Below are 57,671 nucleotides of genomic sequence, written 5' to 3' on the forward strand. Positions count from 1 at the left end.
CGGCCGGCGGCAGGTAGACCGGGTTGCCGCCATTGGTCAGCAATTGCTGCACGCTGCGCCCGACGAAGAGCGTGCCGAGCGTCGCGAGGAACGGCGAGATGCCGATGCCGGCGATCAGCACGGCGTTGAACAGGCCGACCAGCGCCCCGCCGGCAAGTCCGCCAAGCGCCGCGAGCACGACCGGCTGCCCGGCAAGCACGAGGGAGACGAAGGCGAAGCTTGCAAAATCCACCGCCGTGCCGACCGAAAGATCAATGCCGCCGACCGAGACGGCGAAGGTCATGGCAATGGCGACGATGGCGAGCAGGGCGAAATTGTTGACCAGCACGCTGAGGAGGTTCGCGCTGGAGAGGAAACCAGGCGCGAGCGTTGCGAACAGGGCGAAGACCGCGGCGAGCGCAGCGATGAGCGCATAACGCGCCAGCCCTTGGGCGAAGGCGGGGAGGACGGCGGTCGCCATGTCAGGCGGTCTCCTTGCGGCCGAGCAGCGTGGTGGCGGAGACGAAGAGCAGGATCAGAAGACCCTGCACGCCGCTGACCAGCGTGCTGGAAATGTTGAGAAGCTGGAAGCCGTTGACGAGGAAACCGACGAAGAGCGCCGAGAGCAGCGTGCCCGTGATCGTCGGTACCAGCCGGCGGGAGAAGACCGTGCCGAGCAGGGCGGTGACGACGATCGGCAGCAGCATGTCGCCGGCCCCCGTGGTGCTGCCCGAGAGATAGGAGACCGAGAGGATGCCGGCAATGCCGCCGGTGAGGCCGCTCGCCAGGAACGAGCCGGCAACGAAGGTTTTGATCGGCAGGCCCGCCGCGCGCGCCGCATCCGGAAAGGCGCCGACCGCGTAGAGACGAAGGCCGAGCGGCGTATACTGCACCACGGCGGCGACGATGAGCGTGAAGCCGAGCAGGACATAGGCGAGCACTGGAATACCGAACGGTCCGCCGGCGGAGAGCGCCGAGAGGAAATCCGTCGAGGCGGGGACGACGGTGTTCTGTGTCAGCACCAGTTCAAGGCCGGCAACGACGTTCATGACGGCAAGCGTTGCGAGCAGCGGCACGATGCCGGCGAGCGTGACAGCGGCCGCGTTGACCGCCCCGATGGCAAGCCCCGTACCGAGCGCGCCGAGGATGGCGACACCATCACCCTGCCCGGCCTGCACCAGTGAGGCGTAGACGGCGGCGCTGAGGCCCATATTGGTGGCGAGCGACAGGTCGATGCCGCCGGTCACGACATTCGAGCCGCCCGCGATGATGACATGGTGAGTCCGATTGCCAGCACGCCCGCGATGGCCGACTGACCGAGCACGTTGCCGATGTTGCCCACGGTGAGGAAAAACGGCGCGCTTACGGAGAAGACCGCGAGAACGCCAATGAAGACGGCCAACGCGCCGCCGCGCAGCGCGAGTGTGGCGAGCTGGCGGCCGAAAGCGGAGCGGGATTTGCCTGTCTCGAAAGCCTTCTGCGCCTCGATTTCGATGATGGAGGCCGGAATATAGGGGGCGTCAACCAGCATGGCGAAGCGTCTCGTAGGCGCCCGTGACATCCGCGAGGACCTCACCCGGGCTAGTTTCGGAAGAGATGAATTGCCGCGTGACGCGGCCGCGGAAGAAGACGAGGAGGCGATCGGTCACGCCGAGCAGTTCCTCGATATCGGAAGAGAGCACCAGCACGGCCGCGCCGCGCTCGGCAAGCTCGCCGATCAGCCGGTAGATCTCCACCTTGGCGCCGATGTCGACGCCGACCGTCGGCTCGTCGAGCAGGTAGATTTCCGACTGGCGGCTCAGCCATTTGGCGATCGCCACCTTCTGCTGGTTTCCGCCCGAAAGCGTCTTCACCAGCGCCTCGACGCCGTCGGTCTTGATCTCGAGCCGCTTGACGAGATCTTGCGTCTGGCGGCGTTCCGCGCCGCGGTCGATCAGCCTACGGGAAAACCGGGCGAGGCTGGCAAGTGTCGTGTTTTCGGTGACGGAGAGGTCGAGCGCGACGCCGTCGCGACGACGATCCTCCGGTACCAGTGCCAGGCGCCGATCGGTGGCGGCGGCGGGATCGACGGAGAACACCGTCTCCCCCTTGACGCGGACCGTACCCCCGGTCGGCCGGTCGAGGCCGAAGAGCGTGCGCACCACCTCCTTGGCTCCCGAGCCGACGAGGCCGGTGAGGCCCAGCACCTCGCCCTTGCGCAGCGTGAGGGAGACCGCCTCGAAACGGCCCGCCAGCGCGAGGTTTTCGACCTCGAGGATCACCGCGCCGGGCGCAACAGCCGGCTTCGGATAGAGGTCGCCGATGGCGCGGTTGACCATCAGCGCGCCGATCTCCGCCGCCGAGGTTTCTGCGACCGGCAGGGTGGCGACGTCGCGGCCGTTGCGCAGCACGGTGACCGTGTCGCAGAGATCGACGATCTCGCCGAGATAATGCGAGATGTAGAGCACCGTCACGCCCTCGGCGCTGAGGCGGTGGATGAGCTGGAAGAGCAGGTCCGCCTCGCGCCGGACGAGCGCGGCGGTCGGCTCGTCGAAGACCAGCACCTTGGGATTGGCGATCAGCGCGCGGGTGATCTGCACGATCTGCTTTTCTGCCGCCGAGAGATCGGCGATCAGCGCGGAATGCGGCAGCGCGAGGCCGAAGTAGCGTTCGAGGATTTCGGCGGATTTGCGCCGCATCGCCGCGCGGTCGAGGAAGGGCGTGCCGGGGAAACGCAGCTCGCGGCCGAGGAACAGCGCCTCGCCGACCGTGAAGGTCGGCACCAGCAGGCGGTCCTGGTGGATGAAGTGCACGCCGAGTTCTTCCACGAGATGCGGCGTCAGCCGGTCATAGGCCTTGCCGTCGATCTCCACCGCGCCCTCGTCCGCCCGGTGAAGGCCGGCGATCAGCTTGATCAGCGTCGACTTGCCCGCGCCGTTCTGGCCGACGAGACCATGCACCGCGCCGCGCCGGACGGTGAGCGAGGCGCCCGAAAGCGCCTGCGCCCCGCCGAAACGCTTGACGATGTTTTTGAGGCGGATGATCGCCTCGCCGCTCTTTGCCGTGTCCGCCATGGCCGTTGTCCTCGTTGTAACTCTCTCATCCGCCTGCCGGCACCTTCTCCCCGAGGGGAGAAGGTGGCCCGAAAGGGCCGGATGAGGGGGCTTCTCCTAAAAAATCAACCGATGCCGAGCTTTTTGGAGACGTCACCGACATTCACTTTGTTGGCGAGGAGCGCCGGCACGTAGGTTTCACGCGGCAGCGTGTCGCCGGCGAGATGGCGGGCGACGTTCTGGATCGCCACGCGGCCGAGTTCGGCCGGCTGCTGGGCGACGTCGGCGGCGGCCGGCGAATTCGGATCGGCGACGAGCTGGAGCACTTCCGGGCTGCCATCGACGCCATAGGTCTTGATCTCGGTGCGGCCGGCGGCAGTGAGCGCCTGCGTCGCGCCGAGCTGCGGGATATCCCAAGCCGACCAGATGGCCTTGATCGAGCCCTTTTCCGGATATTTGGCGAGGATCGCCGTGATCTGGGTGAAGGCGTCCTGGACGGTGTTCGGGATCACGTCGCGCAGCTCCGGCTGCACGATCTGCACCTTCGGGAAATATTTGACCACATTGACCAACTGGTCGTAGCGGATGGCGCAGGGTGTCACACCGTAGAAGCCGTTGAACACGACGATATTGCCTTCGCCGCCGATGTCAGAGACGAGCTGGAGGGCGAGGTCCTTGCCGATGCCCCAATTGTCCGAGGTGGAATTGTTGATCGAGTTGACCGAGCCGACATCGATGGTGAAGACCGGGATATCCGCCTCGCGCGCCTTCTTCAGCCAGGGGTCGATGACGCTGAGCGTGCCAAGAAGCTGGACGATGGCGTCCGGCTTCTGGGCGATGAGCGTCTGGAGCTGCGAGACAAGCTTGCCGTCGTTGCGGCCGGCGTCGACTGCGATCGGCTCACCGCCAAGGCGTTTCACCTCCTCGATCTGGGCGTTATAGGCTTGCAGATCGAAGAAATGATCGGTGCCGGCCGTGCTGATGCCGATGCGCTTGCCCTTCAGCGAAAGCCCCTCCTCAGCCGCGGCCGTGCGCGTCGAAAAAAGCCCCGCGCCCGCCACCACGCCGGCGACGGCGGTGAGCTTCAGGAGATTGCGGCGGTTGACGCCGGAAAGAGTGTCGTCGGTCATGATGTCCCCGTTAGATCAATAGTCATTTAATCTATAAATTATATAGACTACAGAGCGAGGACAGGCAGGATTTTCCAAAATGCGGGCGGGTTGGGAAAAGATTTCGGCTTTAGTCGACCGGCTCACGAACGTCGCGCGAACCCTTGCAAAAGCGCGATCCATCTCCGCAGCAAAGTCTTTAGCGCACCATGGAGGCTGATCAGAAACCGCCGCCGTTTGGCGTGAGCGGGATCGGCATCGCTTGTTCGCAACAGAGCGTAGCCTACCAAAAACATGACGCCGGCAAGGGCGACTGGCACAAGAACCGCCACCCCTAGCAAGGCCAATACATAGAAAACAAACGGATTTTCGGAAGCGGTAAGTCCGCCGCCACGGGTAGTGGGAAATCTACCGTCGATGATCCACGCAATCCAGACAGACAGAAAGGCGGGTCCGGAAAGGGACAGGCCCACGACGCCTGCCGCAGTTTTCAGGCGATCGCACCGCGTCGGCGCGGGCTTTTCTCTGGAACCACCCATTACGCCTCCATTCAGGGAGCCGGACTATCGGGTTTTCGTCACCATCCGGTTATGCGATCTGGTTAGCGAGAGGTTACCGCTTCCGACGCCCCTCACTCCGCAGCCACCGCCCTCGCCCGGAACGCACCGCCCGGGTGGCGGTCCGGCAGGCGATCGCCCGTGCCGAAAAGGCGGTTGCGCAGGCTGCCGGCGGCGTAGGCGGTCTTGTAGCGGCCGCGCTCCTGCAAGACCGGGATGACGAGATCGATGAAATCCTCGTAGCTTTCGGGCGCGACGGTGCGGGCGAGGTTGAAACCATCCACCTCGCCCTCGGCGATCCACGCCTCCAGCGCGTCGGCCACCTGATAGGGGTTGCCCACGACCAGCGGATAGCGGCCGCCGAGCGCCATGCCGGCGAGGATGCTGCGCTTCGTCCAGCCGCGCGCGCGGGCAAGATCGACCGAGGTCTGCACGAAATTGCCCTTGCCGTAGGTGATCGGCTCGTCGGGTTCGTATTGCGAGAAATCGATGCCCGTGCCGGCGGAGAAATGCGCAAGGCCCGCTTCGGGGCTAGCGTAGCGCGCATAGTCCTCGAACTTTTCCCTCGCCGCCTTCTCCGTGCGGTCGACGACGACGGTGAGGCCGGCGAAGATGCGCACATCCTCGGCCCGCCGGCCCGCCTCCACCGCACCCTTGCGGATGGCGCGCGCCGCGGTGCGGGCGACGCCCGTATCCGGCGGGGAAATGAAGACGCATTCGGCATGGCGGGCGGCAAATTTTTGGCCACGGCCGGAGGCGCCGGCTTGGTAGAGCACCGGCGTACGCTGGCGCGAGGGCTCACTGAGGTGATAGGCTTCCATGCGGTAGTATTGGCCTTCGTGCCGGATTTTCCGCACGCGGGTGGGGTCGGCATAGACGCGGGCGCGGCGATCGCGCAGGACGGCGTCATCGTCCCAGCTTCCCTCCCAGAGCCGGTAGAGGAGGTCGAGGAACTCGTCGGCCCGGTCATAGCGCTGGTCGTGTTCGCCGAGCGCGCTTTCGCCCATCGCCCGCGCGGCGCTGTCGAGATAGCCGGTGACGATGTTCCAGCCGATGCGGCCCTCCGTCAGGTGGTCGAGCGTCGAGATGCGCCGGGCAAAAATCGCCGGCGCCTCCGCATTGACATTGACCGTGACGCCAAAGCCGAGCCCCTTCGTCACCGCCGCCATGGCCGAGATCAGCATCAGGGGATCGTTGACCGGGAGCTGGATGGATTCGCGCAGGGTCAGGTCGACGGACTGCTGGTAAACGTCGTAGACTCCGACGATATCGGCGAGGAACACGCCGTCGAACAGGCCGCGCTCCAGCGTCGCCGCCAGCTCCGTCCAGTAGCTGAGCTTCGTATAGCGGTGCGACTGGTCGCGCGGGTGGGTCCACAGGCCATGGTTGATATGGCCGGCGCAGTTCATGGTGAAGGCGTTGAGGAGGATTTCTTTTCGCATGTCTTGTTGCGGCGGGCGGCGCGCGCCCTTCCCGTTCAAATCCAGGAATGAAGCGGCGGCTGTACGCCGTTGAGGTAGTATTGGCCGATCGAATGGAACTTCCAGCGCACCGGATCATGCAGCGTGTGGGTGCGCGCGTCGCGCCAGAAGCGGTCGAGATTGTGCGCACCGAGCGTCGAGCGCGTGCCGGCGAGCTCAAAAAGCTTGTTGGCGGCGGTGAGCGCGACCTCCGTCGTCAGCACCTTGGCTTCGGCAACCGCGACCTTCGCCTTGGCGATCGTCTCGTCGGTGACGTCAGCGATGGTCTCGTCGAGCTGGCGGCCGGCGCGCTCCAGCAGCGCCTCGGCGGCATGCAGGCGGATTTTCAGATCGCCAATCGCCGCGATCGTATAGGGATCGTCCGCCGCCCTGTCGGAGCCGCTGTCGATCCACGGACGGGCGTGGTTTCGGACCAGGTCGATGGTCGCCTCGATGGCGCCGCGGGCGATACCGGCGTCGATCGCCGCGTGGATGAGCTGGCTCTGTGGGCCAATGGCGCTCTGGTTCTCGTAGACGATATGGGCGGGCAGCACCCGGTCCGCCGGGATCGCCACCGCGTCGAGGATCACCGTGCCGCTCGCCGTGGTGCGCTGGCCGAAGGCCGACCAGTCGTTGACGACCTCCAGCCCCGCCGCATCCCGGTCCGCGACGGCAACGACGACATGGCCGTCCTCATCGAGCGCGACGATGGGCACCAGATGAGCGAAGAGCGCGCCGGTGGAATAGAATTTTTTGCCGGAGACGGTGAACTGGTCGCCCTCACGGACAAGCTTCGTCTCGAAGGCCTCGGCGTTCTTGCCGCCGAATTCGGAAAAGGCGTTGCCGAGCCGTTTTCCGGCCAGCACCGCGCCGAAAAGCGCGCGCTTCTGCGCCTCGCTGCCGGTCTGGCGGATGACGTCGATGATCTCGAAACTGTTCTGGGCGATCTGGGTCAGCGAGGGATCGCCGGCCGCAAGCGTCGCGAAAACCCTTGCCAGCGTGACCTGCGAGACGCCCGCCCCGCCGTGTTCCTTCGGGATGGTGATGCCCCAGAGGCCGCTTTCGGAGAAGAGATCGACTTCGGCGAAGGGCAGACGCCGCTCGCGGTCGCGCTCCCCGGCCTCGGCGGCGAAAAGCGGCTTCAGCCGTTCCGCAACAGCGATCGCCTCCGCGTCGTCTTGGATGACATGGGCGGGCCTTGCTGGCGGCGCAGGCAGCCAGCCGGCTTCGCCGGGCGCGGGATCGGCAGGGGTTTGTCTGGCGGTGGCTTGGGTCGGGCTCATGGGTTCGGCCGTCACTTCAAAAAGGGGTTGCCGGGTTGCGGCAAGGCGCAGCCCGGCGGCGAAAGGCAAACATCAGAAGGCGGCGACCACCTGTCCCTTGTAGCGCTCCGCGATGAATTTCCGCGTCTCTTCGCTGTTCAGCGCCTTGGCGAGTTTTGCCACGCGCGCATCGTCCTTGGTCTCAGGGCGGGTGACGAGATATTCGCTCCAGACATTGTAGCCGTCCTGGCCGCGGTCGATCAGCAGCGCCTTGGAGATGTCGAGCTTGGCCTCGAAGACGTAGTTGCCGTTGAGTGCCGCGAGATCAACCTCGCCGAGCGCGCGCGGCAGCAGCGCCGATTCCAGCTCGACGATCTTCAGGTTCTTCGGGTTCTCGACAACGTCCTTGACGGTCGGCAGCGGGTCTTCCGGCGAGGTCAGTTCCGGCTTGCCGGAGACCTTGATCAGGCCGAGTTTTTGCAGGAGCAGCAGGCCGCGGCCGCCATTGACCGGATCGTTCGGGATCGCCACGGTCGCGCCGTCGGCGAGTTTTTCCACCGCGTCGATCTTCGTCGAATAGGCAACGAAGGGCTCGATATGCACGGGCACGATCGGCACGAGTTCCGTGCCGCGCTGCTTGTTGTAGTCGTTCAGGAACGGCCGGTACTGATAATAGTTGGCGTCGAGTTCGCCGGAGACGAGCTGGGCGTTCGGCTGGATGTAATCGGTGAAGACGCGGATATCGAGGTCGAGGCCGTCCCTGGCGAGGATCGGCTTGACGAATTCGAGGATTTCCGCGTGCGGAATGGCGGTGGCGCCGACGACGAGCGTTTCTTCCGCCTTGGCGGAGCCGACGGCGGCGAGCGCGAGGCTGGCGGCGATGGTAAGCGATTTCAGGATGCGCATGGGGGTCCTCCTGGCGCGGGTCATTTGCGGGAAAAACGGGTGACGAGGCGGTTGCCGCTCGCCTGGATGAGCTGGACAAAGACGATGAGAATGGCGACGCAGACCAGCATGATTTCGGTCTGGAACCGGTGGTAGCCATAGCGGATGGCAAGGTCGCCGAGCCCGCCGCCGCCGATGGCGCCGGACATCGCCGTGTAGTCGACCAGCACGATCGCGGTGACCGTGACGGCCGCCAAGAGGCTCGGCAGCGCTTCGGGCAGCACGGCGCGCAGGATCGTCTGGCTGGTGGAGGCGCCCATGGCGAGGCTCGCCTCGATGACGCCGCGGTCGACCTCGCGCAGCGCCGTCTCGACCAGCCGCGCGAAGAAGGGCGCGGTGCCGACGACCAGCGGGAAGATGACACCGCGGATGCCGAGCGAGGTGCCCGTGACGAGGACGGTGACCGGCATCAGCACGATGAGCAGGATGATGAAGGGCACCGACCGGATGATGTTCAGCACGAAGGACAGGCCGCCATAGGCGAGCGGCGCCTGGAAGAGCTGCTGCCGGCCGGTGAGGAAGAGCAGGACGCCGAGCGGCAGGCCGACGAGAACGGTAAGCAGCAGCGCGCCGCCGACCATGGCGAGCGTCTGGCCGAGCGCCGCGCCGATATCGCCCCAATAGATGTTGTCAAACGACATGGCGCGGCCTTTCCTCGATCGCGGCGAATGGCGCGCCGCCCTGCAATTCCACGTCCACGCCGCTCGCCTCCAGCCCTGCAATGGCGCCCGCCACGTCCCGCCCGCTGAGCGAGACGATGAACTGCGCATAGGGCGTCTCGCGGATATGGCCGATGCGGCCGGCGAGGATCGCGTAATCGACGAGGTTTTCGCGGGTGATGCGGCCGAGGATGGGCTTGTGCGCCGCCGGCCCCGTGAAGGTGAGGCGCACCGTGCGGCCGCCGGGATCGGCGACGGCATCGAGCGAACCGCTGTCCGGCTCGGCCTCGCGCACCAGGCGCAAGGTCGCGGTGTGGCGCGGATGCAGGAAGACGTCGGTCACCGGCCCCTCCTCCACCACGCGGCCGCGATCGAGCACGGCGACGCGGTCGCAGGTGCGGCGGATGACGTCCATCTCATGGGTGATGAGCACGATGGTGACGCCGAGGTCGCGGTTGATCTGGCGCAGGAGATCGAGCACCGCGCCTGTTGTCTGCGGGTCGAGCGCGCTGGTCGCCTCGTCGCAGAGCAGGACCGAGGGTTCGCAGGCAAGCGCCCGTGCGATGCCGACGCGCTGCTTCTGCCCGCCGGAAAGCTGGCGCGGATATTTTTGCGCATGTTCCGTCAGGCCGACGCGGGCGAGCAGCGCGGCGACGCGCTCGGCGATCTCGATCCTGCCGTAGTCGCCGGTCAGCTCCAGCGGATAGGCGACATTGTCGGCGACGGTGCGGGCGCTCAAGAGATTGAAATGCTGGAAGACCATGCCGATTGACCGGCGCAGCGCGCGAAGGCGCGCGCCGCTTGCGTCCGTCACCCGCTCGCCGGCGACGAAGACATCGCCGCCGCTCGGGCGCTCCAACAGGTTGATGAGCCGCACCAGCGTGGATTTTCCCGCGCCGGAGGAGCCGATGACGCCAAAAATCTCGCCTTTCGCGACAGAGAGGTCGACCCCGTCGAGCGCGGCGACGGCGCCCTCCTTGCCGGGAAAACTTTTGGTGATGCGTTCGAGCCTTATCATCGCCGTCAGCCCGCGCTGGCGCCGATGCGCCATTGGTAGGGCGGCGGCGTGCCGTTGACGGCGAAATCACCAATGATGCGGTGCTTGTAGATGCGCGGATTGTGCGAGGCGAGCGTGCGGGCGTTGCGCCAGTGGCGGTCGAGGCCGGCGGGCTTCTTGGTGGCGGACGCGCCGAGCGCGTCGAAGAGCAGGGTCGAGGCTTCGAGGATGAGGTCGGAGACGACCGTCTGGGCCTGCGCGGCTTCGAGTTCGGCGACGGCATTGGCCTTTTCCTCGGCCTCCGGGTCGTCCAAGAAATGCGCCGCGAAGGCGCGCTCCAGGCTGGCGGCGGCCTGAAGGGTGATCGCGCCCGCCGCATAGGCCGCGGCGCGGATGCGCCCGACGACCTGAAGAACCTGCGGATCCTCGCTGGAGCGCGCGGCGGCGGCGTGGGTATAGGTGCGGCGGCGCTCCGCCACGGCTTTGGCGACGTCGGCGGTAATCGCCCGGCCGATGCCGGCAAGCGTCGCCAGATGCACGAGCTGGTAGAAGGCGGCGGAATATTTGAAGCGCTCGTCGTCGATGACGACATCTTGCGGTTCGACGGCGACGTCGCGGAAGGTGGTGGTGCCGCTCGCCGTCAGCGTCTGGCCAAAGCCGTCCCAATCGTCGATCACCTCGACGCCGGCGGCCTCCCGGCGCACGGCGACCGAAACGCCCTCGCCCTCCGCATTGGATGCGCCGACATCGATCCAGTCGGCGAAGAACGAGCCGGTCGTGTAGTACTTCGCGCCGTTGAGGACGAGCCGGCCGTCCTTTTCGGCGACGTTGGTGGAGAAGCGTTCGAGCGCCGCGCCCGTGCCGATCTCGCTCCAGGCGTTGCCGGTGATCTCGCCGCGGCCGATCCGGCCGAACCAGAGGGCCTGGCGCTCCACATCCCTGGTGTTCAGGATATCCTCGGCAAAGCCGAAATGGCCGCGCAGCGCCTGCGTGATGTTGGAATCGGCGGCGGAAAGTTCGATCAGGAGGTTGAAGAACTGCGGCAGGCTCGCGCCCTTGCCGCCCACCGCCACCGGCAGGCGCACTGCGCCGAAGCCGGCTTCCTTCAGCAGGCGGATTGCCTTGTGCGGCAGGTCGCGCTCCAGGTCGCGCCGCGTCGCCTCCGCGGCGATCTCGGCGAAAATCGGCCGGAACGGCGCGGCGAGCGCCTCATAGGCTTCACCGGGGCCGGCGCCCCAGGCATTCTCGATCTGCGTCATGCATTCTACTCGTCGCTGCCGTGCCGGCCTTGCGGGCGGGTCACGCTTGGAATTGACGAAGAGAGTAGCCATCGCGCCAATGAAATACAGAAATTCTATCTTTTTTATATATTATAAAGCGGAATGCTGTTTCTTTTCGCAGACGGTTCGGGGACGGCCCAAACAAAAGACCCCGGCGCGAGGAGGCAGCGCCGGGGTCATACACCGATCAGGCCGGCCGGCTTCAGGCCAGCGCGATGGCTCTTTCAAGATCGGTGATCAGGTCATCGGGATGTTCGAGGCCGATGGAGAGGCGCACATAGCCGGGCGTGACGCCGGTCGCCTGCTGGTCTTCCAGCGAGAGCTGCGAGTGGGTGGTCGTCGAGGGGTGGATCGCCAGCGAGCGCGCATCGCCGATATTGGCGAGGTGATAGAAAAGCTGAAGGCTATCGATGAAGCGACGGCCGGCCTCCCGCCCGCCCTTCAGCTCGAAACCGACCAGCGCACCGAAGTGGCCTTGCTTGAAATATTTGTCCGCGCGCGCCTTCGCGGTACCCTCCTGGAATTTCGGGAAGATGACGCGATCGACCTTGGCATGGCCCTTCAGGAAGTCCGCGACCTTCACCGCGTTCTCGTTGTGCTGGCGCAGGCGCAGCGGCAGGGTTTCAAGGCCCTGGATGAACTGAAAGGCATTTTGCGGGCTGATGGCGGCACCAAGATCGCGCAGAAGCACGGCGCGGGCGCGCAGGATGTAGGGGTGGAAGCCGATGGCAGCCGCCTTCTCGATCCAGGTCTTGCCCTGGTAGCTCGCATCCGGTTCGGTGAGGTTCGGCTGGCGGGCCGGGTTCTCCGTCCAGGGGAAAGTACCGCTGTCGATGATCGCGCCGCCGATCGAGGTACCGTGACCGCCGATATATTTGGTCGTCGAATAGACGACGATGGCCGCACCATGCTCCAGCGGACGGATGACGAGGGGGGCGGCGGTGTTGTCGACGATCAGCGGAATGCCGTGGCGGCGGCCAATGGCGGCAACCTCCGCTATCGGGAAGACCTCCAGCTTCGGGTTCGGCAAGGATCCGGCATAATAGGTACGCGTGCGCGCATCCGTCGCCGTCTCGAAGGCTTCGGGGTCGGACGCATCGACAAAGCGGGTCTCGATGCCGAAGCTCTTCAGGGTGGCGGCGAAGAGCGCCCAGGTGCCGCCATAGAGACCGGCGGCGCTGACGATATTGTCGCCGGCGCGGGCAACATTGAGGATCGCAAAGGCCGAGGCGGCCTGGCCGGAGGCGAGTGCCAGAGCGGCCGCGCCACCCTCCAGCTCGGCAAGGCGCTGCTCGAAGGCGTCCTGCGTCGGGTTGGAAACACGGGTGTAGAGATGCCCCGGCGCCTCGAGGGCGAAGAGCTTGTCGGCGCCATCCGTACCGGGCAACTGGAAAGACGAGGTCTGGTAGATCGGCACCGCGACCGCACCACTCGTCGGGTCGTAACGGAAGCTGCCACCGTGCAGGGCGATGGTTTCCGGATGGCGGCTCTTGAAGGTGGCGGTTCCGGCCGGGACGGTCACGATATCCTGCTCGGCGGCCTCGGGGGACTGATGGATCGTCATTGCATTTCTCCTTTTGGTAGGGCGCGCTCAGGCGCGGGAGGGGCGGACGGACAGAACCACGCCCGCGACAAGGATGCTTGCTGCGGCCCAGAAGGCTTCCGGCACGTACCACCGGATGCCGTAGACATGGTCGTTGGTGCAGAGCGCCTGGGCGAGCGCGCAGAGATCACTTGCGCCCGCAAGGCACGTTACGGCCTGGCGAACGGTGAGATAGTCGTTCTCGACGACCTTGCTGAAGATCAGCCACCACCAGCCGGTGGCGGTGATGGCGAGGACGGCGCCGACAAGGGCAACGACATGCTGGCCGAGGCGCGCGCTAGACGTCATGGGAAATTCCGAGCGTTTCGAGAAGCGTGCGGCGCAGCGCGATGAGGTTTGCGTCGTCCCTTCGGCGTGGATGCGGCCGGTCGACCCGCACCTCGGCGACGATGGCAGCAGGCCTGTCGGAGAGCACGATCACACGATCGGCCAGAAGCAACGCCTCCTCGACATCGTGCGTGACGAGCAGCGCGGTGAAGCCGGCGCTCTTCCACAGTTCAAGGAGTTCGTTCTGCATTCTGAGCCGCGTCAGGGAGTCGAGCTTGCCGAAAGGCTCATCCAGCAGCAGCAGCTTGGGATCGTTGACCAGCGCCCGGGCGAGCGCGGCGCGCTGGGCCATGCCGCCCGAGAGTTGGTGCGGATAAAAATCAGCAAAGCCTTCCAGCTTGACGAGCTTCAGCACCTCGTCGATGCGGTATTCCCGCTCGCGGATGAGGCCCCGCGCTTCCAGACCCGTTGCGATATTGGCGCGCACCGTGCGCCAGGGAAATAGCGTCTCATCCTGGAAGACCAGGATACGATCCGGGTTCGGCGCGGTGACCGAGCGACCGTCCTCCAGCACCCTGCCGGCCGTCGGCGTCTCCAGCCCGGCGGCAAGGCGCAGCAGCGTGGACTTCCCGCAACCCGAGGGGCCGAGCAGGGCGACGAACTCGCCGGGCACAATCCTCAGGCTCACATCGTCGAGAACCTGCAGCTCCTTACCATCGAGCGCATAGCGGTGGGAAACGCCTTCCACATCGAGCGCAATGCTGGCGGCGGGGGCTTCTGGAAGGGCAAGAGCCATCAGAGGATCCCCTTCTGCCAGCCGAGCAATTCATCACGCACGAGGAAGAGAAGCCGCACCAGCCCCGCGCAGATCAATGCCATGACGATGAGGGCGGCATAGACATTGGCATAGGCCGAGTAGGCCGTGTTGAACTGGAGATACCAGCCGAGCCCGAACTTGGCACCGAGCATCTCGGCCACAACCAGAACGGCGAAGGAATAGTAGAGCCCCATGAAAAGCCCGACGAAGACATTCGGCAGCGAGGCAGGGATCGCAACCTTGAAAATAAGGAAACGGTTGTCCGCGCCGAGCGTGCGGGCGACGTCATAGAAGGATCGGTTCACCTGGCTGACCCCGGCCGCGGTGAGGATGGCAACCGGAATGCCCGATGCCAGCGCCACGAGGAAGATGGAGGCGTGGAAGGTCGACGGGAATAGGAAGAAGGTGCAGGGGATCCAGGCACTCGCCGGTACCGGCCCGATCAGCTTCAAAAGCGGCATGCCCCAATAGGCGAAACGCTTCGACCAGCCGAGCGCGACACCGCCGGCAAAGCCGACAAGAACGCCCGAGAAGAAACCGAGAGCCCAGAGGCGCCCCGTATAGGCGATGCAGATCAGCAGCCTGTCCCAGTCCGTGACATAGACATGCAGGAGGCCCTGCGGCGGCGAGAAGAACGGTTTCGGCAGCCAGCCGAGCTTGGCCGTCAGCACTTCCCAGGCAGCGAGCCAGAGGCCGAGCACGATGAACCACGGCCCGTAATGGATGAGCGTTTGCCCGACGCGGCCAAGCCTGCCGACCGTGACCGACAGCACGAGAAAAATCCCCGCGCCGGCGAGCGTGACGGCAGCAAACAACTCCGTCGCCCCCCAGACAATGACATCGGGCAGGCCGTAGGTGAGCGCTGCAGCAAGAGACCATGTGCCGGCCGCCCAAAGCCCGTTGCGCCAGATGCCCGAAAAAGGAAGGGCAAGCGAACGCCGCCCTGCCCCGCCGAAGGTTTCCTCGATCGCCGTGCTCATGGCGTCACGCGAAAATGTCGATGGTGATGCGGTTTGCGATCTCCTCCGGATCGGTAGAGGCATCGATAACACCGGTCAGCCTGAGGTCCTCATAGCCGATCTGCACTTCCTTCAGGAGTTCCTTGCCGAACCAATGGTCATGATAGGTGAAGGCGGCGAGGACTTCGGTCAGATCCTGCAGCGACAGGCCCGGCCTCAGCGTATCGAAGTACCATTTGGCAACTTCGTCCGGGTGCTTTGCCGTGTACTGGTGGATCTCGAGATTGGCGGCCGCGACCCGCTTGATGGCGTCCTTGTTGGCTTCGTAATAATCGCCGTTGACGCCGAGCACGCAGCAGACACGGTCCTGGAAGGTGCCGGTCTGCGTATCGGCAACGCGGCGAAAACCGTGCTGTTTCTCGTAGGAATAGGCCCAGGGATCCATATGCGCGACGGCATCCGCCTCGCCCTTCAGCACGCCTTCTGCAACGAGATCGAAGGGGAAGACCTTCCAGGTGACGTCGGTTTCCGGATTAAGGCCGGCCTTGGCGAGCGCGACGGAGAAGGCGACGCGCGAGGGCGACATGACGTCGAAGGTGCCGATCGTCTTGCCCTTGAGGTCAGTCAGCGTCCTGATCTCGGAGTCGGGCTTTACGAGGATGCTCTGGCAACCGCCATGCGAGCCGGCAAAAAGCCGAACGTCGAAACCCTGCTCGATCGGCTTCAGCCAGTCATAGAGCAGGCCCGGACCGGCTTCGGCCTTGCGGGTGGCGAGCGCCTGAATGAGCGTCTGCCCGCTTGCACCCTGATAGAACAGCTCCACGTCGAGCCCGTGCTTTGCATAGATGCCCTTGGAAAGACCAAAGCCGACGGGCGAATGGCAGGCTGCGACCTCGGTCCATTCCAGCTTGATCGGAATGAGATTGCCGGCGACAGCATAGCGCGTCGACCGTGCGCCGATCACCCCGGCCGTGGCAGCCAAGGCGGTTACGCCCGCAGCCTTGATTAGGCCGCGGCGCGACAGGCCATTGGAAAGAATGGTTTCAGATTGCTGGCTCATCGGATGTCCCCTCGCGAAATGATGGAGGCCAGCCTATCAAAAATTGATATAGTTTATAGATTTTATAGATTATACCATTGCCTCAAGGAGGAATATTCTTTTGCCATTCGCTGGCGCCACGCTTCCTGCATTCTCCCACCCCGAGAGCGTCGCCCCCAAACAGGATTGCGACAGACCCGAACGGGCCCTTTTTCCGTCTCCCTTTGGGGACTTGCCACAGGGGAACGCTCTCTCAACCTAGGTCCATCGCGGAGCACGCAACGCTGATCGCAAATCGACCAGAGCGTTCCGCATTCTTTTCCACCCGGCAGGTTAAAACCGTCCGCTACCACGCCGACAGGGAAGCAAATTTCTTCTCCTTCCAGGCAAAATTGAACGTTCATTTCTTAAATACACTAATTACATAGATAATATCTATATATCTTCCGAGCGAGCCAAAGCGTCCGCACACCGGAAGTTCGATCCTTTTTTGAAAATGGGGACATTTCAATATGATAGCGCAAAGATCCTTCCGGCGGATCATTCAATCGGCCGCGGCCGCCGCCTTCCTCGCCACCACCATGCTTTCCGGTCTCGCCCATGCCGGCCCGACACTGGACAAGATCAACCAGCGCGGCACGATCAAGGTCGGCGTCGGTACCACGCCAGGCTTCTTCGCACCCGACAGCAACGGCAAGTGGCAGGGCTTCTTCATCGATTTCGGCCGCGCCCTTTCCATCGCCGTCTTCGGCACACCGGACAAGGTGGAGTTCACCTCCTCCTCGCCACAACAGCGTCTTCCCGCCTTGCAGAGCGGCGAGTTCGACATCCTGCTCTCGGGCGTGACCGTCACCACCACCCGCGCCTTCAAGCTTGGCTTCCACTTCGGCCCGACGGTCTTCTACGACGGCCAAGGCATTCTCGTGCGCAAAGACCTCGGCGTCACCAAGGCAGCCGACCTCGACGGCGCAACCGTCGGCGCACAAAGCGGCACGACGGGCGAACTCAACGTCGCCGACTTCTTCCGCAAGACAGGCAAGACCTTCACGCCGGTCACCATCGAGGATACCGGACAGTTCATCGACGCGCTCGAATCTGGTCGGGTCGATGCAATCACGCAGGACTCCTCCGACCTCGTCGGCAAGCGGACCCAGCTGAAGAAACCCGATGACTACGTGCTCCTGCCCGAGCGCCTCTCCAAGGAACCACTCGCACCGGCGATCGCCGGCGGCGATGACCGCTGGCTGGAACTGGTGAACTGGACGGTCAACGCGACGATCCAGGCGGAAGAGTGGGGCATCACCTCGGCCAATGTCGATGAATTCCTGGAGACGGACGATCCGGCCATCCAGCGTTTCCTTGGCGTCGATCCGTCCTTCGCCAACGAGCTCGGGCTCGATCCGAAATGGGCCTACACCATCATCAAGACCGTCGGCAATTACGGCGAGATCTTCGATCGCAACCTGAAGCCCCTCGGCTGGGACCGCGGCTACAACAGCCTGTGGACCAACGGCGGCCTGCTCTACTCGCCGCCATTCCGCTGATGTCGGACAGACGCGTGTTTCGCGCCGTAATGCCGGGCCCATCAAGGCCCGGCATCTTCGGGAAGGTGCGCGCCTGGTGGGGCGGCTGGCCGGTCGGCCAGCTCGCCTTCCTTGCCGTCGTCGCGCTTTTCGTGGCCCTCTTCGTTCACAATACGCTCGAAACCATGGCGCGCATCGGTATCCTGCCCGGCTTCGGCTTCCTGTCCGGCTCCGCCAATTTCGAGATCGGCGAAAGCCCGATCGCCTTTCGCGCGGGCGATACCTATCTGCGCGCGATCCTTGCCGGGCTTGTCAACACGCTGAAGGTCTCCCTCCTCGGCTGCCTGCTTGCGACGGCCCTCGGCGTTGCCGTCGGCATTGCCGGCCTTTCGCGCAATCTCCTGCTTTCCTCGCTCGTGCGCTGGTACATCGAGATCACCCGCAACACGCCGCTGCTGCTGCAGCTCTTCTTCTGGATGGGGCTCGCCAAGGCGTTGCCCGCCCCGCGCCAGTCCACCGCGCTCCTCGGCGCCGTCTTCCTCACCAATCGCGGCATCTACATACCTTCTCTGTCGCTGGAGGGCGGTGCATTCGGTCTGCCGGCGGCGCTGGCCCTTGCAGGTCTTGGCGCCATCGCGCTCCTTCTCGCGCTGCGCGCCGCGCGCCGGCTGACACGTCTGACCGGCCTTGCGGCGGTCGTCCTTGCCACCGCCGCACCGCTTTCCTTTCTCCTCCTCTCCGGCGCCCAACCAGTCGCCGAAACCCCGGCGCTTTCCGGCTTCAACATTCGCGGCGGGCTCAATCTCTCGCCGGAATTCGCCGCGCTGTTGACCGGTCTCGTCGTGCGCTTCTCCGCGCTGATCGCGGAGATCGTGCGGGCCGGCATCCAATCGGTCGGCGCCGGCCAGTGGGAAGCAGCCCGTGCGCTCGGGCTGCATGACGGCCAGATCATCCGCCTTGTCGTGCTGCCCCAGGCGCTGCGCGTCATCACGCCGCTGACGACATCGAGCTATCTCGACCTTACGAAGGATTCGAGCCTTGCCGTCGCCATCGGCTTTCCCGACCTCGTCAGCATCATCAACACGACCGCCAACACGACCGGCCAGTCCATGGAAGCGCTGATCATTCTGATAGGGACCTTCCTTGCCATCAACCTCTCGCTGTCCGCACTCATGAATGCCTATAACAACCGTGTCGCCCTTCGGGGAGGCACACGATGACGGCGGCGACCCGAACCCTCGCGACGCTCCGCACCGGCCTCTTCGGCACGCGCACGAACACGCTGATCACCGTCGCGACGCTGCTTGTCCTGTCGCAGACCCTGCCGCCGCTGCTGCGCTGGGCCGTGCTCGATGCCACTTTCAGCGGCGATGCGAGCGCTTGCACACGGGAGGGTGCCTGCTGGGCCTTCGTTTCGGCGAAGCTGCGCTTCATTCTGTTCGCCTTCTATCCCCCGGACCTGCAATGGCGGCCAGCGCTCGTCATCCTGCTCATCGCGGCGATCCTGACGGCAAGCGCCCTGCCCCGTTTCTGGGGCCGCACCTTGCTTCTCGCCTGGCCGCTGGCGATCCTTGCCTGCTGGCTTCTCCTGGCCGGAACCTTCACCGCGACCCCCATCGCCTCCAACCAGTGGGGCGGCCTGCCGGTAACGCTCTTCGTCTGGGCCGTCTGCTTTGCCGCGGCAACGCCAATCGCCGTGCTGCTGGCGCTGGCCCGCCGCTCCTCGCTCGGCGGGCTGCGCACCTTCTCGGTGCTCTATATCGAACTGATGCGCGGTACGCCGATGGTCGGCATCCTCTATGTCGCCATGCTGATCCTGCCCATGGCCCTGCCGGACAGCCTCTCCTTCGACAAGATGCTGCGCGCCATCCTCATGGTGACACTGTTCTGGGCCGCCTACATCGCCGAGGTCATCCGCGCCGGGCTGCAGGCCATTCCCGGCGGGCAACGGGAGGCGGCAACGGCGCTCAGCCTCGGCTACTGGAGGACACAGCACCTCGTCATCCTGCCGCAGGCCTTTCGCATCGTCATCCCCGGCATGGTCAATCTCGCCATCGGCTTTCTCCTGGCGACATCGCTTCTTGCCGTCATCGGCATTTTCGATCTTCTCAACGCCGCCCGTGCGGCGGCCACCGATCTGCAATGGCTGGGTTTCTACAATGAGGCCTATTTCGTCGTCGCCCTCGTCTACTTCGTCATCTGCTTTGGCGCGTCCCGCTACAGCCGGTGGCTGGAGCGCCGGCTTTCGGGCAGCAGGACGCAAACCGGCGCCCCGAAGGCGCCGCGCAAGGAATAACTCCACCGTTAGCGGTACGAAGAATATAATTCCTTACTCAAACTATAGAATTTATTATTATTTTGTGATCCACTCCAATCCGGAAGACACAGCATGAGCACGACCGACCAGCCCCTTGATTTCCTTTGGTTCATCCCGAGTTCCGGCGACGGTGCCTATCTCGGCTCTGACGATCTGAGCCGCCCGCCGGATCCGGGCTATTTCCGCGAGATTGCGGTAGCGGCGGACCGTCTCGGCTATTCGGGGGTGCTTATTCCCGTCGGCGCCGCCTGCGAGGAATCCTTCGTACTCGCCGCCGATCTCGCTGCCCGCACGGAAAAACTGAAGTTCCTGGTGGCGATCCGCCCCGGCACCGCGACGCCGGCCTACTACGCTCGCCTTGCCTCCACGCTCGACCGCGTGTCGAACGGCCGGCTTCTGCTCAACATCGTGGTGGGCGGCAGCGCCGAGGAACTTGCCGGCGACGGCATCTTCCTGCCGCACGACGAACGCTATGACCACGCGAGCGAGTTCTTCCAGGTCTTCAACGAGCTGATCGAGACCGGCCGCTCCACCCTCGACGGGAAGTACATCAAGGCGATCGACGCCAAGCTCGGCCTGCCGCCCGTGCAGGCGCCGCGCCCACCGATCTATTTCGGCGGCTCGTCCGATGCGGCGATCGACTTCGCCGGCGGCATCGTCGACAAGTACCTCACCTGGGGAGAGCCGCCGGCCCAGGTCGCCGAAAAGATCGCCCATGCCCGCAGGGCCGCCGCTGCCAGAGGCCGCACCGCGACCTTCGGCATCCGCCTGCATTTCATCGTGCGCGAGACGGACGAGGAGGCCTGGGAGGCCGCCGATCGACTGATCTCGAAACTTTCCGACGAGGCCATCGCCTCGGCGCAGGACGTGCTGACGAAGAACTCCGATTCCGTCGGCCAGGCGCGCATGGTGGCACTGCATAACGGCCGGCGCGACAGGCTGGAGGTCTCGCCCAACCTGTGGGCCGGCATCGGCCTCGTGCGGTCCGGCGCCGGCACGGCGCTGGTCGGCTCGCCGAAGACGGTCGCGGCGCGGCTTCGCGAATACCAGGCGCTGGGGATCGATACGGTGATCGCGTCGGGCTATCCACATGTGGAGGAGGCCTACCGCGTCTCCGAGCTGCTTTTTCCGGAACTCGGTCTGCCCGGCCCGCGCAACCAGCTGCGCTCCTCCTTCGGCGGCCATCAGGTCTTCGGCGGCGGCGGCCATGGCGGCAACGTCAAGCTGACCTCCGCATCGTAGACGCGGCTTCCTCTCGCAAATGATCCGGGTGGCAGCCTGCCACCCGGACCAATCACCTCATCACCCCTGGCGTCGTGGGACGCCCGCCCTTCCGAGCGGGCACAGGTGTCATCCCTTGGCCGGTTTTTCCAGCAGATGCAGCAGATCCGGATGATGCGCGGCAGCGACATCAGGATGGGAACGCAGGCGGCTTTTCAGGTGATTGATGCCGACTTCGCGGAAGATCGGGTTCAGCGGATCGACCGTCACACCCCGTTCGGCGCGCTTCAGCTCCTCCGGCAGCGCGATCACGGGGATGGTCGCGTCGTAGCGTGCGCCGAGGAAGAAGGCGACGGAGAAACGCTCGGTGCCGGCAGGCGGCGTGACGACATCATGCACGTCCGCCCGCACGAACCCGTTTGTCGCCAGCTCCAGAAGCTCGCCGCTGTTGATGATGAACGTGCCGGGCACCGGCGGCGCCTCGATCCATACACCCTCTTCCGTACGGATACGCAGACCCGGTGTCGTGTCCTGCAGCAACACCGTGACGAAGCCGCCGTCCTTGTGCGCCCCGACGCCCTGGTCGCTGCCAGCGGCCTCACGGCCGGGATAGCGGATGATCTTCAGAAGCTGCGAAGGCGACGGCTCGTAGATCTCGGCAAAGGCGTCTTCCGGCTGTCCGAGCGAAAGCGCAATGGCCTTCAGCACATCGATTCCGATACGGGTGACCTCCGCCTGATAGCGCAGCAGCAGCTGTTTCAGCTCCGGTTGGGCCGCCGGCCACTGGTTCGGACCGTAGAGGCGATTCCAGGGCGTCGCCGGCGCAGTCTCTATCGCGGTGCCCTCCGTGTTGATGTCAAGCTGCTCGCGCCAGTCCTGTTCTCCGCGGGTACGTTCATAGCCCGCCCGGTTGTAGCCGCGGAAATGCGGCGACTTCACCATTTCGATCGACAGCTTTTCCGCCTCCGGCACCGCGAAGAACCGCTTGGAGGCAGCGAGCACGTCGTCGATCAGGCTCTGCGGCACGCCGTGGCCGGTCAGGTAGAAGAAGCCGTGATCATGCAGGACGCGGGTCAGTTCCCGGATAAAGCCCTCCCGCTCGGCTGGGCCGCCATAGAAGCGGGAAAAATCGATCGTCGGCAAATGGATGGGCTTGGTATGGATGGTCATGAAAGCTCCTCGATAGAAACGATGCGCAGGCCGCGCCACGGCCGAAGGCGCTGGACGGCGTTGACGACTCGCCTTTGGAGATCGACGGCCCGTACATCGGCAAGCGCCTGCCGAGCGTGACCGGGATCGATCGCACCGTCAGGAGCAGACGCGACGGGTAAAGCGCAGCCAGCAATCGTCACGGTGTTCTCCTCCGACAGTTCAATAAATTATATAATCTATAGAATTTAATCTAATCGAGAGCGTGCATTCCAACTTGCCCGGGATAGCGTAGTTTTTTCTCCTACCGTCGAAGCGCGGGGGATGAGGCTTGCCGCGTGCAGGCGTCGCGCCCGGATGGTTGCCGCCTGTTTCCAGCAGGGCACCCAAAGGCACGCGGCAAGCCGCCATCGTACCCTATATCCAGACCGTCCTCCCTTCGCCTTCGCATCCGAATGCTTTCAGCAGGTTAGGGGCGACGTCGAGCAGCCTCTCGGCCCGGTCGGTCAGGAGAAACGCCGCCGTCTGCGGCTCGCGATAGGCAAGGATCTCGGCGCGTGAGGCGCGCGTATAGAGACCACGCAAGGCGCGCAGGCAACCGCTATGGGTGACGGCGATATGCGGGCGGGCCGGATCGAGGGTCTGGAGCCATGCCTGCAACCGCCTGGTCAGCCCCGTCCGGCTCTCCCCGCTCGGCATCGCGTACTCCCAGGGGTCGGATGCGTTTGCGCCATATTGCTCCGGCAGATCCCGTTCGATCTCGTCGTGCAGGCGTCCTTCCCAAACGCCGTAGCTGCGCTCGGCAAGCCGGGGCTCCTCGGCAAAGCGGTCGAAGGGCACCGCCCAGATATCGGCGAGGATGGAGGCGGTCTGCCGGGCACGGCCAAGAGGGCTCACCCAGAAGACTGCATCCTGCAGGCCGGCCACGGTTTCCGAAAGCCGCACAGCTACGGCCTGCGCCTGCCGCACGCCATTGGCGGTGAGCGGCGTATCGCGGCTTCCTTGCAGGCGCCCGGCGACGTTCCATTGGGTCTCCCCGTGGCGAATGACGAGGAGGGTGGGCAGAGTATCGGTCATGTCATGAGGCCTTTGCATGGAGAAACCTTCGCCGCCGGGGCGGCGAAGGCAAGGAGGGTCAATCGGCAAGCCACAGAACGGAGGCCGGCTTGATGCCGAGCACCGTCTGGCTGCCCGGAGCAAGCAGGCCGTCGCCGGAATGGAAGGGGGCATCGACCAGCACCGTCGCCTTGCCCACCTCCACGCCGTAGCGCACCGTGGCACCAAGAAACTCCCGGTGCGCGATGGTGCCGGAAAGCGGGACGGCATCGGTTTCAACCGTGCCGATCGTCGCATATTGCGGCCGGAAAACGAGCTTGGCACCGGCCGGAACCTCGACACCGGCCGGGACCGGGATGCTGCCACCACCGGCAACCTCGAAACTGCGCGTCGCGCCCTCGCCCTTCACACTGCCCTCCAGGATATTGGCCGTACCGAGGAAGTTGGCGACGAAGAGATTGGCCGGCTTCTCGTAGAGATGCATCGGCGTGCCGACCTGCTGGATACGGCCCTCGTTGAAGACGGCAATGCGGTCGCAGACCGTGTTCGCCTCCTCCTGATCGTGGGTGACGAAGATGGTGGTGAGCTTCAGTCGCTGCTGGAGCTCACGCAGCTCCCGCCGCACCTCCACGCGCATCTTCGCGTCCAGGTTCGACAGCGGCTCGTCGAGCAGCAGCACCTTCGGCTCGATGGCGATGGTGCGGGCAAGCGCCACGCGCTGCTGCTGGCCGCCGGAAAGCTGCGAGGGCCGCCGGTCGGCAAGATGCGAGAGCCCGACCAGCGCGAGGGCCGCAGCCACCCGCTTGTCCACCTCGGCGCGCGGCAGGCGCCGTTCCTCGAGGCCGAAGGCGACGTTGCGCGCGACGGTCATGTGCGGCCAGAGCGCGTAGGACTGGAACACCATGCCGATGTCGCGCTTCCATGGCGGCATGTCGAGCACATCCTCGCCGCCGACGACAACCGCACCGTTCTGGGCCTGGTTGAAGCCCGCGATGAGGCGCAGCAGCGTCGTCTTCCCGCAACCGGACGGACCGAGGAAGGCGAAGAACTCGCCGGGCTGGATATCGAGGTTGATGTCCTTCAGCACATGCAGCGAACCGTAGTAGAGGTTCACGTCGCGGATGCTGATCGCCTTGGCGGGGCTGTCCGCAAGGGACGCCTTGTCGATATTGATAGTCATAGTCCGTTCCTCCCGGATCATTTGCCGATGCCGAGCGCCTTCTGGCGGCGCTCGATGACGTAGTGGGACAACAGCGTGCAGAGCGCGACCATGACGACCGCGATGACGCCGAGCGCAGCGCCGGGGCCGCGGCCGGCCGGCGATTGCATGAAGACGTAGAGACCGTAGGCGAGCGGGGCGTCGGAATTGCTCTGGATGAGCATCAGCGTCGCGGAAAGCTCGACGGCAGCAGTCGAGAAACTGGTGACGAAGCCAGCAAGAAGCCCGCCCGTCATCAGCGGCAGCACGATGCGGCGGATGGTCCGCTGCTTGGTCGCCCCGAGGTTTTCCGCCGCCTCTTCCAGCGATTCCGACACCTGTTGCAGGGCGGCATAGCAGGCCCGCAGTGCATAGGGCAGGCGTCGGATGGCGAGCGCCAGCACGACCATGACCCAAAGCGTGGCGAGCGGCGTACCATCCGGCAGCGTCACGCCGTAGAAGGTGCGCAGATAGCCGATGCCGAGCACGACACCGGGAATGGCAAGCGCCGAGGTCGCCGCCCAGTCGAGCCAGCGGCGGCCGACGATCTTGGTGCGCAGCACGAGATAAGCGATGGCACCGCCGACGACCACGTCGATGAGGCCGGCAAGCGTCGCGTAGATCAGTGTGTTCTTGATGTAGATCGAGCTTTCACCGAAGACGCGGCCGTAATGTGCCAGCGTCACCGCATCTGGCAACGGGCTGAAGGACCAGACCGTGGCGAAGGACAGCATGAGCAGGCCGATATGCGGCGAGAGCACGAGCAGGAGGATGAGGCCGACGACACCGTAGGCAAGGATGCTTTCGCCGAGGCCAAGCTTGCGCCGCGACAGGCCACCGCCGCCGCGCTGGGTGGTGGCATAGTCCTTACCGCGCATGGCGACCGCCGACAGCCACATGGCGAAGATCGAGACGACGATGAGGATGACGGAGATGACGTAGCCCATCGGGTCGGTCAGGCCGACCGAGGTCACGCGCAGATAGGCCTGCGGTGCCAGCATGTCCTTGACGTTGAGGAGAAGCGGCGTCGCGAGATCGTCGAAGACCTTGACGAAGACGAGCGATGCGCCGGCGAGGTAACCGGGCATGGCGAGCGGGAAGACGATGCGGCGGAAGAGGCGCATGCCGGACGAACCGAGGTTCTGCGCCGCCTCCTCCATCGACCGGTCGATGTTGCGCAGGCTGGTGGAGAGGTTGATCAGAATGAAGGGGAAATAGTGCAGCGACTGCACGAAGATGACGCCGTTGAGACCTTCCATGAAAGGAATGCGGACGCCGAACCAGTCGTTGAGCAGGAGGTTGACGGTGCCATTGCGGCCGAACAGCAGCTGCATGGCAACCGCGCCGACGAAGGGCGGCATGATGAGCGGCACGAAGCCGAGCGTCTGGATGACCAGCGATCCGCGAAAGTCGAAGCGCGTCGTCAGTACCGCGAGCGGCAACGCGATGGCGCTCGCCCAGACGACGGACATGGCCGAGACATAGACGGAATTGAAGAAGGAGCGACGGAAGAGGTCGGTCCTGAAGAAGTCGACGAAGTTGACGGCGGTGAGCGCGCCGGTGCCCTTCTCCGTGAAGGCGGTGTAGATCACCGTTCCGGCGGGAATGACGAGGAAGATCGCGAGAAACAGCGCAATCAGTGTCACCGCCAGAACCTGGCCGGGCCGCGCCGTAATGCGCCGGGCAGGAAGGGATGAAAGTGCGAAAGCCATGAGGCAGTCTCCGGAATGAGATCGGCCGGCCCGGCGGCCGATGGGCACCGGGGGAACGAAGACAGGACGGGAAAACAGGAGGGAGAGGGTTTCCGCTCTCAAGGAGACGCGGAAACCCTCAAGGCGTCAGTCGATGAGGTCGAGCGCCTGCTCGGCCTTGGTCTTGGCGGCAGCGTATTTCTCGCCGGCGAATGCCGCCCACGCCTGTTCCAGCTCGGCCTGGCGGGCCGTTTTCTCCTCGCCGCCGGTGAAGGCGGCGCGCATTTCGTCGCTCGCAGCTTCCTCCGCCGTGACCGGCATCTTGGAGATCAGGCCGTGCGCTTCGGCGATCAGCGCCCGCGCTTCGGCCTGGTCGTTGCTCGCCAATGCCTTCTCAGCAGCATGGATCGCCTTGGTCGCATCGCGCAGGCTGTCGAGCTGGAAGGTGATCAGCTGGTCATAGAGGGCATCGACGACATCCGTGCGCTTCTTGGAAACATCCGAATCGAAGGTGATCATCGACTGGAAGCGCGGATCCTCGAAGGGATTCGGGAAGCCTTCGGGTGCGTCCTTGTAGAGCACCGGATTGATCGGCAGGCGGCGGATTGCCGGTTCGAGCAGAACGGCCTGCCCCTTTTCCGACAGCAGGTAGTTCACGAAGGCTTCGGCGCCCTTCGGGTTCGGTGCATTGGCAATGATGCCGACATTGGCTGGCACGACGGTGGTGATCGAGGGATAGCTGAAGCTGACGGGGAAACCACTCGCCTTGGCGGAGAAGGCGAAGAAGTCGATGACGATGCCGATACCCGTCTGGCCGGAGTTCACCGCATCCGGCACGCCAAAGGAGCGTTCCGTCACCTGCTGGAGGTTGCCGCCGATGCCCGTCAGCGTCGCCCAGCCCTTCTCCCAGCCCTCACCCTGGAGGATGGTCTCGATGGTGAGATGCGTCGTGCCGGAACGCGAAGGCGCAGCGATCGCGATGTGATCATGATACTCCGGCTTCAGCAGATCGCTCCATTCCGTGGGCTGCGGCAGGTTGTTGGCCTCCAGATAGCGGTCGTTCGACATGATGCCGTAGCCGGACGCGGCAAAGCCGAAATAGTAGCCATCCGGATCGTTGACGGGATAGGAGCCGACCTTCTCCGGCAGGCCCGTGACGGACGGAGCAAACTTGGCGAGCAGGTTGCGGCCCTTCAGGTTCTCGAAAGCATCAGGCGCGGAAGCCCAGAACAGGTCGACCTGGTTGTTGGCCTTCGTCTCGTCGACGAACTTGACGCCGGAACTCGTGCTCTTGTTCTGCACGTCGAGCGTATAGCCGGGATTGGCGGCCTCGAAGCCGGCCTTGAAGGGATCGGTGACGTCCTTGGAGAAGGACGTGATGACGGTGACCTTTCCGCCGTCCTCAGCATAAACAGTCGAAAGAGCGGCAGCCGACATCAGCATCGCCGCGGCAATGGTCTTGAGCATATGGTTTTCCTCCCAATGGCACCGCCGGCTCTCCGGCGGTCATCAGGATGTCAGCAAGGCCCGTGCCAGTTTCGGAAATCCCGGAAAACCGGTGTTTCCGCCCGGAGAATGGGAAAGAAAGGTAACATCGCCCCCAATTCTCGGGGTCAGAACGGTAACCTCACGCCTCCTCCTCGCCCCCGAGGCCGTGCTTGCGCATCTTGAGATAGAGCGTCTTGCGCGAGATGCCGAGTGCATCGGCTGTGGTGCCGATGCGGCCGTCTTGCTCGGCAAGGCTGTCGACGAGGATCGCCCGCTCCACCCGATCCATGCGCGCCTCCAGTGTTTCCCCGGATGACCCGCTCCCGCCGACCGGCAGGTCTTCCAGGCCGAGCACATAGCGTTCGGCGACATTGCGCAGCTCCCGCACATTGCCCGGCCAGCTGCGGCGGTCGAGATCGGCAAGGAAGGTCGCATCCACATGCGGCGCCGCGCGGCCCTGGCGGCGGGCGGCAAGATCGAGGAAGTGACGGAAGAGCAGCGCCACGTCGCCCCGACGCGCCGAAAGCGCGGGAAGCTCCACGCGGGCGATGTCGAGCCGGTAGGCAAGGTCCTCGCGAAACCTGCCCTGCCGGGCGAGCTGATGCAGGTCCGCCTTCGTCGCGGCAACGACCTGGAGATCGACCGCAACCTCGTCGTTCGAACCGAGCCGCTCGATGACGCGCTCCTGAAGCACACGCAACAGGCGGACCTGCGCAGACAGCGGCATGGATTCGATCTCGTCGAGGAAGAGCGTGCCGCCGTCGGCATGTTCGATCTTGCCGATGCGCTTGTCCTTCGCTCCGGTGAAGGCGCCGGCCTCATGGCCGAACAGTTCCGATTCCAGCATGGTCTCCGGGATCGCGCCACAATTGACCGCGACGAAGCGGCCCTTGCGCCCACTGAAATCGTGCAGCGCCCGCGCCGTCACCTCCTTGCCGGTGCCGGTTTCCCCCAGAACGAGGATGTCGGTCGCGGCCCCGGCGATGCGCTGCAGTCGCTCACGCAGCAGCACCATCGGCGCCGAATGGCCGATCAGCCGCGCCTCCCAACCATCCGTGGCAACGGAAAGGCGCAGACGTCGGTTTTCGACGAGCAGCCGGCGATGGGCGAGCGCACGACGTACGGTCTCGATGAGATGGACCGGGTCGGCCGGCTTTTCGAGGAAGTCCCAGGCACCATCCCGCATGGCGCGCAGTGCCATCGGGATATCGCCATGGCCTGTCATCAGCACGATGGGAATCTCCCGGTCGATGGCCCGCACGGCGGCGAGAAGGTCGAAGCCGTCCTGCTGGGGCATGCGCACATCCGACACGATCACCGCCTCGCTGTCCGCCTGCAGGCCGGAAAGCGAGGCGGCGACGGAGCCATGCGCGCTGACGCGAAATCCTTCGATCTCGAGCAGTTCGCGGCAGGCGTCTAGCACATTGGCGTCGTCGTCGACGAGAATGATGTCGGTCGATGCGGTCATGCCGCTCCTTTCAGGGACACGATGAAACGCGTGCCGCCGGGCCCGGTCTCCAGCACGCCGATGTCGGCGCCGAAGTCCTTGATAATGTTGTAGGAAATGGAAAGGCCGAGCCCGAGCCCGGCGCCGACCGGCTTGGTGGTGAAGAAGGGGTCGAAGACTGCGCCGCGATCCTTCGCGGCGATACCCGCGCCGGTATCACCGACGATCAGGCTCGCCCCCGCAACGCTTTTCTCGGCCGTCACCGTCACCATCCGTTCAGGCCGACCGGCGACGGCATCGAGCGCATTGGCGATGAGGTTCACCACGACCTGCTCCAGCCGCACCGGTTCGGCCATCACGCGCGGCATATCGGGCGGTAGGGCGAGCTTCAGTGTCACCCGCTCCTCCTCGAAGCGGTGCTCTAGAAGGCTCAGGGCTTCATGTACGACGGCCGGAAGATCGACGGGGTGCAGCTCCGCATCCGGCCGGCGCGCGAAGCGACGGATATGGCTGATCTGGCCGGCCATGCGGGCTGTCAGAGCGCGGATCTTTTCCAAATTGTTCAGCGCCTGCTCGCTGTTGCCGCGCGCAATCAGCGTCGACCCACTGTGAATATGCGCGCGGATCGCCGCGAGCGGCTGGTTCAGTTCGTGCCCGATGCCCGCCGCCATCTGGCCCAGCGCCGCCAGCTTGGCCGACTGCACCAGCTCGTCACGCGTCTGGCGAAACAGGGTAAGGGCCCGGGCGAGGTCCGCCAACTCGTCGTCACCACCGGCGGGAATCCGCACCGCCGGATTGCCCGCACTGATCGCCATCGCGGCATGGGCGAGCTGATCGATGCGCGCCAGCAGACTACGATGCACGTAGAACACGCCGATGCCGATGGCAAGCACCACCGCCAGCAGGGCGATGGCCGCAAGCAGCTTTCGACCGAGATCGATGGCCGCGGCAGCCCGCTGTGCCGCCGTACCCGCCCGTGCCTCGATCGCCACCACCTCCGCCTCGATGCGCTGGCCGAGTTCCGCGACGAGCCGGCTGTTCTCCTTTGCCAGTTCTCCGAGCCGGCCCGCCTCGCGCATTTCGGAGCGCTTCCGGTTGGGCGTGCCGGTCGCGGGATCGGATTGCTGCAGGATGCGCCGGGCGAGCTGGCGCACCGTCAGGCTGTCCGGCCAGCCCTCCAGCGTCGCAAGGCGCGCGGCAAGCTCGTCCGCGCTGTCACCGAGAAAGGCATTGGCCTCCTGAACCTCCTCCGCCGTCGCGCTGCTGACCAGCCGGGCGATCAACCCTGTGGCAAGATTGGCCTGCGACACCACGGTGAGCAGCGCCTCGCTGCGCCGCTGTTCTCCGAGCGCTGCGGCACTGCGGCCGTTGCGCGTCTCCGCCTCGATGTTGAAGCGGATATCGTCGACCAACGGATCGGCCTCTTCGATAAGATCGGCCTGAACCCAGCGCAGCTCCTCCACATCCGCGCGCATCGCCTCGGCCAGCGTGAAGCGCTTGCCGGCGGCAAGGTCGATCCGGGCGAGATTACCGTTGATCGACGCCGCCAATGGCAGCAGGGATTGTACCGACGGCTCCGGCTCGTGGTTTTCCAAAAGCGCCTGCAGCGCCGCCAACCGTTCGGCATAGACACGCCTCGTCTCGTCATATTCCGCCCGTGTCTCCGCGCCGGTCAGCGCGGCGGTGACCGAACCGATATCGGCACCCGCCTTGGAAAGCCGGGAGGCGAAAGCGAGCTGCGGCATCTGCACTTCAGCGATGCGCGAAAGCTCGCCCGACAATTCCCGGTAGGAGAGCCAGCCGACGAGGCTGGCGCAGACGGCGAGGCCGACGATGGCGACGAAGGCCGCGCCAAGACGCGCACCGATACCGAAACGCCAGCGGCTCTGCCCGTTCCATCGTGATCTCTTGCTCGTCTCCATGGCGGCGGCCTCTATCATCGCCGCCCGGCCGCGGTCGAGATGCCAACAAGCAGGCTTTCCGCCCGGGCAAGATTCCGCTCGACGGCGCCGCGGATGTCGCGTGCAAAGGCCTGCTGTTCGGTCGTGCGGGCAATGCCCCGCGGCCATTCCCCCTTCAGGCCTTCGGCCAATCTCTCGACATCCTCGGAAGAGAGCGGGGGTGTGCCGAGCAGCCGGCGCACGCTCGCCAAAGTGCTGCGCCTGCCGGCATCCCCCGCAGCCTCGCCCTCAAGCGCCCGCAGCCGTGCCCAGAGACGGGCGAGCATCGCCCGGCGACGGACGATGTAGTCGTCGAAGATCAGGTTGACGATGCCGTAGCGCTCAGCCGAAAGGCGCGCGTTGAAACCGTTCGCCGCCAGCAGCCCACCAGTATTTTCTGCGGGCAGCAACCCGGCATTCAGCGCCGCCCGCACCGGAATGCGTCCGATCGCCGGGCGCAGGAGGATGTCCTGCCCTTCCTGCGAGAACAGGAAGTCGACGAACCGCTCGGCAGCCTCCGCGTTTCTTGCTCGCGAGAGGATGGCGATGTTGGCCGGCACGTAGAGGGGATCCGGCGTCAGCACGAAGACGTTTTCCGCGCCCGAGACATCAGGCGCCTTGGCAAGGAAGTCGATCGTCACGCCGATGCCGAAGCGGCGCTGCGCAACGCCCGAGGCAACGCCGAAGCTGCGCGCCGTCACAGTCGAGAGGTTGCCACCGAGCTCCGACAGCAACGCCCAGCCTCGCTCCCAGCCGTAGGTCTGCAACAGCGCCTCGACGATCAGATGCGTGGTGCCGGAACGGGAAGGCGAGGTGATGCCGATATGGCCGGCATAGACGGGCATCAGCAGGTCCTGCCAGTTCTGTGGCACCGGCAGGTCGTATTGCGCGAGGTAGGCGGCGTTGTAGACGAGCCCATAACCGGACAGCGCGAAGCCCAGATAGAAGCCCTCCGGATCGTTGACGGGATAGCCGAGAATGCGCTCCGGCGCTCCGGTCTGCCGCGGCTGGATCGCTCGCAGGGCACCCTTGCGCTTCAGGAGTTCGAACGCGTCCGTCGCCGATGCCCAGAAGATGTCCGCTGCGACCTCGGGCTTTTCGAGGATAAAACGGCTTGCACTGCCGGTGTTGCGCTGCACGACCGTAACGCGGATATCCGGATTGCGCGCCTCGAAGGCACGCTGGAACGGCTCGTAGAAGGAAGGCGGATAGGAGGTGATGATCGACAGGTCTGCCGCCCGCGCTTCATGCGCGGAAAAAAGCAGCATGAAAGCGAGCAACAGACGCCAGCCCGCGCCGCGATGGTGTCCCGGCCGGTTCAAAACGGGCGTGCCTCCGGTGAAGATGCGAATGTGACAATGACGAAGCCGGGATATTGCCGGGACGCCGGAAGGATGTCCACCCGGCACCCACATCTCCCCTCTACTCCATCATGCCGGGCAGCCCAGCCGCCAGGGTATCGATCGCCAGCCGGACGCGCGGCAGCATGACGGGGGAGCGCGGCCAGACAGCGTGGGTTTCGAAGGTGACCGACGGCACAGCCCTCAGGACCTGTCGAAGCCGTCCAGCAGCAACATCGTTCCGAATCATCCAGCAGGGCAACCAGGCAAGCCCCAACCCGCGGCAGGCTGCATCCCGGATCGATTCGAGATCATCCAGCCTTAGGCGGGAACGGGGCAGGACGACGCGCCAGGGGTCATCGGGCGATGGAAACACCCAGGTATCGTGGCTCTCTCTCTTGCCATAGATGATGCCCTCGTGGTTTGGCAAATCCTCCAGTCGCTGTGGTTCGCCATGCATCTCGATATAGGCCGGCGAGGCACAGACCGTCAGGCGCTGGAAGGCGACCCGCCGGACGACGGTGTCGGCATCGTCCTTGAGACGGCCATTGCGCACCGCAAGATCGAACCCGTCAGCCCGCAGGTCCGCGACACGGTCGCTGAAGGACAGATCGAGTTCGAGCCCCGGATGGTGGTCCAACAGGCCGATCAGCAGCGGCGCGACGCATTGGCGGCCGAAGATGACAGGCATCGTGACCCGCAGCTTGCCGCGGACATCGCGCCGGCCCGATTCCAGTTCGGCCTCGCCGGCCCGGATCTCCTCGATCGCCCTCAGGCACCGTTCATAGAAATAGCGGCCTTCTTCCGTCATGCCCTGGCTGCGCGTCGTGCGATGAAAGAGCCTGACTTTCAGCCGCGTCTCCATGCGTGCGATCGTCTTGGCGACGGCCGAGCGTGTCAGGTTGAGCCGCTTCGCCGCTGCCGAGAACCCACCGGCATCAACCGCTTCCACGAAAACCGAGACGTCCTTCAGGTGTTCCATATTGTATCCATTCAGGAACCAGTGTGGCGAATTAATACCGCAACTGCCGATGAATTTTCAACGATAGACTTCCTTCAACACATCGAGAAGGAGATTAGCGATGACAATGGCAAGGCAGTGGAGCATGGCGGCGATCGGTCCGAAGGACTTCGCGATCCGCGCTGCGGCAATCGCGGAGCCCGGGCATGGCGAGGTTCGCGTGCGCACCGAAGCCGTTTCCCTCAACTACCGCGACAAGCTCGTTCTGGAGAGCGGCATGGGCCTGCCGCTGGACTATCCCTTCGTGCCCGCCTCCGACATGGCCGGCGTGGTCGAGGCCGTCGGCCCCGGCGTCAGCCGCTTCAAGGCGGGCGACAAGGTGATCTCCACCTTCATGCCCGGCCGGATCGAGGGCAAGGGCCTGGGCGATGCGCGCAATCCGCCCTACAGGACGCTCGGCGGTGCGCATCCCGGCGTGCTCTCGGAATATGTGACGTTCCCGGCCGACTGGTTCGTTGCCGCACCGAAGACGCTGGATGCCGGGGAAGCGAGCACGCTGCCCTGCGCCGGCCTTACAGCATGGATGGCACTCATCGAGAGCGGAAGCCTGAAGGCCGGTGAGAAGGTGCTGATCCAGGGAACAGGCGGGGTCGCTCTCTTCGCCTTGCAGATTGCACGGGCGCACGGCGCGCAGACCTTCGTCACGTCGTCGAGCGCAGAAAAGCACGAAAGGCTGCGCGCGCTCAAAGCCGACCATCTGCTCCCGCGTGACGGCTGGGTCGAGCGGCTCATCGACCTGACGGACGGCCATGGCGCCGACCACGTGCTCGATATCGCCGGCGGCGCGGGTTTTGGAGAGGCGCTGAAAGCGGTGGCTGTCGGCGGGCGGGTCTCCTTGATCGGCGTGTTCGAAGGGTTCGAAATCTCCGGTCCCGCCTCCGCGCTTCTTCTCAAGTCGCCGGTCGTGCAGGGCATTTCGGTCGGTCATCGCCGGGCACTGGAGGATTTCGTGCGGGCCGTGGACAGCATCGGCCTCAAGCCGGTGATCGACAGGCGCTATCGCTTCGAGGAGGCGGATCAGGCCTTTGCACATCTCGATCGCGGACCATTCGGGAAGGTCGTGATCGAGTTCTGACCGTCGTTGAACCGCCCGGCGCCAAAAAATACGCCGGGCGGCAGAGCCGTGTTGAACGCCTGTACGGGGCAAGGGCTATGCCGACTGGACGGCCCTGATACGCTCAACGCCGCCAACGATGGCGGAGAAATCCTGCCAGACGCCCTGCGCGCCCTTCTGCCATTCGTCAAACGCGTCCGGTTTCAGCAGCTTGCCGCCGTTCTTCAGCGATTGCTCGACGGACTTCGCTTCGTCCTCGACAATGAGCTGGTTGAAATAGGTCGCCCCCTGGCGCGATGCATCCTGGAAGACGGCCTTCTGCTCATCGTTAAGCTGGCCCCAGAAGCCGGCGGCGTAGAAGATGACGCCCGACGCCCAGATATGGCCCGTTTCCGTCATGTAGGGCACGACTTCGTAGAGCTTGAAGCCGGCATAGGCCGATTTGGTAAGGTCCATGGCATCGGCAACGCCGGTCGACAACGCATTGTAAGTCTCGGTGATCGGAATACCGACGGGCGTGGTGTCGAAAGCGCTCCACAACCTCGTGTGCAGCGGGCTCTGGATAACCCGGATCTTCTTGCCCTTCAGCTGGTCCGGGCGCGTGACCGGCTCCTTGGTGAGGAGATGGCGCGCTCCGTAGTTGATGAAGTCGCCGACCACGAAATTCTGCGCGGCAAGCTTTTGCCGGAGGTCGGCGCCGACGTCGCCATCGACCGTCTTGCGCACATGGGCGGCATCCCGGAAGAGGAAGGGCAGGTCGAGTATCTGCAGGTCCGGTACCCAGCCCGAAAGCGAGGAGACTGTCGAAAGGCTGGCGTGAACGGAACCGAGGCGGGCGCCTTCGGCCACTTCCTTCTCGCCGCCCAGTGCGCCGTTCTTGACGATATTGAAGCGGAACTGGCCCGGAAGCTGCGCCTCCACCAGTTCGCTGATCTTCACCCACACCCTGGTTTCCGGCTTGTCGTCACCCAAGAGCGAGGCGACCGTGATCGTCGTGGCGCTGGCGGATGCCGCGCGAATATAGGCCGGCGCCGCAAAGGCGAGCCCGGTGGCGGCAGCGGTCTTCAAAAGAGTACGGCGGTTGAGATTGCTCATGTCTGATGTCCCCATGACAAGATGCGTTAGAAAAGAATCGCCCAGGCGCAAAAGATCGCCAGGGAAACGAGAAGCGCGGCGAGATAGGGCACGACGGCCCGAAAGAGCGCTGTGGCGGGAATGTGGGTCACGCCGCTCACCACGAAGATGAGCATGCCGAGCGGCGGCGTCAGGCCGTGGATCATCAGATTGACCACCAGAATGACCCCGAAATGGATCGGATCGATGCCGGCGGCCACCGCGGCCGGCAGCAGGATCGGGCCGAACAGCAGGATCGCCGCGCCGATATCGAGCACGAGGCCGACGACGAGAAGGATGATGTTCGAAAGGATGAGGACCGCAAGCGCACTTCCGCCCAAAACTGTCACGAATTGGGTGACGAGGCCCGAGACGTCATCCACGGCGAGCAGGAACGCGAAGGGACCGGCGGTGCCGATCAGCAAGCCGATCGCAGCCGCTTCCGTCGCTGCCTGGCGGAAAGAAAGAAAGACGGAACCGAACCCGAGTTTCGACCAGGCCGCAAGGCCGAGCGTGTAGAGCGCAGCCAGGGCGGCAGCTTCCGTCGTCGTGACGACGCCGACGCGGATGCCCACCACGACAATGATACCAAGGCCGAAGGCCGGAATGGCCGCTATGGCGGCCCTTCCACGCTCGGCGCCCGTCGCACGGACCTGCCCTACCTGCTCCCGGACCGTCAGGTGAATGGCCACCGCAAGGCAGACGGCCATCAGCCCGCCGGCAAAGAAACCGCCGACCAGAAGCGAACCCACGGACAGGTTGGTCGCCGCAGCAAGGATCAGGAAGGCGATCGAGGGCGGAATGACGTTGTCCAGTACCGAGGTCGCGGCGATGATCGCACCGGCCTGCGCCGGCGGATAACCGTGGCGGACAAGTTCGGGCTGGAAGGTCGATGCACCGAAGGCAGCATTGGCGAAAGACGAGCCGGAGGCGCCGGAAAACAGCACGCTCGTCAGAAGCGTCGTCTGCGCCAACCCGGCCCGCCGGTGGCCGACCATGGAGGCGGCGAAACGCACGAGCTGGTTGGCGACGCCAGACGCCGTCAAGAGCCCGCCGACCAGGAGAAAGAAGGGAATGGCGAGCAGCAGGAACTTCGACATGCCGGTAACGGTCGTCGAAACGATCGCCGGTTCCGGTAGGCTGCTGCCGAAGGCGATCGCGACATAGGCCGCGGCAAGGAAGGCATGCGCCAGCGGCGCGGCCAGAAGCAGGCCAAGCCCCGCCACGACCGCCAGAAAGAGGCTTGGCGGCAGGTCCGTGCCAAATCCGGTCTCCGGGACACCGAAATAGACCGCCGCACCGAGCACGAGCGATGCGGATACGCCGCCGATCCTGCCCTCTCCGATCCGCCGCAGGACAAGCACGACGAGGACGAGGCCGCCTCCCGCGCCAAGAAAACCGAAGCGGATCCATTCCGGGATGCCAAGCGTCGGCGATACGCCGCCCAGCATGGCCATAATCTCGCTGCCGCCAAAAAGCAGGATCGACGCGGCAAGGACCGTGAACACATCCGCGAGCATCTGAGCCAGGGGCAGCAAACGCGCCGGCAGCAACCGAATGAAAACATCGAGCCGCATGGCCAGCGCGCTGCCGAGGCTGAGCGGCGCGCCAAGCGCGATCAGCGCGACATGCAGCCAGATTGCAAGATCTTCTGAGCCGACAAAGCCGGTCGAGAAGAAATAGCGCAATCCGACGCTCACCAGCACAACCGCGAGCAGCATGGTAAGAATGAAGGCCGCGAAGGCGCCGAGCGCATCTTCGATCCGCTTCAATGCATGTTCGGCAAGATTGCGCGCGGGCGCGGCCGGCGCGTCGAGGATGGAGGACTGGCTGATGGCCACGCGTTTACCTTTCCGCTCTCAGGCGCTCTTGACCGTCGAGAGGTCGCGGTCGAAGAGTGTCGACCAGGTGAATTGCCGCGCCTGCGACACCTCCCGGGAAACATCGAGCCGCGGCAGAACCGTCTCGCCAAAACGATAGGCTTCCTCGAGCAGGGGCATGCCGGAGAGGATGAAGGTTTCGACGCCGGCTTTCCGGTAGGCCTCCAGCGTCCGGATAACGGTATCGGGCGAACCGACGATCGCCGTACCCGGTCCCGGCCGGACAAGCCCGATGCCAGCCCAGAGATCCGGAGCGACTTCCAGGTCCCGCAGGTTGGTGGGCTTCAGGCCGCCGTGCATCGCGGTCATGCGCTGCTGGCCGACGGAGTCGCTCCGGCCGACGAAGCGCTGATTGGCTGCAATTGCAGTGTCGTCCATGCGGTCGTAGAGATCCGCAGCAGCCTCCCAGGCCTTGGCATCCGTGTCGCGCACGATCACGTAGAGCCGGATGCCATATTCAAGCTTGCGGCCATAGCGGTCCGCCCTCGCCTTCACCGCGTCGATCTTTTCCTTGATCTGCTCCGGCGTCTCGCCCCACGACAGATACGTGTCGACATGTCTGGCGGCGACATCGAGTGCCTTGTCGGAGGATCCGCCGAACCAGAGCGGTGGCGGCGCGATGGTCTCGCCGACCGGTAACGCCAGCCGAGCACCGTCCGTCTTGAAATACCTGCCCTGGTGCGTGACGGTTTCGCCGGCAAACAGCCGATGCCAGATCTGCAGATATTCATCCGCCATATCGTAGCGCTCGTCATGCGGCATGGTCATGCCATAGGCGCCGAGCATCTTCGCGTCGCCGGAGACGATGTTGATCAACAGCCGCCCGCGCGAGAACTCCTGCAGCGTCGCCGCCATCTTGGCGAGCAGCGTCGGCGCGACGAGGCCGGGATGGATCGCGACGAGGAGTTTCATCCGTTCCGTGGAAGACAGCAGCGCGCTTGCCAGCACCCAGACGTCGTGCGCACCGGTCGCAAACAGCGCACCGGTAAAACCGAGATGGTCATAGGCCTGGGCGAGCTGCTTGTAATATCCGAGATCGACCTTGCGGGAGCCTTCCGGCTGCCAGGGATAAGCCCCATCCGGAGCGCACATATACCAGAGAACGTTCATCGAAGGCTCCTCAAGCGGACAGGATCGATCGCTTCAATGCGACCCCGGTGGAAAAAAGACCGTGCCGGTGAAGGGTGTCGGCCTCGGCCTGCTGTTCGGCGATAATCTCCGCGCCCGCCGGACCGACGGAGAAATCCCGAGAGCGAAGGACACGCTCCCAGGCATCCGCATCGCCATCGCTGTTCTCTTCCGCGGCCAGCAGCTCCGCCGCCTTGCGGAGATCCGCCGTCACTTCCCGGCCGACACGATCGAGTTCGTCCGTGATGGTCCGGATCGTTTCGGCCGGCAGCGCGTGCCGTTCGAGCGTCCAGAAGAGGGAGCGGTTGGGAATGGTCCCGCCGCAGCGGACGAGCAGTCGCAGGTCCGGCCTGCCCGAGACCCTTTCGAGGCGTGGCGACATGGCGACCCAGGCATCGACCCGGCCCTCCAGAAGTTCCTCCAGGGAATCGTGGTGGGCGCTCTCGACCCTCGTCACATCTGCCAGGCCGAGCCCCTCGCCTTCCAGGCTGCGCGCCAGCAGATACGTGTGAAAGGAGCCATCGACGAGGGAAACCCGCTTGCCGGCAAGGCCGGCCATGGACTGGATATCGCTGTCCACCCGCACGAAAATCGCGCCATTGGCCGGGCGCGGCGCCGAAGCCGCGATGTACTGCACGCCGAGCCCCAGCGCATCGGCCTCGATCGGCGGTGTCGAGCCCGTGCCGCCAAAATGGATCCTGCCGCTTTCAAGCAAGCGGGCGGTATCGCGCCCTTCGCCATAAGGCACGAATTCCGGGTCAAGTTTCGCGAAGCTGCCCGGCCAGAGCCGGGCGAGCCGCAAATGTAGATTGTTCGGATGGACGCCGATCCGCATTTTCACTCCCGCATGTCAATTCTGCGAGACAATTTACTTTTTTATAGATTGAAAGCGAGGAAGGCTGTCCCGGCCTGCGGGCGTGATCGCAATGAGAATTCTATTAAATCGATAGAATAAGGAATATTTCTGCTTCTATCGGCGATAGCGCTGTCCCGGCCGTTGAATTTGAGCGAGAGACATTTTACTTTTTTATAGAGCAATAGGGAGTGTGTCCTTGACCAAGCCGGTCTCCAATCGAATTTGCCGCAGCGTCGGCGAGGCCAGCGAGCTCCTGAAACTGGTTGGCAATGCCAATCGCCTCGCGATCATCTGTTATCTCATGGAGACGGAGGCCTCCGTTTCTGCCCTCGAAGAGGAGCTCGGCATCCGCCAGCCAACGCTGTCGCAGCAGCTCGCCGAACTGCGTGAAGCCGGCATCGTCATGGCGCGCAGGGAGGGCAAGGCGATCGTCTATCGTGTCGGCGATCCAAGGGCCGAGGCGATCGTGCATACCCTGCGCCAGCTCTATGCAGGCCTCGACGACGTGACCGGGCGCTTCGCCATGCGGGCGCTGCCGGTCGAGGACAGGATGTTCGACTGACGATGATCGACCTCTACACCTGGATCACTCCGAACGGTCTGAAGGTCTCGATCGCGCTCGAAGAGTTCGGCCTCGACTATCGCCCCCACACGATCGATATCACCCGGGGCGACCAGTTCTCGCCGGAATACCGAAAAATCAATCCCGGTTCGAAGATCCCGGCGATCATCGACCATGACACGGGCGTCACGCTTTCCGATTCAAGCGCGATCCTTCTCTACCTTGCGGAAAAGACCGGCCGCTTGCTGCCGGCGAGCGGCCCCGCCCGGTTCGAGGCCGTCGAATGGCTCTTCTGGCAGGCAGGAGGCTTCGGCCCGACACTGGGGCACGCGCATACCTTCCTCACCTACAATCCCGGAAAGGCACCCTTCGCCGAGGCCCTGTTCGCGGGCGAAACACGCCGGCTCTACAGCACCCTCGAGGCACGGTTGGCCGGTCGCGAGCATATCGCCGGCGACTATTCGATCGCCGACATCGCGATCTGGCCATGGGTCTCGCGCTTCCAGCGCCACGTGATCGATCTTGGCGACTTTCCCGAGGTACAGCGCTGGTATCTCGCAATGGCAGGCCGCGCACCCGTGAAACGCGGCTACGCGGTCCCGCATGTCACAGGCGAGATACCGTTACCCTGAAAGCGGCAATCAGCTCTGCTGCAAGCCAGTGATCATCGCGATGATCTCGTTCTTGTCGGTCTTCTTCGTCTCGCGGATACCGATCTGCCTGCCGCGGCGCAAAACGCAGATGCGGTCGGAAAGTTTGAAGACCTGGTCGAGGCTGTGGCTGATGATCAGCACGCCGATATTGCGTGTCTTCAGCGAGGCGACGATCTCCTCCACCTTGGCGGTTTCGGCAACGCCGAGCGCGGCGGTCGGTTCGTCGAGCAGGATCAGCTTGCTGGCCCAATGGGTCGCGCGGGCGATAGCGACACCCTGGCGCTGACCGCCGGAGAGGTCACGGATCGTCGCGTGCGCGGAGGGGATGCGTACGTCCAGTTCCTTCACCAGCTTTTCCGTCTCGTCAATCATGCGGCGGCGGTCGAGCAGACCGAAAGCCCTGGTCGGCTCGCGGCCCAGAAACATGTTCATGTAGACCGTCTGCTGGTCGGCGAGCGCGAGATCCTGGTAGACGACTTCGATGCCGTGCGCACGCGCCATCGTCGCGTTCGACATGGCGACGGCCTCACCCTCGATGGCGATCGAACCCGAGGTCGGCGGGTGCACGCCGGAGATGATCTTGATCAGCGTCGACTTGCCGGCACCGTTGTCGCCGACAAGGGCGACGATTTCGCCGGGATGGACATCGAGCGAAAAGTTCTCGATGGCGACGACGCCGCCGAAGGTCTTGCGGATGTCCTTCAGCGCCAGGATGGGCTGGCCGGTCGTGGTGGCAGCGTTCGCTTTCATGCCCTTTGCTCCCAGATCGGCCAGGCGGCGGTTTCGCCAGCCGTATTCTCGACGGTCTCGACCTTCGGCGCACCGGAGGAGATGCCGGAAACGCCAACGACATAGGCACGGGTGACGAAGGCCTGGCCGCGAAAACCGAAGATAGCGGTGTCACCCGGCTTTGGTGCGCCCGGGCCGGTTGCATCGATCATCGCGTAATAGTCGATGGCCGAGGGCGGCGGGATTTCGACGCTGCGCAAGGCATTTGCGGCGACAGTCGGCTCGTCGGAGACGATGGCCTTCACGTCATAGTCCGGGAAGATCGGATCGATGTAGAAGCCGCCGCCGAAGCAATAGGCCTTGCCGCCCGAGAGGTGCGAGACCTCGGTGAGGTAGAGCATGGCGGGCAGCTCCGGCAGGTCTTCCACCACATGCAGGGCCGTCGTGCCGTGCAGACCGTTACCGGGTTCGCATTGCGTGGCGCCGGCTTCCGCCAGCGCGGCAAGCAGCACGCTGGAGGTAGTGCCGGGGGCGTTGACCTCGATGTCGCGGCGTCCGACCTTCGCCAGCGCCTCGGCGGTCTGCGTCAGCGTCGCAAGGTTCGGGGTGGGCAACACCTTGCGGGCCTGATGATCGAAGAGCAGCGCCGGGAAGGTCGTAATGCCGGCGAAGCGGCCACCTTCGAGGCCATCAAACATGTCGGCAACGGCGACCACATCGCTGGCGTCGAAGCCGCCCTCATGGCCGCGATAGAAGGTATCGCCTTCCGCGTGGATACGGGCGAGAAGGTTCTGAGTGCGGCCGGCCGCCTTGGCGCCGGCGGCGACCTCGCGCGCCTTGGCCTCGTTGAAGACCGTCCAGTAATCCGGCTGGAGCACACCGGCGGCGCCGTTCGCCTCATGACGGGCAACCTGCTGGAGATGGCCGAGATGGCCGACCTTCAGGCCCGCCCGGTGGGTCGCCTTGGCGCAGGCCATGTCGACGGCGACGGCGCGATCGATGCCGCCGGCGAGGATTGCCTTGCAAGCCGAGCTCGACCGGCCGAACTGTTTCGTCATGGCGAAGGTTTTCAGGCCGAGCCGCGTTGCCTCGTCCTTGAGGATGCGGGCGTTGCGCTCGATCGCGTCGAGATCGATCACATAGGCATTGGCCGGGATTTTGCCCTCGCGGTGAAGTTTCTGGGCGGCTTCGATGAAACCGGGATTGCGCCGGCGCAGAACGTCGAGAAACATTCAGGTTCTCCTCAGCGGGATTTTTCGCGCAGCGACACGGCGACTGCGGCAAGGATGATGAGACCGCGAACGATCATCTGGTCGGAGACGGAAAGGCCCATCAGGATGAGGCCGTTGTTGAGCATGCCCATCATCAGCGAGCCGACGAGCGCACCGATGATCGAGCCCTTGCCGCCGTTGAGCAGCGTGCCGCCGACGATGACGGCGGCAATGACCGTCATCAGGTCGGTCTCGCCGAGCGTATACTTCGCCGCTTGAAGACGTCCGGCATAGAGAAGGCCGGCAAGCCCGGCGAGCGCGCCCGAAATCATCAGCACGGCAAGGCGCATCTTCGGTACGGAAATGCCGGAGACGCTGGCCGCCCGCGCATTGTCGCCGACCGCCAGCACATGGGCGCCGAAGCGGGTCTCGCGGTAGAGGATATGGCCGAAGGCGACGGCGATGGCCGTCCACCAGATGAGCGAGGGAATGCCCAGGAGCGCGCCGGAGCCGAAGAAGCCGGTGAAGGTCTCGTTCGTGACGGGAATGCTGCGCAGGTCCGTCATCGAGCGCGAGACGCCGGCAAAGAGGCCGAGCGTCGCCAGCGTGACGAGGAAGGACGGCAGCCGCACATAGGCGACCAGCACACCGTTGACGAGACCGATCAGCAGGCCGCAGCCGAGACCGGCGGCGATGCCAGGCACCATGCCGTAACACTGCATGGTGACGGCCGCGGCGAGCGCCGCGACGGCGACCGTCGAGCCGATGGAAAGGTCGATCTCGCCCGCCGACATGACGAAGACGAGACCGATCGCCATGATCGTCGCCGGCGCCGTCTGCAGCACGATGTTCGAGAGGTTGCGGACCGTCAGGAACCCGCTGTCCTTCAGCACGATGGCGAAGAACAGGAAGATCGCGAGGAAGCCGAAATAGACGACATATTGCTGCAGGTTGACGCGGCCGGCCAGCCCCGCCGCACGGACCGCGGCACCCTGGTTGGTACTGGACATGATTTACCTCCGTGAATGAGAGCCGACCGGGCTTCGCTTATTTCAAGGCGTCGGCGATGGACTGCGGAACGTCCTTGTTCAGCGACGTCTTCCAGCCTTCCTTCACCGTGTCCTTGGTGACCGCCAGGGAATCGACGACGAGGAACGGGGCAGCCTCCTTGCCGAGCATCGCGCCCGCCGCGGACCGGGCCGCCGTGACGCCGATATTATAGGCCTCGTCGGCAATCAGCGCCGCGACGCTGCCGCCCTTGACCATGTCGAGCGCGGCCGGCTCGTTGAGGTCGAGCGTGACGATCCTGGTGTGGCTGTTGCCGGCCGAACGCAGTGCCGAAAGCACGCTCAGCGCCGGCTCGGCCCAGGTGACATAGATGCCGTCGAGATCGGGATGCTGCGTCACCATCGCCTGCGCGATCTCCTCGCTGCGGGCGGGATCGGCCATACCCTGCTCAGCGACGATCTTCATGTCAGGATAATCCTGCTCGATGGTCTTCTTGAAGGCCTGGTCGCGCTGGTTGGTCACGTAGAAATCGGCATCGTGGAAGATGTAGCCGACCTTGCCCTTCTTGCCCAAGGCCTCTGCCATGGCGACGCCGGCCTTGTTGCCCATCTGGAAGAGGTCGTCGGAAACAATGGTCACATAGTCCTTGCCGTGTTCGTAGCCGGCCGGCGAGTTGTCGACGAAGGCGAGCTTGACGCCAGCCGCACGGGCCGGGTCATAGACGGTAGCGGCGCTGGCCGGATCGACAGGCAGGGACACGATGATCGACGGCTTCTTCGCCAGCACCGTCTCGACATCCGCTTTCTGGCGCGCGCCGTCGAAGCCGGCATCGGTCTGTGCGACAACCTCGATGCCGAGGCGCTTGAACTCGTCCTGGGCGCCGGCATTGACCGCATTGGTGTATTCGCTCATCTCGTGCCAGACGAGGGCCGCGGTGAATTTTCCGTCCTTGATCTTCTGCTCTTCCTCGGCGGTGAGCGTGACGGTGCTGGCGGCCGTCGGCGTTTCGCCGTGCGGGCCCGTCGTCGCTCCGTCAGCGGCAAAGGCGTGCGCGCCGAAAAGGCCGGTCATCAAAGCGAGCGTGGTTGCGATACGCATGGTTTCCTCCCGTGAAACTGCAACATTGGGGCGATGGGGCTGCGGCGGTTTGGCGCCGCCGCAGTCAGGCGGTCACTTCGCTGCGTCGAGCACCGATTGCGGCGCGTCGCGGTTCAGCGAGTCTTTCCAGGCTTGGGAGACGTTCTCCTTGGTAACGGTGAGCGCCGGGGCGACGACGAAGGCCGGCGTTTCCTGGCCGAGCAGCGATTTCATGCCGGCAGCAGCCATGGCGCGGCCAAGCTCATAGGCCTTGTCGGCGACAAGTGCCGTCACATTGCCGCCCTTGACCATGTCGAGTGCCACCGGCTCGGCGAGATCGAGCGTGACGATCTTCGTCTTCGTGTTGCCCGCGCCACGCAGCGCCGCCAGCACACCGTCCGCGGGCTCGGCCCAAGTGACATAGATGCCGTCGAGATCCGGGTTCTGCAACAGCATGGCATTGGCCAGTTCCTCGGCGCGCGCCGGGTCGGAAATGCCCTGTTCCGCGACGATCTTGATATCCGGATAATCCTTCTCGATGGTCGACTTGAAAGCCTGGTCGCGCTGATTGGTGACGTAGTAGGTCGCGTCGTGGAAGATGTAGCCGACCGTGCCCTTGCCGCCGATCGACTTGGCGAGCGCATCAGCCGCCTGCTTGCCCATCTGGAAGAGGTCGTCGGTCACGATGGACGCATAATCCGCACCGTGTTTGTAGTCCTTCGGTACATTCGACAGGAAGACCAGCTTGGCACCGTCGGCGACGGCCTGGCGGAACGCTTCGGCCGACGTAACCGGATCGAGCGGCAGAGCGAGAATGACGTTCGGCTTGGCGGCAAGCGCCGTCTCGATGTCGCTGCGCTGACGCGCGGCATCGAACTGCGCATCGGTCGTCACGGCGATCTCGATGCCGGCGCGCTTGAACTCATCCGTCGCGCCCTGGCCGACCGCATTGGTGAAATCCGACGAGGTGTGCCAGAGGAGCGCCGCCTTGTAGCCCTTGTCCTTCAGCGCCGCGATATCGGCATCTGACAGCGCCACGTCGGCGCTGGGCGTCGCTGCCTCGCCGGCCGGGCCGACGGTCTGGGCGATGGCGGTTGCGGCGCTCATGATAAGACCGGCGGCCAATGCCCCGGCCAGCCATTTCGTCATCTGCATGGTCCTGTTCCCTCTTTTGCTTGAGTTGTTCATTCCACCGTTCCGCAGAAGCGCGCCATGAAGGCCGCGAAGCCGACGACTCCCGCGAGAAATTCCTCGATCTCGACATGTTCGTTGTAGGTGTGGCAGTTGCGGATATCGCCCGGCGCGCAGTAGACTGCGGGAATGCCCAGCCGGTTCACGAAGAACGGCGATTCCGACCAGAATGGTGCGCCCGCAATGTTGCCGCGGCCCGCAAGCGCCCCGCTGATCGCCTCCGACAGCATCGCAACCTCCGGCCTATCAGCATCGATCTCCGCCGCCGTACCGCCAAGCGCATGGTCGCGGCCGGCCGGATAGGAAAACGCCACCGTGATTTCGGGATCGTCGATAGCACCGCGCACGGTCGCCTCGATCTCGGCCGCCGCCTGATCGAGCGATTCACCCGGCAGGAGCTTGCGGATGAGCGAGAGTTCGCATTTTTCCGGCACCGCGATGTAGCCGCCGCCACTGAGCCCGGTGATCAGCAGAAACGAGCGGCCGACAAGCGCATGCTCGGCCCGGGCGGAAATTTCGTCGGAGTGCTTCCAGAGCGCGCTCATGACACCATGGCTGGCACGCAACGCATCCTTGCCCAGCTCCGGCACGCCGAAATAGGCCGAGCGCCCGGTGATCGTGATATCCGCGATGAAGAAGCCGATTTGTGCGGGATAGACGGCAAGCTGTGTCGGCTCGACATAGACGACGAAGTCGGGCCGCTCGACCTCCCCGGTTTCGATCCGCGTGACATAATCCTTGATGCCGGCCGAAACGCCGGTGCCCGGCTGGCCGCTCTCCTCATCGCCGACGAAGGCGAAGGAAACATCGCCGGCAAGTTTAATGCCCGCCGCATCGAGGAGAGCGAGGGCGGCGAGCGAAGACGTGATGCCGGCCTTGAGGTCTCCCGCGCCGCGTCCCCACACAGCGCCGTCGACGATGGCGGCGCCGAAGGGATCCTCGCGCTCCGTACCGGCCCAGTTTTCGCGCCAGCCATCGACATGCACGACATCCGTATGGCCGATAAAAAGCAGGTGCGGGCCACGCCCCACGCCGACGCGCTTGCCCCAGACATTCGGGCGACCGGGCAGGAAATCCACCGTCTGCAAGGCGGAAAGGTTCAGCGCGCGCATCGCCTCGGCGAGATAGGCGGCGACATTCGCCTCGTTGCCGGTAATGCTGTCATGCCGGATCGCGCCACGGAACAGGTCGATCGCCGCGTCGCGGTCGAAGGCTGCCCGAAGGCGGGCGAAGAGATCGTTCTCTGCCGTCATTCTGCGGCCTCCTGGGGCGAGTCCGTTCCGGCGGGCGGAAGGGAAAGGCTGGCGCTCGGTGTCGCCACACCGAACAACGTGTTGTGCAACTGGCTGAGACCGATAGCCGTAGCCCCGACAAGCGCTGCCCGAGCTCCGAGGTCGCTGGAGACGAGATCGACAGGATAGGGGAAACATTGCGGCAGAAAGTGCCGGGCGCGCTCCAGGATTTCGGGGCGCAGGCCGATGGAGCCGCCGAGGATCACGAGCTGCGGATTGGCGATGGCGCAGATGGCGGCGATGCCGCAGGCCACCTGGCGGCCGGTTTCGTCGATGGCGGCAACGGCCGCGGCCTCACCCGCCGCCGCACGCTCGAAGATAGCGGGGACATCGATCTTCCGACCCGCGGCAGCCTCATACCGTTCGATGATGCCGTGGGTGGCGACCGCGCGCTCATAAGCCCCGACGCGCAGGGACTCCGGATCGAAGGGATCGGTGCCGATCGGCAGGAAGCCCATTTCGCCAGCGGCGCTCGCCGCCCCACGCACGAGATGACCGCCAAGGATGAGACCGCTACCAATACCGGTGCCGAGTGCGACATAGGCAAGATTGTCGATGCCCTGCCCCTGCCCCTGCCAGCTTTCGCCGAGCGCCGCGAGATTGACATCGTTCTCCAGAACGACATCGAAGCCGAGCGCCCGCCGGAAAGCCTCCAGCACGTCCATGCTGTCGAAATCGCGGATATTGGGCGCAAGCAGCACGCGGCCGGTCCGGTTGTCGGGTGCGCCGGGAACGCCGACGACGGCAAGCCGTAGCTTCGCCCGCGGCACCGCCGCCTTCGCCGCGGCAGAAAGGGCCATATCGGCAATCTGGCTCACGAGATGGCCGCCGCCGCGCGGATCGGTCGGCGCCGCATCCTCGACCACGATCTGCCCGGCAAGATCCGTAACGGCGACGCGAACCTTCGTGCCGCCGAGATCGACCGCGACAATGAAGGCGGCATCGACCACCAATTCGTAGGTGACGGCCGTGCGACCGACATGCCCGCTGGTCCGGCCGGTTTCGCGGACCCAACCGCCATCCTCAAGGTCCCGGACGATCTCGGAGATCGTCTGTTTCGACAGACCCGTCAGCTTCGCGATGGACGCTCGCGAGATCGGACCGCCCTGAACGATCGCTTCCATGACGGCGCGTTGGGAGAACTGTCGGGAGATACGAGGCGCGTCGGTCATTGCAACCCTATTTAGTTCGTTCTGTCACCGAACTTATTAGAGGGTGACGTACCTGTCAATCCCCATCTCGAGCGTCCGGTGTGTTTAGAGGACGGCATGGCAAGGCCGATGCAGCAGCTGAAAAGCCCGACAAGCCGCACGGAGAAAGGCCCAGAGCAATACGGATTTTACGGCGAACCCAAAGAAGGCCTTGCTGAAAATCAGCCACGGCGCGCAGATCGTGGCGTGGCACCCCAATGAAATGGACGCACACAGCCCATGGATCCTGCCGATCTCTCTCGCCTCCTCGCACTACTGGCACGGGGCTTTCCGGCGATCGTATTCTTCCGCAGGCTACGGACGAACGACAATGGAGCGGCATGGCGCTCTCTGTTGGGCATGGACGGAATGGCCGGTCGGTCGATCGCCGGTGTCTTTGTCAATGACGGACACAGTCCCCGAAGCGCCGACGAAAGCTGTGACGCTGGCCACAATCCTGTTTCTGCTGGGCTGGATTGCGCCCGCCGTCATCGCCCGTCTGCGCTGGGATGTTCCTCCCATATGGTCGGCGCTGGCTTGGGGACACACCTGCGCGGCGCGCGGCATCACGGCTGCAATCTGCCTTTGCGGGAGGCTCATGTTCGCAATGCCCCAAAGCGGCGGCGGCACCGCTCTCCACCGCATCGCCACCGGCCATCACGATCGTCCGGCCGTCGATCTCCGCCACCACGTTAGAAATTTGGATATTTCCGCACGCGTCAGACCTCGTGCAGCACATGTGCGGCCTTCACCGCCGCCGAGGCGCGGTTTTCGACGCCGAGTTTCACATAGATCTGTTCGAGATGTTTCGTGACCGTGCGGGCGCTGAGGCCGAGGATCTCGCCGATGTCGCGGTTCGACTTGCCCTTGGCGATCCATAGCAGCACCTCGGATTCGCGCTGGGTCACCCCGAAATGCTGGCGCAGCACCTCGTCCTCGGACAGCCGGTTCTCGGCCGTCAGGCGGAAGAGATATTCGTCCGCGCCGATCGCGCCGAGGAAGGCGAGTTGCAGGCTCGCCTGGCCCGTCTGGCGGATGGCGAACGTGTTTTCGCGCGCGGTGCCGCGGGTCTTCATCCAGGCGTTGATATGGCCGGAGACGGCGTCGAGGCCATCGTCGCTGCCGGTCGCGGCGTTGACGAGACGCGTCGCCTGCGGCGTCGACCAGCGGATCTTTCCCTCGCCGCTGACGGCGAGCAGGTGCCGGCCCGCGGCATCCAGCGCCACCCGGGCGCTCTGGGCGGAGCGGGCGTTGGAAAGATGCACGCGGATGCGGGCGCGCAGTTCGTCGATGTTGATCGGCTTCGTCAGATAGTCGACGCCGCCGGCCTCCAGCGCCCGCACCACATGCTCGGTCTCGGTAAGGCCGGTCATGAAGACGACGGGCACGGGGCTGACGGCGGGGTTCGCCTTCAGCTTCAGGCAGGTGTCGAACCCGTCGAGGCCGGGCATGACGGCGTCGAGCAGGATGATGTCGGGCGTGATGCGATCGACGATGTTGAGCGCCGCCATGCCCGAGGTGGCGATCAGCACGGAAAATCCGGATTGTTCCAGCGCCTCCGTCAGGAAGCCGAGCGCTTCGGGGGAATCGTCGACGAGGAGCACGATGTCGCGCGGGGTGGCGGCCTCGGTCACGGGCGGCGTCCTTTCTCCGGGTCCATGGTTTTGAGGAAGGCGTCGTATCCGGCAAGGTCGAAAACCTGCACATAGGCGCGCACCGCCTCGGCAAAGGGCTGGTGTTCGGCCACGCGGGCGATTTCGGCCAGTTTCGCCTCGATGCCCCTGATATAGCCGATCTCGCCGAGCCGGATCAGCTCGTCCACATGGTCCTTTTCGGGCATGACGATGCTGGCCTCCGCCGGTTCCTGCGCCTTCGCCTCGCCGTGATAGGTCCAGGCGAGGCCGAGATGGAGGGCGAGCGTGTCGGTGAGCTGGCGCAGGTCGAAGGGCTTGGCGAGCGTGTCGTTATGGCCCGTCCGGGAGGCCGAGCCGTCGCCGATATTGGCCGAGAGCATGACGATCGGCGCGGTCTGGCCGAGCGCGCGCAACCGCTCCACCAGTTCCCAGCCGTTCATGCCGGGCATGGAGATGTCGATGAGGAAGAGGTCCGGTTTCAGCCCCTCGACCAGATCAAGGCATTCCGCCCCGCCCTTCGCCGTCAGCACGGTGAAATCGAGCGGCCGCAGCACCTCTTCCATCAGGTTGCGGTGGTCGGCATTGTCGTCGACGACGAGGATGGTGCGGCGCGCGCCGGCATAGCCCTTGATGTGGCGCACCTTCGGCGCCGTGGGGCGATCGACGGCCGACAGCATCAGCCGCACGCGGAACGCCGTGCCCTTGCCGCGCTCGCTCGTCACCGAAATCTCGCCGCCGAGCGTCTGCGTCAAAAGCCGCGTGATGGTGAGGCCGAGGCCGAGGCCCGGCATGCGGCCATGTTCGGCATCTCCGCGCTGGAACGGTTCGAAGATGCGGGAAATGTCCTTTTCGAGGATGCCGCGGCCGCTATCGGCGACGGTGAAGGTGGCGACCTGGCTGCGATAGGCGACGTCGAGGCGGATTTCGCCGGCGTCGGTGAATTTCAGCGCGTTGGAGATGAGGTTGACGAGGATCTGGCGCAGGCGCTTCTCGTCGGTCCGCACATAGGCCGGCAGGTTTTTCGCGCGCTCGTGCGTGAAGGCGACGCCCTTGGCCTGAGCCTGCGGGCGGAACATTTCTATGATCTGGTCGAGGAAATCGTGGATGTTGATCTCGTTGGAATAGACCTGAAGTTTTCCCGCCTCGATCTTGGAAATGTCGAGCAGGCCGTCGATGAGGCCGGAGAGGTGGTCGGCGCTGCGCTTGATGACGCGGATCGCCCCCTGGCGCTGCGGCGGAATGCTCTCGTCGCGCTCCAGCACCTGGGCATAGCCGAGCACGGCGTTGAGCGGCGTGCGCAGTTCGTGGCTGAGGCCGACGACGTAGCGGCTCTTGGCACGGTTCGCCGCTTCCGCCGTTTCCTTCGCCTGCTGGAGCGCCGCGTCCGTCTTCTTGTGCGCGGCGATTTCCTTCAGGAGCAGCGTCGTCTGGCGGGAGGATTCCTCCTCGGCGACCACCCGGCTGTCATGCGCCAGCACGTAAAACCAGCAGACGACGCCGGCCACCACGGCGAAGACGAAGAAGACCACGGCGATGGTGCGCTCCACCACCGCCGCCGTCTCGGGCGAATGGGTGCCGACCTGATGGGCGATCATGGCGAGGATGACGCCCATGCCGGTGATCGAAAGCACTGTGGCGATGCCGTAGCGGCCGAGGCGGGTGGCGAGCGCCGATGTCACGGGTTCCGGCAGGATGGTTTTCGCGACACCTGCGACCTGTGCGTTGAAGCGCGCCTTCGGCTTGCAGAGGTCGTGGCAGCGGCTGTCGAGCGAACAGCACAGCGAGCAGATCGGCGCGGCATAGGCCGGGCACCAGGCCATGTCCTCGGGCTCGAAGGGGTGTTCGCAGATCGAGCAGGTGATGGTCTGCCGGAGCGCCCAACTCCTGCGCGGCTTTCGCGCGAGGTAATATTTGCCGCGCGTTGCCCAGGCGATCAGCGGCGAGGCGACGAAGGCGGCGAGCGCCGCGATATAGGGGGCGAGCGAGGCGGGGATTTCGCCGAACGTGCCGAAATGCGCGACAAGCGCGACGACGGCGGAAAAGCTCATCGCGCCGAGGCCGACCGGGTTGATGTCGTAGAGATGGGCGCGCTTGAATTCAATACCGGGTGGCGAAAGGCCGAGCGGCTTGTTGACGAAGAGATCGGCCGAAATGGTGCAGAGCCAGGCCATGGCGACGATGGAGAAGACGCCCAGCGTTTCCTCCAGCAGCCGGTAGATGCCGAGTTCCATCAGGAGCAGCGCGATCGCCACGTTGAAAACCAGCCAGACGACGCGGCCGGGATGGCTGTGCGTCAGGCGCGAGAAGAAGTTCGACCAGGCGAGCGAGCCGGCATAGGCGTTCATCACGTTGATCTTGAGCTGCGAGACCACCACGAAGGCGACCATCAATAGCAGCGCCGCCATGTCCCACGGCAGCATGTAGCCGAAGGCGGTGTAGTACATCTGCGCCGGATCGCCCGCCCGCGTGGAGGGCACGCCCGATGACAGTGCCAGAACGACGAGGAAGGAGCCGGCGACCAGTTTTGGCGCGCCGACGATGACCCAGCCCGAGCCGGCGAGGAACACGGCGATGCGGTGGTGCAGCTTCCTCTGCCCGTCCGGCGGCAGGAAACGCAGGAAGTCGACCTGTTCGCCGATCTGCGCCATCAGCGCGAAGATGACGGCCGAGGCCGCGCCGAATTCCACGAGGTTGAACGGTGCATAGGTGCCGGGCGGGCCGGAGGGGTGATGCAGGCCCGAATAGGCAAGCCATTCGCCGACCTTCTCGAAATCCGCAAAGGCGATGAAGACGAAAGGCAGGATGTTGAGCACGATCCAGAACGGCTGGGTGACGAGCTGGAAACGCGAAATGAGCTGGACGCCGTGCGTGACCAGCGGGATCACCACGACGGACGAGATGATGTAGCCGATCCACAAGGGGATGCCGAGCGCCAACTCCAGCGCGCCGGACATGATCGACGCCTCGATGGCGAAGAGGATGAAGGTGAAGCTCGCATAGATCAGTGAGGTCAGCGTCGAGCCGATATAGCCGAAACTCGCGCCGCGCGTCAGAAGGTCGATATCGACGCCGTGGCGGATGGCATAGCGGCTGATCGGCAGGCCGACGAGAAGGATCATCAGGCTGGCGACGAGAATGGCGACGAGCGCGTTCGTCGTGCCGTAGGACATGGTGATCGCGCCGCCGATTGCTTCCAGCGCGAGGAAGGAAATGGCGCCGATGGCGGTCTGCGAGATGCGGTCGGACGAGAACCGCCGCGCGCTCTTGGCGGTGAAACGCAGCGCATAGTCTTCCAGCGTCTGGTTGGCGACCCAGCGATTGTATTCGCGGCGGATCGGGATGATGCGCTGGCGTGCGGCCATGGGCTGCTGTCGTTCCCCTCGGTTGTTCGGAGGCCGTGTTCACCCGACCCTCACGTACGCATCTGGGCACACCCTCTCCCCACCCTCTGTCATCCTCGGGCTTGACCCGAGGATCCATACGGCACCCGGGGCTTGGATCCTCGGGTCAAGCCCGAGGATGACAGAGGGTGGGGCGGTGCGCCCGACACGCTCTTTCGTAACACACATGCAGCGCCCCCGAAATTCCTGCTGCGCTGCAAAAACTTCCCGCTTCTCCCTCCCGTATACGCAATATGACGTATGTGCAGCGCAGCATCCCCGTCCGATAGTTTCTTAAGCAACGGTAAAAAACCAATCCGCCCCGTTGCGGTCAAAAGAACAGAGGGGTTCAGACCATGTCCATCAAGGCGCGCGCCACCGGCGCACTGCTCGCAGCCATTCTCTCGACGACGGCCTTCCACGGCGCGTTCGCGGCCGACGACACGATCAAGGTCGGCATCCTGCATTCGCTTTCCGGCACCATGGCGATTTCCGAGACCACCCTCAAGGACGCCATGTTGATGCTCATCGAGGAGCAGAACAAGAAGGGCGGCCTTCTCGGCAAGAAGCTCGAAGCCGTCGTGGTCGATCCGGCCTCCGACTGGCCGCTCTTTGCCGAAAAGGCGCGCGAGCTGGTCTCGGTCAACAAGGTCTCGGCCGTCTTCGGCTGCTGGACCTCGGTATCGCGCAAGTCGGTCCTGCCGGTCTTCGAGGAGCTGAACTCCATCCTCTTCTACCCCGTCCAGTACGAGGGTGAAGAAAGCCAGCGCAACGTCTTCTACACGGGTGCCGCGCCGAACCAGCAGGCAATCCCGGCCGTCGATTACCTCGCCGAGAACGAAGGCGTCGAGCGCTGGGTTCTGGCCGGCACGGACTATGTCTATCCGCGCACGACGAACAAGATCCTCGAAGCCTACCTGATCTCCAAGGGCGTGAAGCCCGAGGACATCATGGTCAATTACACGCCGTTCGGTCACTCGGACTGGCAGACGATCGTCTCCGACATCAAGAAGTTCGGCTCGGCCGGCAAGAAGACGGCCGTCGTCTCCACCATCAACGGCGACGCCAACGTTCCCTTCTACAAGGAACTCGGCAACCAGGGCGTCAAGGCGGAAGACATTCCGGTCGTCGCCTTCTCGGTGGGTGAGGAAGAGCTCGCCGGCCTCGACACCGGTCCGCTCGTCGGCCATCTCGCCGCCTGGAACTACTTCCAGTCCGTCGACAACCCGGCGAATGCCGAATTTATCAAGACGTGGAAGGCCTTCACCAAGAACGACAAGCGCGTCACCAACGACCCGATGGAAGCCCACTACATCGGCTTCGCCATGTGGCTGAAGGCGGTGGAAAAGGCCGGCACGACCGATACGGACGCCGTGCTCGACGCGATGATCGGCGTCTCCGTGCCGAACCTGTCGGGCGGCTTCTCCACCATGATGCCGAACCACCACATCACCAAGCCCGTGCTGATCGGCGAAATCCAGGCCGACGGCCAGTTCGAGACCGTGTGGCAGACCTCCGGCCTTGTCGTCGGCGACGAATGGTCGGACTTCCTGCCCGACTCCAAGGACCTGATCGCCGATTGGCGCAAGCCCATGGAATGCGGCAACTTCAACGTCGCCACCGGCAAGTGCGGCGGCAAGGGCTCCTGATCTGATGGCTTGAGGGGAGTGCATGAAGCCCCTTTGCTAAACCCTTCGGGTCACCTTCCTGCCGGTGCGTGGTTTGCCCCTCACCCTAACCCTCTCCCCGCAAGCGGGGAGAGGGGACGTGCCCCGAAAAAGGGCGCGGATTGGGGAAGCGGTACGGCATATTCCCTTCTCCCCGCTTGCGGGGAGAAGGTGCCGGCAGGCGGATGAGGGGCCTGCCGACCAACCGCCATCCCGCCACTCGGAATGGCCACATCACCCAACGCTTCGAGGCCATGAGATGCACATGCGGCTCATCCATCGTTTCCTGCAATGCCTGCTCATCGCCGTCTGCGTGATGGTGACGCTGCTCGCCACCGACCTTCGCGCGGCAGACGACCTGCGCAGCATGGTCAATGCGCTCGGCGGCGGCAATTTCCAGGAAAACCGGAAACAGGTCGAAGCGCTGGCGAAGACCGGCGATCCCAAGATCGTGCCCGCCCTCGAAGCGCTCGCCGAAGGTGATCTCTATCAGCGCAAGGCCGACGGCACCGTCTTCATCGTCAAGCCGGCCGGCGCCAATTTCGCGCTGATCGACGCCCTGACGGGCGATGCGGCGGGCGAGGAAGCCAAGGCCGCGCTCGAAAAGGTCAAGGTCAACAACGGGCTGCGCCGGGTGATCCGTGCCGCGCTCGGCGGCCTGACGCTGATGAGCCCCGACACGTCCGTGCGCCTTCAGGCGGCCAGCACCATTCTGCGCACGCCATCCGCCGATGCGCTCGAAGGGCTGGACGCGGCGCTTGCCGCGGAAACCGACGGTGCGGTCAAGGCCGTGCTCGAAAAGGCCCGCGCCGCCGCCATCCTGGTGTCAGATCGCCCGGTGGAGGAGAAGAAGGCCGCCGTCGCGACGGTCGTCCAGACCGGCGGGCGGGACTCGCTGTCGCTGCTCTCCGGGGCGCTCGCCTCCGCCGATGAAAGCCTGCGCCCCGATATCGAGGCCGGCATCCGAGAGATCGAGGACCAGCTTGAGCTCTGGGCCGGCGCGCAAAACATCTGGTACGGCCTGTCGCTCGGCTCGGTGCTGCTGCTCGCGGCGATCGGCCTTGCCATCACCTTCGGCGTGATGGGCATCATCAACATGGCGCATGGCGAGATGGTCATGCTCGGCGCCTACACCACCTTCGTGGTGCAGGCCTATATCCGCGCCGCCTGGCCGGGCCTGTTCGAATGGTCGCTGGCCATCGCGCTGCCGCTCGCCTTCCTCGTCACCGGCGCCGTCGGCCTCGTCATGGAGCGCGGCATCATCCGCTTCCTCTATGGAAGGCCGCTCGAAACGCTGCTCGCCACCTGGGGCGTCTCGCTGATCCTGCAACAGGCCGTGCGCTCGATCTTCGGCCCGACCAACCAGGAGGTCGGCAACCCGTCCTGGATGTCCGGCGCCTTCGAGCTCGGCGGCCTCACGGTCACCTGGAACCGCATGTGGATCATCCTCTTTGCGCTCGCCGTCTTCGCCTTCCTGCTCTTCCTCCTGAAGAAGACGCCGATGGGCCTTCAGATGCGCGCCGTCACGCAGAACCGCCGCATGGCCTCGTCCATGGGCATCCGCACGCCCTGGGTCGATGCGCTGACCTTTGCCCTGGGGTCGGGCATTGCCGGCATTGCCGGCGTCGCGCTCTCGCAGATCGACAACGTCTCGCCGAACCTCGGCCAGGGCTACATCATCGACAGCTTCATGGTCGTGGTGTTCGGCGGCGTCGGCAATCTCTGGGGCACGCTGGTCGGCGCCTTCACGCTCGGCATCCTCAACAAGTTCCTGGAACCCTATGCCGGCGCGGTGCTGGGTAAAATCCTCGTGCTCGTGCTGATCATCCTCTTCATCCAGAAGCGGCCGCGCGGGCTCTTCGCACTCAAAGGCAGGGCGGTGGAAGCATGATCACCTCGTTTCTCGCAAAAGCCCTCGGGCGCAACATCGTCATCACGGTCGCGATCCTGCTGGTCCTCGCCGCCCTCGTGCCAGCGCTGAACCTGCTGACCGCGCCGGACCACCCGCTGCACGTCCCGACCTACATCGTCTCGCTGTTCGGCAAATACCTCACCTACGCCCTCTTGGCGCTGGCGCTCGATCTCGTCTGGGGTTTCTGCGGCATCCTCTCACTCGGACACGCCGCCTTCTTCGCGCTCGGCGGCTATGCCATGGGCATGTACCTGATGCGCCAGATCGGCGCGCGCGGCTCCTACGGCAATCCGCTGCTGCCGGATTTCATGGTCTTCCTCAACTGGAAGGAACTGCCCTGGTTCTGGTACGGTTTCGACATGTTCTGGTTCGCCGCGCTGATGGCGATCCTCGTGCCCGGCCTGCTCGCCTTCGTCTTCGGCTGGTTCGCCTTCCGCTCGCGCGTCAATGGCGTCTACCTGTCGATCATCACCCAGGCGATGACCTTCGCCTTGCTGCTCGCATTCTTCCGCAACGACATGGGTTTCGGCGGCAACAACGGCCTCACCGACTTCAAGGACATTTTAGGCTTCAACATCCAGTCGAACGGCACGCGCTCGGCGCTCTTCGCCGCCTCCGCCATCGCGCTCGCCCTCTCGCTCATCATCACCTCGGGCATCGTGCGCTCGAAATATGGAACAATCCTCGTCGGCGTGCGCGATGCAGAAAGCCGCACGCGCTTTCTCGGCTACCGCGTCGAGCACATGAAGCTCTTCGCCTTCGTGGTCTCCGCCATGAT

The 57,671-nt window shown here is 64.8% G+C and carries 48 protein-coding genes and 1 pseudogene (2 of these 49 only partly in view); 10 read left to right on the forward strand and 39 right to left on the reverse strand.

Features of this window, described 5'->3' with window-relative positions:
- The 16 genes and pseudogenes from AKG11_RS23680 to AKG11_RS23750 form a co-directional block, all read right to left on the reverse strand.
- On the reverse strand, positions 1–460 hold the 5' end (the start) of the coding sequence (locus AKG11_RS23680; RefSeq protein WP_050745680.1) for an ABC transporter permease. 518 nt of this gene lie to the left of the window's left edge; only the first 460 of its 978 coding nucleotides appear in the window; the start codon lies at positions 458–460; the stop codon falls past the left edge of the window.
- Between the two features lies 1 nt (position 461).
- Positions 462–1,510: pseudogene (locus AKG11_RS23685) on the reverse strand (ABC transporter permease).
- The gene (locus AKG11_RS23690) at positions 1,500–3,032 is read right to left on the reverse strand and encodes a sugar ABC transporter ATP-binding protein (RefSeq protein WP_050745681.1); all 1,533 of its coding nucleotides are present in this window, start codon (positions 3,030–3,032) and stop codon (positions 1,500–1,502) included. The pseudogene AKG11_RS23685 and the gene AKG11_RS23690 overlap by 11 nt, the downstream one beginning before the upstream one ends.
- Positions 3,033–3,136: 104 nt before the next feature.
- Complete coding sequence (locus tag AKG11_RS23695; protein ID WP_050745682.1) at positions 3,137–4,141, reverse strand: sugar ABC transporter substrate-binding protein; 1,005 nt, start codon at positions 4,139–4,141, stop codon at positions 3,137–3,139.
- A gap of 122 nt (positions 4,142–4,263) precedes the next feature.
- Entirely contained in the window at positions 4,264–4,659 is a 396-nt protein-coding gene (locus tag AKG11_RS34660; protein WP_130517693.1) for a hypothetical protein, read from the reverse strand.
- 92 nt (positions 4,660–4,751) lie between these two features.
- Positions 4,752–6,119 (reverse strand): LLM class flavin-dependent oxidoreductase, encoded by a 1,368-nt coding sequence (locus AKG11_RS23700; protein ID WP_050745683.1) that lies wholly within the window; start codon positions 6,117–6,119, stop codon positions 4,752–4,754.
- A gap of 35 nt (positions 6,120–6,154) precedes the next feature.
- On the reverse strand, positions 6,155–7,420 hold the full coding sequence (locus tag AKG11_RS23705) for an SfnB family sulfur acquisition oxidoreductase (RefSeq protein WP_050745684.1): 1,266 nt from the start codon (positions 7,418–7,420) through the stop codon (positions 6,155–6,157).
- Between the two features lie 72 nt (positions 7,421–7,492).
- Positions 7,493–8,305 (reverse strand): MetQ/NlpA family ABC transporter substrate-binding protein, encoded by an 813-nt coding sequence (locus AKG11_RS23710; RefSeq protein ID WP_088016509.1) that lies wholly within the window; start codon positions 8,303–8,305, stop codon positions 7,493–7,495.
- A gap of 20 nt (positions 8,306–8,325) precedes the next feature.
- The gene (locus tag AKG11_RS23715) at positions 8,326–8,985 is read right to left on the reverse strand and encodes a methionine ABC transporter permease (RefSeq protein ID WP_023512626.1); all 660 of its coding nucleotides are present in this window, start codon (positions 8,983–8,985) and stop codon (positions 8,326–8,328) included.
- Positions 8,975–10,021 (reverse strand): methionine ABC transporter ATP-binding protein, encoded by a 1,047-nt coding sequence (locus AKG11_RS23720; RefSeq protein ID WP_050745726.1) that lies wholly within the window; start codon positions 10,019–10,021, stop codon positions 8,975–8,977. The genes AKG11_RS23715 and AKG11_RS23720 overlap by 11 nt, the downstream gene beginning before the upstream one ends.
- A 5-nt stretch (positions 10,022–10,026) precedes the next feature.
- A complete protein-coding gene (locus tag AKG11_RS23725) occupies positions 10,027–11,259 on the reverse strand; it encodes an acyl-CoA dehydrogenase family protein (RefSeq protein ID WP_050745685.1) in 1,233 nt (410 codons plus the stop codon).
- Between the two features lie 223 nt (positions 11,260–11,482).
- A complete protein-coding gene (locus AKG11_RS23730; protein ID WP_082342615.1) occupies positions 11,483–12,844 on the reverse strand; it encodes an O-acetylhomoserine aminocarboxypropyltransferase/cysteine synthase family protein in 1,362 nt (453 codons plus the stop codon).
- Between the two features lie 27 nt (positions 12,845–12,871).
- Entirely contained in the window at positions 12,872–13,171 is a 300-nt protein-coding gene (locus AKG11_RS23735; RefSeq protein ID WP_050745686.1) for a hypothetical protein, read from the reverse strand.
- Positions 13,161–13,946, reverse strand: coding sequence for an ABC transporter ATP-binding protein (locus AKG11_RS23740; protein WP_050745687.1), 786 nt, complete (start codon positions 13,944–13,946; stop codon positions 13,161–13,163). Before AKG11_RS23740 ends, AKG11_RS23735 begins: the two co-directional genes overlap by 11 nt.
- A complete protein-coding gene (locus tag AKG11_RS23745) occupies positions 13,946–14,947 on the reverse strand; it encodes an ABC transporter permease (protein ID WP_023512620.1) in 1,002 nt (333 codons plus the stop codon). The genes AKG11_RS23740 and AKG11_RS23745 overlap by 1 nt, the downstream gene beginning before the upstream one ends.
- Positions 14,948–14,951: 4 nt before the next feature.
- Complete coding sequence (locus AKG11_RS23750; protein WP_050745689.1) at positions 14,952–15,986, reverse strand: ABC transporter substrate-binding protein; 1,035 nt, start codon at positions 15,984–15,986, stop codon at positions 14,952–14,954.
- A gap of 560 nt (positions 15,987–16,546) precedes the next feature.
- Here AKG11_RS23750 and AKG11_RS23755 point away from each other — a divergent pair.
- From AKG11_RS23755 to ssuD, 4 genes are all read left to right on the forward strand, one after another.
- Entirely contained in the window at positions 16,547–17,509 is a 963-nt protein-coding gene (locus AKG11_RS23755) for an amino acid ABC transporter substrate-binding protein (RefSeq protein ID WP_371260143.1), read from the forward strand.
- 14 nt (positions 17,510–17,523) lie between these two features.
- Complete coding sequence (locus AKG11_RS23760) at positions 17,524–18,708, forward strand: amino acid ABC transporter permease (RefSeq protein ID WP_245290189.1); 1,185 nt, start codon at positions 17,524–17,526, stop codon at positions 18,706–18,708.
- The gene (locus AKG11_RS23765; RefSeq protein ID WP_050745692.1) at positions 18,705–19,784 is read left to right on the forward strand and encodes an amino acid ABC transporter permease; all 1,080 of its coding nucleotides are present in this window, start codon (positions 18,705–18,707) and stop codon (positions 19,782–19,784) included. Before AKG11_RS23760 ends, AKG11_RS23765 begins: the two co-directional genes overlap by 4 nt.
- 93 nt (positions 19,785–19,877) lie before the next feature.
- On the forward strand, positions 19,878–21,047 hold the full coding sequence (gene ssuD / locus AKG11_RS23770) for an FMNH2-dependent alkanesulfonate monooxygenase (RefSeq protein WP_050745693.1): 1,170 nt from the start codon (positions 19,878–19,880) through the stop codon (positions 21,045–21,047).
- Positions 21,048–21,155: 108 nt separating this feature from the next.
- Here the strand turns inward: ssuD and AKG11_RS23775 are convergent, their stop codons facing one another.
- From AKG11_RS23775 to AKG11_RS23815, 10 genes are all read right to left on the reverse strand, one after another.
- Positions 21,156–22,196: an isopenicillin N synthase family dioxygenase gene (locus AKG11_RS23775; protein WP_050745694.1), complete on the reverse strand. Its 1,041-nt coding sequence runs from the start codon at positions 22,194–22,196 to the stop codon at positions 21,156–21,158.
- A complete protein-coding gene (locus AKG11_RS34665) occupies positions 22,193–22,378 on the reverse strand; it encodes a hypothetical protein (protein ID WP_130517687.1) in 186 nt (61 codons plus the stop codon). Before AKG11_RS34665 ends, AKG11_RS23775 begins: the two co-directional genes overlap by 4 nt.
- A gap of 214 nt (positions 22,379–22,592) precedes the next feature.
- Positions 22,593–23,252 (reverse strand): histidine phosphatase family protein, encoded by a 660-nt coding sequence (locus AKG11_RS23780; RefSeq protein WP_050745695.1) that lies wholly within the window; start codon positions 23,250–23,252, stop codon positions 22,593–22,595.
- Between the two features lie 58 nt (positions 23,253–23,310).
- Positions 23,311–24,411 carry an ABC transporter ATP-binding protein gene (locus AKG11_RS23785; protein WP_023512691.1) on the reverse strand — a complete coding sequence of 367 codons (1,101 nt, stop codon included), beginning with the start codon at positions 24,409–24,411 and terminating at the stop codon, positions 23,311–23,313.
- A gap of 17 nt (positions 24,412–24,428) precedes the next feature.
- Complete coding sequence (locus tag AKG11_RS23790; protein WP_023512692.1) at positions 24,429–26,141, reverse strand: ABC transporter permease; 1,713 nt, start codon at positions 26,139–26,141, stop codon at positions 24,429–24,431.
- Between the two features lie 126 nt (positions 26,142–26,267).
- Positions 26,268–27,587, reverse strand: coding sequence for an extracellular solute-binding protein (locus tag AKG11_RS23795; RefSeq protein ID WP_050745696.1), 1,320 nt, complete (start codon positions 27,585–27,587; stop codon positions 26,268–26,270).
- Between the two features lie 160 nt (positions 27,588–27,747).
- Positions 27,748–29,076: a sigma-54-dependent transcriptional regulator gene (locus AKG11_RS23800; protein WP_050745697.1), complete on the reverse strand. Its 1,329-nt coding sequence runs from the start codon at positions 29,074–29,076 to the stop codon at positions 27,748–27,750.
- The gene (locus AKG11_RS23805; protein ID WP_050745698.1) at positions 29,073–30,977 is read right to left on the reverse strand and encodes an ATP-binding protein; all 1,905 of its coding nucleotides are present in this window, start codon (positions 30,975–30,977) and stop codon (positions 29,073–29,075) included. The genes AKG11_RS23800 and AKG11_RS23805 overlap by 4 nt, the downstream gene beginning before the upstream one ends.
- A 14-nt stretch (positions 30,978–30,991) precedes the next feature.
- Positions 30,992–32,263, reverse strand: coding sequence for an ABC transporter substrate-binding protein (locus tag AKG11_RS23810; RefSeq protein WP_157255829.1), 1,272 nt, complete (start codon positions 32,261–32,263; stop codon positions 30,992–30,994).
- A 154-nt stretch (positions 32,264–32,417) separates the two neighbouring features.
- On the reverse strand, positions 32,418–33,317 hold the full coding sequence (locus AKG11_RS23815; protein WP_050745700.1) for a LysR family transcriptional regulator: 900 nt from the start codon (positions 33,315–33,317) through the stop codon (positions 32,418–32,420).
- A gap of 100 nt (positions 33,318–33,417) precedes the next feature.
- On the opposite strand from AKG11_RS23815, the gene AKG11_RS23820 reads away from it, so the two are divergent.
- Positions 33,418–34,431, forward strand: a complete 1,014-nt coding sequence (locus tag AKG11_RS23820; RefSeq protein ID WP_050745701.1) for a zinc-dependent alcohol dehydrogenase family protein — start codon at positions 33,418–33,420, stop codon at positions 34,429–34,431.
- A 75-nt stretch (positions 34,432–34,506) separates the two neighbouring features.
- On the opposite strand, the gene AKG11_RS23825 is transcribed toward AKG11_RS23820, so the two are convergent.
- From AKG11_RS23825 to AKG11_RS23840, 4 genes are read right to left on the reverse strand one after another with little or no spacing between them, the layout of a single operon-like run.
- Positions 34,507–35,505, reverse strand: coding sequence for a TRAP transporter substrate-binding protein (locus AKG11_RS23825; protein WP_050745702.1), 999 nt, complete (start codon positions 35,503–35,505; stop codon positions 34,507–34,509).
- 26 nt (positions 35,506–35,531) lie between these two features.
- A complete protein-coding gene (locus AKG11_RS23830) occupies positions 35,532–37,364 on the reverse strand; it encodes a TRAP transporter large permease (RefSeq protein WP_371260139.1) in 1,833 nt (610 codons plus the stop codon).
- A gap of 18 nt (positions 37,365–37,382) precedes the next feature.
- Positions 37,383–38,513, reverse strand: coding sequence for an LLM class flavin-dependent oxidoreductase (locus AKG11_RS23835; protein ID WP_050745703.1), 1,131 nt, complete (start codon positions 38,511–38,513; stop codon positions 37,383–37,385).
- A gap of 10 nt (positions 38,514–38,523) precedes the next feature.
- Positions 38,524–39,366: an ABC transporter substrate-binding protein gene (locus AKG11_RS23840; RefSeq protein WP_050745704.1), complete on the reverse strand. Its 843-nt coding sequence runs from the start codon at positions 39,364–39,366 to the stop codon at positions 38,524–38,526.
- 217 nt (positions 39,367–39,583) lie between these two features.
- Here AKG11_RS23840 and AKG11_RS23845 point away from each other — a divergent pair, with 217 nt between their 5' ends.
- A complete protein-coding gene (locus AKG11_RS23845) occupies positions 39,584–39,949 on the forward strand; it encodes an ArsR/SmtB family transcription factor (protein WP_023512576.1) in 366 nt (121 codons plus the stop codon).
- A 2-nt stretch (positions 39,950–39,951) separates the two neighbouring features.
- Positions 39,952–40,581: a glutathione S-transferase family protein gene (locus AKG11_RS23850; RefSeq protein ID WP_050745705.1), complete on the forward strand. Its 630-nt coding sequence runs from the start codon at positions 39,952–39,954 to the stop codon at positions 40,579–40,581.
- 9 nt (positions 40,582–40,590) lie between these two features.
- Here AKG11_RS23850 and AKG11_RS23855 read toward each other — a convergent pair whose 3' ends face one another.
- The 9 genes from AKG11_RS23855 to AKG11_RS23895 form a co-directional block, all read right to left on the reverse strand.
- Entirely contained in the window at positions 40,591–41,352 is a 762-nt protein-coding gene (locus tag AKG11_RS23855; RefSeq protein ID WP_050745706.1) for an ATP-binding cassette domain-containing protein, read from the reverse strand.
- Complete coding sequence (locus tag AKG11_RS23860; protein WP_050745707.1) at positions 41,349–42,563, reverse strand: alanine racemase; 1,215 nt, start codon at positions 42,561–42,563, stop codon at positions 41,349–41,351. Before AKG11_RS23860 ends, AKG11_RS23855 begins: the two co-directional genes overlap by 4 nt.
- Before the next feature lie 11 nt (positions 42,564–42,574).
- A complete protein-coding gene (locus AKG11_RS23865) occupies positions 42,575–43,552 on the reverse strand; it encodes an ABC transporter permease (RefSeq protein ID WP_050745708.1) in 978 nt (325 codons plus the stop codon).
- Between the two features lie 37 nt (positions 43,553–43,589).
- Positions 43,590–44,648, reverse strand: a complete 1,059-nt coding sequence (locus AKG11_RS23870) for a substrate-binding domain-containing protein (protein ID WP_050745709.1) — start codon at positions 44,646–44,648, stop codon at positions 43,590–43,592.
- A gap of 72 nt (positions 44,649–44,720) precedes the next feature.
- The gene (locus tag AKG11_RS23875) at positions 44,721–45,782 is read right to left on the reverse strand and encodes a substrate-binding domain-containing protein (RefSeq protein WP_050745710.1); all 1,062 of its coding nucleotides are present in this window, start codon (positions 45,780–45,782) and stop codon (positions 44,721–44,723) included.
- A 29-nt stretch (positions 45,783–45,811) separates the two neighbouring features.
- Positions 45,812–47,071: a M20 family metallopeptidase gene (locus AKG11_RS23880; protein WP_050745711.1), complete on the reverse strand. Its 1,260-nt coding sequence runs from the start codon at positions 47,069–47,071 to the stop codon at positions 45,812–45,814.
- On the reverse strand, positions 47,068–48,282 hold the full coding sequence (locus AKG11_RS23885) for an ROK family transcriptional regulator (protein WP_050745712.1): 1,215 nt from the start codon (positions 48,280–48,282) through the stop codon (positions 47,068–47,070). Before AKG11_RS23885 ends, AKG11_RS23880 begins: the two co-directional genes overlap by 4 nt.
- A 737-nt stretch (positions 48,283–49,019) precedes the next feature.
- Positions 49,020–49,934 carry a response regulator transcription factor gene (locus AKG11_RS23890; protein WP_023512567.1) on the reverse strand — a complete coding sequence of 305 codons (915 nt, stop codon included), beginning with the start codon at positions 49,932–49,934 and terminating at the stop codon, positions 49,020–49,022.
- Positions 49,931–53,296, reverse strand: a complete 3,366-nt coding sequence (locus AKG11_RS23895) for a hybrid sensor histidine kinase/response regulator (RefSeq protein ID WP_050745713.1) — start codon at positions 53,294–53,296, stop codon at positions 49,931–49,933. Before AKG11_RS23895 ends, AKG11_RS23890 begins: the two co-directional genes overlap by 4 nt.
- 374 nt (positions 53,297–53,670) lie before the next feature.
- Between AKG11_RS23895 and urtA the strand changes: the two genes are divergently transcribed.
- The 3 genes from urtA to urtC all read left to right on the forward strand — a co-directional run.
- The gene (gene urtA / locus AKG11_RS23900) at positions 53,671–54,963 is read left to right on the forward strand and encodes an urea ABC transporter substrate-binding protein (RefSeq protein ID WP_050745714.1); all 1,293 of its coding nucleotides are present in this window, start codon (positions 53,671–53,673) and stop codon (positions 54,961–54,963) included.
- 277 nt (positions 54,964–55,240) lie between these two features.
- Positions 55,241–56,872, forward strand: coding sequence for an urea ABC transporter permease subunit UrtB (urtB, locus tag AKG11_RS23905; RefSeq protein WP_050745715.1), 1,632 nt, complete (start codon positions 55,241–55,243; stop codon positions 56,870–56,872).
- Positions 56,869–57,671, forward strand: the 5' portion of a protein-coding gene (gene urtC, locus AKG11_RS23910; protein WP_050745716.1) for an urea ABC transporter permease subunit UrtC. It continues 361 nt past the right edge of the window; only the first 803 of its 1,164 coding nucleotides appear in the window; it begins with the start codon at positions 56,869–56,871; the stop codon falls past the right edge of the window. Before urtB ends, urtC begins: the two co-directional genes overlap by 4 nt.

The organism is Shinella sp. SUS2, from assembly GCF_001262505.1.
Lineage (GTDB): Bacteria > Pseudomonadota > Alphaproteobacteria > Rhizobiales > Rhizobiaceae > Shinella.

What these genes read in the sequence shown, in the direction of transcription:
- AKG11_RS23755 (WP_371260143.1), top strand. Translation starts at nt 16,547, where the DNA reads ATGCTTTCCGGTCTCGCCCATGCCGGCCCGACACTGGACAAGATCAAC.
- AKG11_RS23810 (WP_157255829.1), bottom strand. Translation starts at nt 32,263, where the DNA reads ATGCTGCTTTTTTCCGCGCATGAAGCGCGGGCGGCAGACCTGTCGATC.
- urtB (WP_050745715.1), top strand. Translation starts at nt 55,241, where the DNA reads ATGCACATGCGGCTCATCCATCGTTTCCTGCAATGCCTGCTCATCGCC.
- AKG11_RS23695 (WP_050745682.1), bottom strand. Translation starts at nt 4,141, where the DNA reads ATGACCGACGACACTCTTTCCGGCGTCAACCGCCGCAATCTCCTGAAG.
- AKG11_RS23750 (WP_050745689.1), bottom strand. Translation starts at nt 15,986, where the DNA reads ATGAGCCAGCAATCTGAAACCATTCTTTCCAATGGCCTGTCGCGCCGC.
- AKG11_RS23870 (WP_050745709.1), bottom strand. Translation starts at nt 44,648, where the DNA reads ATGCGTATCGCAACCACGCTCGCTTTGATGACCGGCCTTTTCGGCGCG.
- AKG11_RS23820 (WP_050745701.1), top strand. Translation starts at nt 33,418, where the DNA reads ATGACAATGGCAAGGCAGTGGAGCATGGCGGCGATCGGTCCGAAGGAC.
- ssuD (WP_050745693.1), top strand. Translation starts at nt 19,878, where the DNA reads ATGAGCACGACCGACCAGCCCCTTGATTTCCTTTGGTTCATCCCGAGT.
- AKG11_RS23865 (WP_050745708.1), bottom strand. Translation starts at nt 43,552, where the DNA reads ATGTCCAGTACCAACCAGGGTGCCGCGGTCCGTGCGGCGGGGCTGGCC.
- AKG11_RS23800 (WP_050745697.1), bottom strand. Translation starts at nt 29,076, where the DNA reads ATGACCGCATCGACCGACATCATTCTCGTCGACGACGACGCCAATGTG.
- AKG11_RS23825 (WP_050745702.1), bottom strand. Translation starts at nt 35,505, where the DNA reads ATGAGCAATCTCAACCGCCGTACTCTTTTGAAGACCGCTGCCGCCACC.
- AKG11_RS23715 (WP_023512626.1), bottom strand. Translation starts at nt 8,985, where the DNA reads ATGTCGTTTGACAACATCTATTGGGGCGATATCGGCGCGGCGCTCGGC.
- AKG11_RS23705 (WP_050745684.1), bottom strand. Translation starts at nt 7,420, where the DNA reads ATGAGCCCGACCCAAGCCACCGCCAGACAAACCCCTGCCGATCCCGCG.
- AKG11_RS23885 (WP_050745712.1), bottom strand. Translation starts at nt 48,282, where the DNA reads ATGACCGACGCGCCTCGTATCTCCCGACAGTTCTCCCAACGCGCCGTC.
- AKG11_RS23875 (WP_050745710.1), bottom strand. Translation starts at nt 45,782, where the DNA reads ATGCAGATGACGAAATGGCTGGCCGGGGCATTGGCCGCCGGTCTTATC.
- AKG11_RS23725 (WP_050745685.1), bottom strand. Translation starts at nt 11,259, where the DNA reads ATGACGCAGATCGAGAATGCCTGGGGCGCCGGCCCCGGTGAAGCCTAT.
- urtA (WP_050745714.1), top strand. Translation starts at nt 53,671, where the DNA reads ATGTCCATCAAGGCGCGCGCCACCGGCGCACTGCTCGCAGCCATTCTC.
- AKG11_RS23840 (WP_050745704.1), bottom strand. Translation starts at nt 39,366, where the DNA reads ATGCGGATCGGCGTCCATCCGAACAATCTACATTTGCGGCTCGCCCGG.
- AKG11_RS23795 (WP_050745696.1), bottom strand. Translation starts at nt 27,587, where the DNA reads ATGCTCAAGACCATTGCCGCGGCGATGCTGATGTCGGCTGCCGCTCTT.
- AKG11_RS23775 (WP_050745694.1), bottom strand. Translation starts at nt 22,196, where the DNA reads ATGACCATCCATACCAAGCCCATCCATTTGCCGACGATCGATTTTTCC.
- AKG11_RS23735 (WP_050745686.1), bottom strand. Translation starts at nt 13,171, where the DNA reads ATGACGTCTAGCGCGCGCCTCGGCCAGCATGTCGTTGCCCTTGTCGGC.
- AKG11_RS23855 (WP_050745706.1), bottom strand. Translation starts at nt 41,352, where the DNA reads ATGAAAGCGAACGCTGCCACCACGACCGGCCAGCCCATCCTGGCGCTG.
- AKG11_RS23785 (WP_023512691.1), bottom strand. Translation starts at nt 24,411, where the DNA reads ATGACTATCAATATCGACAAGGCGTCCCTTGCGGACAGCCCCGCCAAG.
- AKG11_RS23690 (WP_050745681.1), bottom strand. Translation starts at nt 3,032, where the DNA reads ATGGCGGACACGGCAAAGAGCGGCGAGGCGATCATCCGCCTCAAAAAC.
- AKG11_RS23850 (WP_050745705.1), top strand. Translation starts at nt 39,952, where the DNA reads ATGATCGACCTCTACACCTGGATCACTCCGAACGGTCTGAAGGTCTCG.
- AKG11_RS23780 (WP_050745695.1), bottom strand. Translation starts at nt 23,252, where the DNA reads ATGACCGATACTCTGCCCACCCTCCTCGTCATTCGCCACGGGGAGACC.
- AKG11_RS23745 (WP_023512620.1), bottom strand. Translation starts at nt 14,947, where the DNA reads ATGAGCACGGCGATCGAGGAAACCTTCGGCGGGGCAGGGCGGCGTTCG.
- AKG11_RS23805 (WP_050745698.1), bottom strand. Translation starts at nt 30,977, where the DNA reads ATGGAGACGAGCAAGAGATCACGATGGAACGGGCAGAGCCGCTGGCGT.
- AKG11_RS23710 (WP_088016509.1), bottom strand. Translation starts at nt 8,305, where the DNA reads ATGCGCATCCTGAAATCGCTTACCATCGCCGCCAGCCTCGCGCTCGCC.
- AKG11_RS23835 (WP_050745703.1), bottom strand. Translation starts at nt 38,513, where the DNA reads ATGAACGTTCTCTGGTATATGTGCGCTCCGGATGGGGCTTATCCCTGG.
- AKG11_RS23700 (WP_050745683.1), bottom strand. Translation starts at nt 6,119, where the DNA reads ATGCGAAAAGAAATCCTCCTCAACGCCTTCACCATGAACTGCGCCGGC.
- AKG11_RS23740 (WP_050745687.1), bottom strand. Translation starts at nt 13,946, where the DNA reads ATGGCTCTTGCCCTTCCAGAAGCCCCCGCCGCCAGCATTGCGCTCGAT.
- AKG11_RS23730 (WP_082342615.1), bottom strand. Translation starts at nt 12,844, where the DNA reads ATGACGATCCATCAGTCCCCCGAGGCCGCCGAGCAGGATATCGTGACC.
- AKG11_RS23765 (WP_050745692.1), top strand. Translation starts at nt 18,705, where the DNA reads ATGACGGCGGCGACCCGAACCCTCGCGACGCTCCGCACCGGCCTCTTC.
- AKG11_RS23790 (WP_023512692.1), bottom strand. Translation starts at nt 26,141, where the DNA reads ATGGCTTTCGCACTTTCATCCCTTCCTGCCCGGCGCATTACGGCGCGG.
- AKG11_RS23815 (WP_050745700.1), bottom strand. Translation starts at nt 33,317, where the DNA reads ATGGAACACCTGAAGGACGTCTCGGTTTTCGTGGAAGCGGTTGATGCC.
- AKG11_RS23860 (WP_050745707.1), bottom strand. Translation starts at nt 42,563, where the DNA reads ATGTTTCTCGACGTTCTGCGCCGGCGCAATCCCGGTTTCATCGAAGCC.
- AKG11_RS34660 (WP_130517693.1), bottom strand. Translation starts at nt 4,659, where the DNA reads ATGGGTGGTTCCAGAGAAAAGCCCGCGCCGACGCGGTGCGATCGCCTG.
- AKG11_RS23720 (WP_050745726.1), bottom strand. Translation starts at nt 10,021, where the DNA reads ATGATAAGGCTCGAACGCATCACCAAAAGTTTTCCCGGCAAGGAGGGC.
- AKG11_RS23880 (WP_050745711.1), bottom strand. Translation starts at nt 47,071, where the DNA reads ATGACGGCAGAGAACGATCTCTTCGCCCGCCTTCGGGCAGCCTTCGAC.
- AKG11_RS23895 (WP_050745713.1), bottom strand. Translation starts at nt 53,296, where the DNA reads ATGGCCGCACGCCAGCGCATCATCCCGATCCGCCGCGAATACAATCGC.